At 46.8% G+C, this 48,234-nt stretch carries 48 protein-coding genes and 1 tRNA gene (1 of these 49 cut by a window edge); 19 read left to right on the top strand and 30 right to left on the bottom strand.

The features are described from left to right. Positions 1-620 precede the first annotated feature (620 nt). From GJR95_RS16030 to GJR95_RS16020, 3 genes are all read right to left on the bottom strand, one after another. The gene (locus tag GJR95_RS16030) at positions 621-1,064 is read right to left on the bottom strand and encodes a hypothetical protein (RefSeq protein ID WP_162386835.1); all 444 of its coding nucleotides are present in this window, start codon (positions 1,062-1,064) and stop codon (positions 621-623) included. Positions 1,065-1,094: 30 nt separating this feature from the next. Continuing rightward, complete coding sequence (locus tag GJR95_RS16025) at positions 1,095-2,300, bottom strand: tyrosine-type recombinase/integrase (protein WP_232541200.1); 1,206 nt, start codon at positions 2,298-2,300, stop codon at positions 1,095-1,097. A 92-nt stretch (positions 2,301-2,392) separates the two neighbouring features. Then, a tRNA-Ala gene (locus GJR95_RS16020) sits at positions 2,393-2,466 on the bottom strand. A 152-nt stretch (positions 2,467-2,618) separates the two neighbouring features. On the opposite strand from GJR95_RS16020, the gene GJR95_RS16015 reads away from it, so the two are divergent. Continuing rightward, positions 2,619-2,873: a GIY-YIG nuclease family protein gene (locus GJR95_RS16015; RefSeq protein ID WP_162386833.1), complete on the top strand. Its 255-nt coding sequence runs from the start codon at positions 2,619-2,621 to the stop codon at positions 2,871-2,873. An 80-nt stretch (positions 2,874-2,953) separates the two neighbouring features. Here GJR95_RS16015 and GJR95_RS16010 read toward each other — a convergent pair whose 3' ends face one another. The 5 genes from GJR95_RS16010 to GJR95_RS15990 all read right to left on the bottom strand — a co-directional run bounded on the left by GJR95_RS16010 (position 2,954) and on the right by GJR95_RS15990 (position 7,800). Then, complete coding sequence (locus GJR95_RS16010; RefSeq protein ID WP_162386832.1) at positions 2,954-3,583, bottom strand: C40 family peptidase; 630 nt, start codon at positions 3,581-3,583, stop codon at positions 2,954-2,956. Between the two features lie 61 nt (positions 3,584-3,644). Then, entirely contained in the window at positions 3,645-5,768 is a 2,124-nt protein-coding gene (locus tag GJR95_RS16005; protein ID WP_162386831.1) for a Tex family protein, read from the bottom strand. 154 nt (positions 5,769-5,922) lie between these two features. After that, positions 5,923-6,114, bottom strand: coding sequence for a cold-shock protein (locus GJR95_RS16000; RefSeq protein ID WP_018620078.1), 192 nt, complete (start codon positions 6,112-6,114; stop codon positions 5,923-5,925). A 180-nt stretch (positions 6,115-6,294) separates the two neighbouring features. After that, positions 6,295-6,525, bottom strand: a complete 231-nt coding sequence (locus GJR95_RS15995) for a hypothetical protein (protein WP_162386830.1) — start codon at positions 6,523-6,525, stop codon at positions 6,295-6,297. 180 nt (positions 6,526-6,705) lie between these two features. Beyond that, on the bottom strand, positions 6,706-7,800 hold the full coding sequence (locus GJR95_RS15990) for a Gfo/Idh/MocA family protein (protein WP_162386829.1): 1,095 nt from the start codon (positions 7,798-7,800) through the stop codon (positions 6,706-6,708). A 141-nt stretch (positions 7,801-7,941) separates the two neighbouring features. Between GJR95_RS15990 and GJR95_RS15985 the strand changes: the two genes are divergently transcribed. The 6 genes from GJR95_RS15985 (at position 7,942) to GJR95_RS15960 (ending at position 14,085) form a co-directional block, all read left to right on the top strand. Further along, positions 7,942-8,814 carry a carbon-nitrogen hydrolase gene (locus GJR95_RS15985; protein WP_162386828.1) on the top strand — a complete coding sequence of 291 codons (873 nt, stop codon included), beginning with the start codon at positions 7,942-7,944 and terminating at the stop codon, positions 8,812-8,814. A 103-nt stretch (positions 8,815-8,917) separates the two neighbouring features. After that, positions 8,918-10,540 (top strand): hypothetical protein, encoded by a 1,623-nt coding sequence (locus GJR95_RS15980; protein WP_162386827.1) that lies wholly within the window; start codon positions 8,918-8,920, stop codon positions 10,538-10,540. A gap of 25 nt (positions 10,541-10,565) precedes the next feature. Then, a complete protein-coding gene (locus GJR95_RS15975; protein ID WP_162386826.1) occupies positions 10,566-11,504 on the top strand; it encodes an ROK family protein in 939 nt (312 codons plus the stop codon). Between the two features lie 227 nt (positions 11,505-11,731). After that, the gene (locus tag GJR95_RS15970) at positions 11,732-12,715 is read left to right on the top strand and encodes an OmpA family protein (RefSeq protein WP_162386825.1); all 984 of its coding nucleotides are present in this window, start codon (positions 11,732-11,734) and stop codon (positions 12,713-12,715) included. Positions 12,716-12,787: 72 nt separating this feature from the next. Beyond that, the gene (locus GJR95_RS15965; protein WP_162386824.1) at positions 12,788-13,273 is read left to right on the top strand and encodes a hypothetical protein; all 486 of its coding nucleotides are present in this window, start codon (positions 12,788-12,790) and stop codon (positions 13,271-13,273) included. Positions 13,274-13,362: 89 nt separating this feature from the next. Next, on the top strand, positions 13,363-14,085 hold the full coding sequence (locus tag GJR95_RS15960; protein WP_162386823.1) for a hypothetical protein: 723 nt from the start codon (positions 13,363-13,365) through the stop codon (positions 14,083-14,085). A gap of 128 nt (positions 14,086-14,213) precedes the next feature. Here the strand turns inward: GJR95_RS15960 and GJR95_RS15955 are convergent, their stop codons facing one another. From GJR95_RS15955 to GJR95_RS15930, 6 genes are all read right to left on the bottom strand, one after another. Further along, positions 14,214-14,936 carry an endonuclease III domain-containing protein gene (locus GJR95_RS15955; RefSeq protein ID WP_162386822.1) on the bottom strand — a complete coding sequence of 241 codons (723 nt, stop codon included), beginning with the start codon at positions 14,934-14,936 and terminating at the stop codon, positions 14,214-14,216. A 76-nt stretch (positions 14,937-15,012) separates the two neighbouring features. Continuing rightward, positions 15,013-15,402: a rhodanese-like domain-containing protein gene (locus GJR95_RS15950; protein ID WP_162386821.1), complete on the bottom strand. Its 390-nt coding sequence runs from the start codon at positions 15,400-15,402 to the stop codon at positions 15,013-15,015. Next, a complete protein-coding gene (locus GJR95_RS15945; protein WP_162391724.1) occupies positions 15,399-16,106 on the bottom strand; it encodes an SIR2 family NAD-dependent protein deacylase in 708 nt (235 codons plus the stop codon). Before GJR95_RS15945 ends, GJR95_RS15950 begins: the two co-directional genes overlap by 4 nt. A gap of 69 nt (positions 16,107-16,175) precedes the next feature. Further along, a complete protein-coding gene (locus GJR95_RS15940; protein WP_162386820.1) occupies positions 16,176-18,461 on the bottom strand; it encodes a glycoside hydrolase family 20 protein in 2,286 nt (761 codons plus the stop codon). A gap of 219 nt (positions 18,462-18,680) precedes the next feature. Then, positions 18,681-19,250, bottom strand: coding sequence for a dihydrofolate reductase family protein (locus tag GJR95_RS15935; RefSeq protein ID WP_162386819.1), 570 nt, complete (start codon positions 19,248-19,250; stop codon positions 18,681-18,683). Positions 19,251-19,282: 32 nt separating this feature from the next. After that, entirely contained in the window at positions 19,283-19,708 is a 426-nt protein-coding gene (locus GJR95_RS15930) for a VOC family protein (protein ID WP_162386818.1), read from the bottom strand. A gap of 355 nt (positions 19,709-20,063) precedes the next feature. On the opposite strand from GJR95_RS15930, the gene GJR95_RS15925 reads away from it, so the two are divergent. Together GJR95_RS15925 and GJR95_RS15920 are read left to right on the top strand one after the other, a co-directional pair. Beyond that, positions 20,064-21,053 carry a GlxA family transcriptional regulator gene (locus GJR95_RS15925; protein WP_162386817.1) on the top strand — a complete coding sequence of 330 codons (990 nt, stop codon included), beginning with the start codon at positions 20,064-20,066 and terminating at the stop codon, positions 21,051-21,053. 913 nt (positions 21,054-21,966) lie between these two features. Next, positions 21,967-22,614: a carbonic anhydrase gene (locus GJR95_RS15920; protein ID WP_162386816.1), complete on the top strand. Its 648-nt coding sequence runs from the start codon at positions 21,967-21,969 to the stop codon at positions 22,612-22,614. Between the two features lie 394 nt (positions 22,615-23,008). Here the strand turns inward: GJR95_RS15920 and GJR95_RS15915 are convergent, their stop codons facing one another. Beyond that, positions 23,009-23,437, bottom strand: coding sequence for an OsmC family protein (locus GJR95_RS15915; RefSeq protein ID WP_162386815.1), 429 nt, complete (start codon positions 23,435-23,437; stop codon positions 23,009-23,011). A 178-nt stretch (positions 23,438-23,615) separates the two neighbouring features. On the opposite strand from GJR95_RS15915, the gene GJR95_RS15910 reads away from it, so the two are divergent. From GJR95_RS15910 to metK, 4 genes are all read left to right on the top strand, one after another. Continuing rightward, positions 23,616-24,401, top strand: coding sequence for a hypothetical protein (locus GJR95_RS15910; RefSeq protein WP_162386814.1), 786 nt, complete (start codon positions 23,616-23,618; stop codon positions 24,399-24,401). Positions 24,402-24,537: 136 nt separating this feature from the next. After that, entirely contained in the window at positions 24,538-25,416 is an 879-nt protein-coding gene (lipA, locus tag GJR95_RS15905; RefSeq protein ID WP_162386813.1) for a lipoyl synthase, read from the top strand. An 88-nt stretch (positions 25,417-25,504) separates the two neighbouring features. Beyond that, on the top strand, positions 25,505-26,659 hold the full coding sequence (locus GJR95_RS15900; protein ID WP_162386812.1) for a lycopene cyclase family protein: 1,155 nt from the start codon (positions 25,505-25,507) through the stop codon (positions 26,657-26,659). A gap of 203 nt (positions 26,660-26,862) precedes the next feature. After that, entirely contained in the window at positions 26,863-28,140 is a 1,278-nt protein-coding gene (gene metK / locus GJR95_RS15895) for a methionine adenosyltransferase (RefSeq protein WP_162386811.1), read from the top strand. A gap of 70 nt (positions 28,141-28,210) precedes the next feature. On the opposite strand, the gene GJR95_RS15890 is transcribed toward metK, so the two are convergent. From GJR95_RS15890 to GJR95_RS15840, 11 genes are all read right to left on the bottom strand, one after another. Then, positions 28,211-28,591 carry an HPF/RaiA family ribosome-associated protein gene (locus GJR95_RS15890; protein ID WP_162386810.1) on the bottom strand — a complete coding sequence of 127 codons (381 nt, stop codon included), beginning with the start codon at positions 28,589-28,591 and terminating at the stop codon, positions 28,211-28,213. A gap of 215 nt (positions 28,592-28,806) precedes the next feature. Next, entirely contained in the window at positions 28,807-30,168 is a 1,362-nt protein-coding gene (locus GJR95_RS15885) for a cytochrome P450 (protein WP_162386809.1), read from the bottom strand. 113 nt (positions 30,169-30,281) lie between these two features. Beyond that, positions 30,282-31,157 (bottom strand): glycosyltransferase family protein, encoded by an 876-nt coding sequence (locus GJR95_RS15880; protein ID WP_162386808.1) that lies wholly within the window; start codon positions 31,155-31,157, stop codon positions 30,282-30,284. Positions 31,158-31,219: 62 nt separating this feature from the next. Further along, a complete protein-coding gene (gene xrtN, locus GJR95_RS15875) occupies positions 31,220-32,323 on the bottom strand; it encodes an exosortase N (RefSeq protein ID WP_162386807.1) in 1,104 nt (367 codons plus the stop codon). Next, the gene (locus GJR95_RS15870) at positions 32,310-34,964 is read right to left on the bottom strand and encodes an XrtN system VIT domain-containing protein (RefSeq protein ID WP_162386806.1); all 2,655 of its coding nucleotides are present in this window, start codon (positions 34,962-34,964) and stop codon (positions 32,310-32,312) included. Before GJR95_RS15870 ends, xrtN begins: the two co-directional genes overlap by 14 nt. 108 nt (positions 34,965-35,072) lie before the next feature. Continuing rightward, positions 35,073-35,369 (bottom strand): winged helix-turn-helix domain-containing protein, encoded by a 297-nt coding sequence (locus GJR95_RS15865; RefSeq protein WP_162386805.1) that lies wholly within the window; start codon positions 35,367-35,369, stop codon positions 35,073-35,075. Then, positions 35,366-36,013 (bottom strand): hypothetical protein, encoded by a 648-nt coding sequence (locus GJR95_RS15860; RefSeq protein ID WP_162386804.1) that lies wholly within the window; start codon positions 36,011-36,013, stop codon positions 35,366-35,368. Before GJR95_RS15860 ends, GJR95_RS15865 begins: the two co-directional genes overlap by 4 nt. Positions 36,014-36,122: 109 nt before the next feature. Continuing rightward, complete coding sequence (locus GJR95_RS15855; protein WP_162386803.1) at positions 36,123-36,494, bottom strand: diacylglycerol kinase family protein; 372 nt, start codon at positions 36,492-36,494, stop codon at positions 36,123-36,125. 124 nt (positions 36,495-36,618) lie between these two features. Beyond that, positions 36,619-37,323, bottom strand: coding sequence for a DUF1361 domain-containing protein (locus tag GJR95_RS15850; protein WP_162386802.1), 705 nt, complete (start codon positions 37,321-37,323; stop codon positions 36,619-36,621). A gap of 252 nt (positions 37,324-37,575) precedes the next feature. Continuing rightward, a complete protein-coding gene (locus GJR95_RS15845; RefSeq protein ID WP_162386801.1) occupies positions 37,576-38,172 on the bottom strand; it encodes a hypothetical protein in 597 nt (198 codons plus the stop codon). A gap of 335 nt (positions 38,173-38,507) precedes the next feature. Beyond that, complete coding sequence (locus GJR95_RS15840) at positions 38,508-39,194, bottom strand: ABC transporter ATP-binding protein (RefSeq protein ID WP_162386800.1); 687 nt, start codon at positions 39,192-39,194, stop codon at positions 38,508-38,510. Between the two features lie 283 nt (positions 39,195-39,477). On the opposite strand from GJR95_RS15840, the gene GJR95_RS15835 reads away from it, so the two are divergent. Both GJR95_RS15835 and GJR95_RS15830 read left to right on the top strand, forming a co-directional pair. Then, on the top strand, positions 39,478-40,179 hold the full coding sequence (locus GJR95_RS15835) for a head GIN domain-containing protein (protein WP_162386799.1): 702 nt from the start codon (positions 39,478-39,480) through the stop codon (positions 40,177-40,179). Between the two features lie 123 nt (positions 40,180-40,302). Then, positions 40,303-41,442, top strand: a complete 1,140-nt coding sequence (locus GJR95_RS15830; RefSeq protein WP_162386798.1) for a 5-(carboxyamino)imidazole ribonucleotide synthase — start codon at positions 40,303-40,305, stop codon at positions 41,440-41,442. Positions 41,443-41,567: 125 nt separating this feature from the next. Here GJR95_RS15830 and GJR95_RS15825 read toward each other — a convergent pair whose 3' ends face one another. The 3 genes from GJR95_RS15825 to lepA are packed head-to-tail and all read right to left on the bottom strand — an operon-like array spanning position 41,568 to position 44,041. After that, on the bottom strand, positions 41,568-41,783 hold the full coding sequence (locus GJR95_RS15825) for a hypothetical protein (RefSeq protein WP_162386797.1): 216 nt from the start codon (positions 41,781-41,783) through the stop codon (positions 41,568-41,570). Then, a complete protein-coding gene (locus tag GJR95_RS15820; protein ID WP_162386796.1) occupies positions 41,758-42,249 on the bottom strand; it encodes a DUF6932 family protein in 492 nt (163 codons plus the stop codon). Before GJR95_RS15820 ends, GJR95_RS15825 begins: the two co-directional genes overlap by 26 nt. Before the next feature lie 4 nt (positions 42,250-42,253). Continuing rightward, a complete protein-coding gene (gene lepA / locus GJR95_RS15815; protein WP_162386795.1) occupies positions 42,254-44,041 on the bottom strand; it encodes a translation elongation factor 4 in 1,788 nt (595 codons plus the stop codon). Between the two features lie 489 nt (positions 44,042-44,530). Between lepA and GJR95_RS15810 the strand changes: the two genes are divergently transcribed. The 4 genes from GJR95_RS15810 (at position 44,531) to GJR95_RS15795 (ending at position 47,704) form a co-directional block, all read left to right on the top strand. Beyond that, positions 44,531-45,010: an Lrp/AsnC ligand binding domain-containing protein gene (locus tag GJR95_RS15810; protein ID WP_162386794.1), complete on the top strand. Its 480-nt coding sequence runs from the start codon at positions 44,531-44,533 to the stop codon at positions 45,008-45,010. A gap of 157 nt (positions 45,011-45,167) precedes the next feature. Next, positions 45,168-45,707, top strand: a complete 540-nt coding sequence (gene hslV / locus GJR95_RS15805) for an ATP-dependent protease subunit HslV (RefSeq protein WP_162386793.1) — start codon at positions 45,168-45,170, stop codon at positions 45,705-45,707. A 97-nt stretch (positions 45,708-45,804) separates the two neighbouring features. Next, a complete protein-coding gene (locus tag GJR95_RS15800; protein WP_232541199.1) occupies positions 45,805-47,286 on the top strand; it encodes a sensor histidine kinase in 1,482 nt (493 codons plus the stop codon). Beyond that, positions 47,240-47,704: a response regulator gene (locus GJR95_RS15795; protein ID WP_162386792.1), complete on the top strand. Its 465-nt coding sequence runs from the start codon at positions 47,240-47,242 to the stop codon at positions 47,702-47,704. Before GJR95_RS15800 ends, GJR95_RS15795 begins: the two co-directional genes overlap by 47 nt. A gap of 65 nt (positions 47,705-47,769) precedes the next feature. Here GJR95_RS15795 and dacB read toward each other — a convergent pair whose 3' ends face one another. After that, positions 47,770-48,234, bottom strand: partial view of a D-alanyl-D-alanine carboxypeptidase/D-alanyl-D-alanine endopeptidase gene (dacB, locus tag GJR95_RS15790; protein ID WP_162386791.1) — the end only. It continues 1,065 nt past the right edge of the window; 465 of the gene's 1,530 nt are visible here — the last part of the coding sequence; the start codon falls outside the window, past its right edge; it ends in the stop codon at positions 47,770-47,772.

Genomic DNA, 48,234 nt, shown 5'->3' with positions numbered 1-48,234 from the left:
TGGTCAAGAAGTTGGAAAAATGTTGTAGGTTTAGCCAAGCAGGGAGCGACAGTCATGGTTTTGTAGTCTAGAGAACCACAAAGGTATGGCTAACTGCTCCTTGCCGTTTTTATAAGAAAGCCCTGTATGCTGATGATAACGATAGTTACTACCATGTAAAGTTCAAAAGTTTAATTTTCCTCATTCCAGATGCTGGAAGCGCCTTATCACCTTTATTTTTTATTGAATGTGATAATGATATAGTTGATCAAACTTTAGAAAAATATATAATAAAACCTGAAGACAACTACGACAAAAGGTATTATAGGCGTATAATAAAACATGATAAATCTTCAATTTATAATTTAAGGGAAATTTATGAATTCTTAGAAGAGCTTGATTATTCCGAATCTCCAAAAGATCAATACGAAGATAATTATTATTTTCTTGATGGTGGGATTTTTTGTTTCATAAATATTCAAGGATTAGAATATAATAAAGGATTAAATCATTTGCCTTGGGATTTTAGATCTAATGGAAAGGATTTGGTTGCATTTTTAAGAGAAATATTGCCTAATTTATACCTAGAAAAATAAAAGCCCAGCCATTGGCCGGGCTTCGTTGATTGAGATAATTAGAGGTTATTTATATTTAACACCGCTTCCAATCCAATCCCATTGAGTTGTAATACTGTTAGTATAATTATTCGCAGAAAAGCTAACGGTCATTGAATTTTCATTAAACACTCCGCTACCTATTGTTCTAACTGAATAGTTTGTACCATTCAAAGTTTTGGTAGTGGTGAAAACTGGCACAATATATTTATTGCCGTCTAATTCAACAACATAAGTATTGGATGGGTCTGTGAATTTTAATTCGTTTGGTGCGCTACCTTTTTCAACAATTATATTGTATCTATCCACAGTGCTACCTATCGGGTTTAGACTAACTTTTACTGAAACAGAAGCGGTTACATTATATGACCCAACATATTGATCTCTTGGGTCAACATCAGCCGACTTTTTACAGCCTATAGCAACGAGAAATAGGATTGCAAAGGAAAGGGAGACTAACAGGTTTTTCATTTTGTGTACGGTGGTTAAAGTGAACAAATACTAAATAAACTTTTCGTAAATCTCATCATCGGCAAAGGCCGCTAAACGCCGGGTGTATATCTCCATCGTTTTATACTCCGTGAAGCCGTTTTGTAATTGTAGCTTTTTGGGGTTAATGCCTAACCGGATTGCTTTGATATTGCCGGTGTGTTTCCAGCCATAGACGGTATACTTGCCTTTAATCCCCAAATCAGAAAGGATTTTACTATGCCGATAATAGAAGTGATTTTTACCAACAGGAACAGGACCGGGCTTACCCTCATTGCCAAAAACGTAGTATTCAGCAGGGTAGGAGCGAAGCTTTAATAAGTCGATAAGTTCAGCCAATGGCTTAGGCAGTGTCGGACTTTTTGTAATACTCGTCTTGGAGCGACCTGGCCTGATCATTACCGACCGCTCACGCAAATCGCCAACTTTCATTAACCGTACCTCCTGACCTGGACGGGCAAAGCAGTAATGAATAAAGTATATAAAGAGCAATAAGGGAAAATCCTGTTTTTGTTCTATATGAGCAAATATCCGAACTGCCTGTTCATCGGAATACGGCTCATGCATTTCAGATTCCTGCTTCGGAACAAACTCTAGATCGACAGCCGGGCTAATCTCAAACCGTTTTCGCCCTTTCTTGGAGTAGTAGAAACAGAACGTTTTGAACTGCCCTATTTCCTTGTTCCGCGTTGTCGGGTGGTCGTGTTTCTTCAGGATATAGTCCCTATACCTTTCGCAGAGTTCGGGGGTTATATCTTTAGTGGCAAGATGCTCTAGCTTGTTCTTTTTGAGAAATGCCTTTAGCTTATCGCCAAAGTTCCTGTAAACCTTGTACGAATTTTCGGCAAGGGTGCTTTTCTTCGTGCTTAAATAGCAAGTTAAGTCCGCTAATAACTTAGGGCCAGTGGGAGCCGGGGCCGTAACTGTTGGAGCAACAGGTTTTACAGATCCTGTTTTTAGGTCAGGATTGTAAACCGCACCATTCTCAAGTTGCTGATTAATGAAGCGTTCCCACTTCTGGGCTTCTTTTAATCGCTCACTCAGATTCTTTAGTTTATTGAAATAGCGGCTAAAGAAACGGCGCTCACATTGTTGTGTTTTGACATTCCATTGATAGAACTCTAAAAGCCAGGTTTTTGAGGTATCGTGATTGAAATGGTAAAGTTTACAGAGTCGGAAGGGAGGTATTGATTGAGAGCTGTTTTTAGACAACTCCATCAGGGTATTTGTTAAGCGGTTTGTTAAATTAAAATGGCTATACATAAGAAATGCTGTTTCCGGGTCAGGAAACAGCATATAGGGCCATTCTGTGGAGAATATCGGAGTCGAACCGATGACCTCTTCCATGCCATGGAAGCGCTCTAGCCAGCTGAGCTAATCCCCCATTTTGTGGGTGCAAAGATGAACAAAAAAATCAGATTCTGCCAAATTATGCGCTAAAAAAATTAGGGCGGCTTGTCTACGAAGTCGTTAGATAAAACAATGTTTGTTTTCTGTTAACAATTACGTAGCTTTGATAATAGTCTACGACATCGTATGCATACTGTTTATATTATTTACAGCCCCTCGACCGATCAATATTTTATTGGTCAGACTAAAGATCTGAAAATCACGCTGTGGCAGCATAACGCTAAAACAAACCCGGCTACGGCTGAAGGTAAACCGTGGGAAGTGAAATTTACGCGGCCGTTTGACACGCGAAATGAAGCACTAAGTTTAGAAATGAAACTGAAAAAAAAGGATCGGGCTTACTGGGAGGAGCTAATTGGCAATCCGCTACCCACGATCTAATAAACTGCAAAAATAACAAAGCCGCTTCTGAAGCGGCTTTGTTATTTTATGTCCTCTATGCCTATTGCTTATTTCTTCTCTTAAAAAGGCCTTAGTGCTTTGACAAATCTTCCCTTGAAGTAATCTGTAAACAGATTGTCTTCACGAACACCACGCGACGATGATGCATGAATGAAGCGAATATTATTGCCGCCATTTACTTCGGTAACAATACCGGTGTGAGAAACATAACCAGCCTGGCCTTTGTCGGGTACAAAGAAAATCAGATCACCCGGCAGAATATCATTTACCTCCACTTCCCGACCTACTTCTGATTGCTGCCACGAAATACGGGGCATTTTCAGGCCTACCGTATTAAAAACGGCATAGACCAGGCCAGAACAGTCAATTCCGTCCGATGTATTACCTCCTGAGCGATAGGGTGTTCCGGTATAGGTCCGGGCAATTTTAACAACTTCCGGTACATACCGATTTTCGTACGTTCGGCTATCGACAACTTTACCCGTCGACTTGGCCGGTACTGATGGTGGCCGGGCAGGTACCTTTCCCGTTGACGTTCGGCGGGCTGCCGAGTTTGACGAAGATGGACGACGACTGACCGAATGGGTTGACCCGGAAGATCGAAGAACCTCACAGGAGGTTAACAAAGAAAGCAGGCAAGTGCTTAGCAGAACGGAGCGCCATAAGCCCCGTGAGCAGCATTGTTGCATACAGATGGGATTAGGGTTGCATGTGTATCGTTGTTTTCAGGAACGATACACATGCAACTTATTAAATTTTCATAGATAACGCAATTCGTTTACGAGTCGTATCCACTTCCAGCACTTTTACTTTTACTTTCTGGTAGACTTTAACGACTGTTTTGGGATCTGAAACATAATGATTGGCCATTTGCGAAACGTGGACCAGACCATCTTGCTTGACGCCAATATCGACGAACGCGCCAAATGCAGTAATATTGGTTACGACCCCATTCAGTATCATTCCTTCGTGCAGATCGTCTACAGATCGAACTCTGGTATCATATTCAAATACGGATAGCGGCTCGCGAGGGTCTCGTCCGGGTTTTTCAAGCTCGGCCATAATATCGCGAAGAGTAGGTAAACCAACGGCCTCACTCACGTACCGTTCGGGTTGGATTTGCTTACGGAGCTCTGATTTTTGCACCAGATCAGCCACCGTACTTTTTACGTCAGTGGCCATGCGTTCCACCACCGTATAGCGTTCTGGGTGTACAGCACTGTTGTCCAATGGATTCTTGCCGCCTTCGATGCGTAGAAAACCGGCACATTGTTCAAAAGCCTTCGGACCAAGTCGAGGTACTTTTTTTAATTGTTCGCGAGATGTGAATGCACCATTTTGAGCGCGGAAGGCCACAATATTACCCGCTAGCTGTGGGCCAAGCCCCGATACATAACGCAACAGGTAAGCACTGGCCGTATTTAGTGATACACCAACCTGATTCACGCAACTTTCAACAACGGTATCCAGACTGGTTTTCAGATCAGTCTGGTCAACATCGTGCTGATATTGACCAACACCAATTGATTTAGGGTCTATTTTAACCAGTTCGGCCAGCGGGTCCATCAGCCGACGGCCAATACTGACTGCTCCCCGAACCGTAACATCACGATCCGGAAACTCTTCTCTGGCTGCTTCTGAGGCTGAATAGATGGAGGCACCCTGTTCGCTAACCATGAAGATCGGTTTTCCCAGGTTCAGAGTCTGAATAAACTCCTCGGTTTCGCGTCCGGCGGTGCCGTTGCCAATGGCGATTACGTCAATTTTATACTGGGCAATCAGTTTCTGAACCGTTTGGATGGCCTGCTGCTTTTGACCTTCAGACTGAAACAGGTACAAGACGGTATCGGTCAGTAGATTACCCTGCGCGTCGAGACAAACGGTTTTACAGCCAGTACGGTAACCGGGGTCAATTGCCAGTACCCGTTGTTGACCTAAAGGCGGACTGAGCAGAAGCTGGCGCAGGTTATCGGCAAAAATTGTAATGGCTTCAGCATCCGCTTTCTCTTTTGAGCGATTGTCGAATTCTGTTTCGATCGAGGGTTTGAGCAGGCGTTTATAACCATCGCGAATCGCTAACCCAACTTGCTCCTTGCAGACCGTCGTAGACTGATTATACAGAAACTGTCGTTCAAGCCGTTCAAGGGCGGCCTCTTCGTCTGGACCGATGCTAACCGTTAGAAAGCCCTCTGTTTCTCCTCTGCGTAGCGCCAGTAACCGGTGAGATGGTACGCGTCGGAGTGGTTCTGCAAAATCGAAATAGTCTTTATACTTTACACCTTCAGCATCCTTTCCTTTTTTGACAACGGAGCGGATAATTGCTTCCCGCTCAAACAAATTCCGGATACGCTGACGGGCATCGGCATCTTCACTAATTCGTTCGGCCAGAATGTCGCGGGCGCCCTGTAATGCATCATCTACGGTTAAGACAGCATCGGTAAGGTAGCGTTGGGCAACCCGGTCAAGGTTTGTTTCCCGTTGACTAAGAATCAGGTTCGCCAGTGGTTCAAGACCGCGCTCTATGGCGATTGTTGCCCTGGTTTTGCGCTTTTGTTTATAAGGCAGATACAGGTCTTCGAGTTCTGTCAGCGAATCGGCGGATTCAATTTTCCGGCGCAGATCGTCGGTTAACTTGTTCTGCTCATCAATTGATTTCAGAACCGCATCCCGGCGCTTGTCGAGGTCGAGCAGCTTCTGGTATGTCTCTTTAATTTGCCCGATTTGTAATTCATCGAGTTGTCCAGTTGCTTCTTTTCTGTATCGGGCAATAAACGGAACGGTAGCACCGCCCGTGAGGAGTTCAATCGTAACCGCTACCGATCTGGGATTCAGGCCAAGGCGTGCTGCTGTACGTTGTTCGGGTGATTGGGGCATTGATAATGGGGAAATCGGTACTTGGTTGAGTGAGCAATTTTGCAAAAAAATCTAGTTATCGATTACTCATTTAACCACCTACTGAAGAAATTAGGGCAAAAAAAAACATGCCTAATGGCATGTTTTTAACAACGGGTGTCTTTATATCTTACAATTAAGCTATTTCGACATTCACGGCATTTAAGCCTTTCTTACCGCGTTCGACATTGAATTTAACTTTGTCGTTTTCACGGATTTGGTCGATGAGGCCAGAAGCGTGTACAAATATGTCTTCGCCACCTTCATCGGGTTTAATGAAGCCAAACCCTTTGGTTTCATTAAAGAATTTTACAGTTCCTGTTTGCATTGCTTGTTTAAAATTTAAGCGAAGGACGGCACAATAAAATTTATTTCCAAATGTATATGAAGTTTTTCACCTTCATTTGAAAAAAAAATCAGCCAACAGGTAAGTTTATGGGTTTTTGGGCACAAAAAGTTCCTCTAAACAGGAGGTTTTCAGCCTTATAAGGCTGAAAACCTCCCGGCACTACGCCAAATAAGGCAGATAAGGTTCTAGTTTATCGGTATTCCGGAACGCCGTAACCTGGTGTAACTGGCTGTTATAAGCATCATAGCGCAGTTCGACATAAAAGTCCCGAAGGTTATAAAGCAGGAATATATTGTCACCTTCATAGCGGTTCGCAAGAATATCGCCTGCAAAGTAGAGGGTGTCGAGCTGCTGCTGGGCAGGAAGCCTGGTGAAATCGGTGGGTTGCATAATCAGACGGGGTTGACAGGCGAAGTAAGCAAAAACCCAACGACCAGGCAAATAGTCTCTCCGACTTTATATATTTCGGTTGAAATGTATCTGTAGCATAGTTGAAATAGGGTATATTCTAACTCGCTACAAGACAGGAAGATTTTTGGGATCGACAGACACTGCCGATCCCAAAAATTTTTAACTGATTTTTACCTCTCGTCCGGAGTGGGCAGCGGCATAGATCGCTTCTACAATTTTAATATCACGCAGACCTTCTTCGCCGGGTGCCAGTACTGGTTTGTTGTTCATGATAGCTGCGGCATCGTCATCCATTTGTAGGGTCTGCTGCGAGGGTACTTCGTAGGGATGTTCAATGGAACCACCGCTCCAAATGCCCTTTTGTCCATTATAAGCCGAGTATGGCTCTATTCTCATTTTCCCTTTTGAGCCCGTTACATCCAGAAAATTCATGTTCATCCCGTAGCTGGTTTGCACAGCCGCCCGCGCTCCGCTGGGGAAGAGGAGCTGAGCCATAGAGGTTTCGTCAAGGCCATTTTTATAGACATCAGGCCGGGTCGTGTATTGTTGGGCTGTTACCGCTATCGGCTCTTCACCCGTTGCCAGCCGGGCGCCCTGAAGCACATACACGCCCATGTCATACATGACACCACCTCCCATTTCTTTTTTCTGTTTCCAGTGATTGGTGCGGGCATCATAATAACCGGCCGAGCAGCTTACCATTAGTATTTTCCCGATTTTTCCATCGCGCAGTACCTTGACATATTCCTGCGTATTCGGTTCGTGGTGGAGCCGATAACCAACGGCCAGCGATCGTTTGTTTTTCGCACAGGCATCGATCATGTTCTGACATTCTTTCGCGGTAACCGCCATTGGTTTTTCGACCCAGACGTGCTTGCCTGCCTTAGCGGCTCTGATCACATATTCTTCATGCATGGAGGGTGGGAGTACCACATACACGACATCGATGTCAGGGTTATTGGCGATCTGATCGAACGTTTGATACGAGTAGATATTCTTGTCGGGAATGTTGTACTGTTTCTTCCATTTTTCGGCTTTTTCCGGCGTACCTGTCACAATACCGGCGAGGTAGCAATTTTTGGTTTTTTGCAGAGCTGGAGCCAGTAGATCAGTGCTGTAATAGCCCAGACCAACCAGGGCGACGCCAAGTTTGTCTTTGGCAGGCCGTGTGGCCGACCAGAGTGCATTAGGTGCAATCGTTGCGGCCACACTCGTGAGGGTGGCTGTATGCAGGAAATTTCTGCGGGAGGTCATGATTAGTGCGATTTCGGTTTAAGAATTGGAACCCTAAACTACGAACAGGAAGCCCTAAACTGCAATTTATTGTCGAACCCACCCGATAAGAGTTTTGTTGGATGTAGGCGTTGACAATTCAGAACGCCCTACTTTTGTATCATGTCTAAAAAAGTCAATATTGGTTTAGTGCAGATGAGCTGCTCAGCCGATGTCGAAGCCAACGTTCAGAAGGCTATTGATGGCATCCGCGAGGCTGCCCGAAAAGGGGCTCAAATCGTTTGCCTGCAGGAGTTGTTTACGTCGCTGTACTTCTGCGATGTGGAGGATCACCATAATTTCAGCCTGGCCGAAGCAATTCCCGGACCCACAACCGAGCGGTTAGGGAAACTGGCGGGCGAATTAGGGGTAGTCATTGTGGCATCGTTGTTTGAAAAACGGGCGCTGGGATTGTATCATAACACAACCGCCGTTTTAGATGCCGATGGAGCCTATCTGGGCAAATATCGGAAAATGCACATTCCTGACGATCCGGGTTATTACGAAAAGTTCTATTTTACCCCTGGCGATCTGGGCTATAAAGTTTTCGAGACAAAATTCGCTCGGATTGGTGTCCTGATTTGCTGGGATCAATGGTATCCCGAAGCTGCCCGTATTACGGCATTGATGGGGGCCGAACTACTCGTTTATCCGACGGCCATTGGCTGGGATACCAACGAGCCTGACCCCGCGCAAAACACCGAACAATACAATGCCTGGCAAACGATCCAGCGTAGTCATGCGATTGCCAATGGCATTCATGTCGTTTCCGTGAACCGCGTCGGGCGGGAGGCTGATCAGCAATTTTGGGGCGGTTCGTTTGTTTCGAATCCGTTTGGATCATTACTCTACCTGGCTCCTCACGACCAGGAAGTGGTTCATGTGCAGGAAGTGGATTTGGGGCTGTCCGAAAAATACCGGACAACCTGGCCTTATCTCCGCGACCGGCGAATTGACTCGTATCAGCCGATAACGAAACGGTACATTGACGACTAAGCGTAGTCCTGCGTTTGTAACTAAGTCTAAGTACAGGATATAATCAACGTGTGACGCTGAGATAAATCGACGTCCTATTCATTAATCCATTGTGAAGCCCACTATGAAACTCGCGGCATCCTGTTTAGTTGCCAGTCTGGCTGGGCTGGGGTTTTGGTATACGCAGCCAGCCCGGCCAGCTGACCCCGTTGCGGTTGAATGGAAAGGCCCATTGCCCGGTCAAATGGCAGTGACGCCTACACCGCGTGCATCGTTCACACCTGCTACACGCAAGGGTTACTACAATATTGATGTTGTCGGCGATTTTTCATTGCCTGCAACCAAGACTGTCACGTTTTGTGGAGCGGGTCGTAATCTGCATGTTCAACAGGATCGCACGAAACTGTTTCGTCGTGGTTTTTCAGCCATCGAGCAAACCCGGATGGTTCCTAATGTCGAAATCTGGATGGATGGTGATCCGGCAAAAAACTGGAAAAGTAGCCTTCAACAAAGCCAGCGCTCGTTAATTATTTACCAGGATTATTTTGCCAATGCGTTTGGGTTGCCCTGGGCTCGCAACAGCGAACTGGCACGGGATGTATTATACCGAACACCGCCCGGTGCACGCGCAACGCGGAATACACTCTTCCAGGCATCGACAGAACTGGGTGGCGGGTGTTATGGCTTCGGCGATTGTCCACCGGGTACGATGAAAAGCACGTTTGGTAAGATATTTCTCGATATTGAAAACGACGGGACCAGTCGCGGAAATCAGCAGGAGCAGGCCAATCTGTACACGTTTATGGTGAAGACGCTGAAAGACAACGTCAGCCCACAGACCGAGATTGGCTCTATTGCGCCGGTTCCTCACAATAGTTTCGGCAATTCGAAAGCGGAACACTACATGATTAATCCTGACTGGCTCTGGAATACACCTGCCCGCCAAACAGCAACCAGCAAACAGCGCGGAATGCCCGATGATATTGTGGGCAAATCGTTCGCAGATTACGTTGATTTTCAGATGCCGGGGACTTACTATCTCTATCCTGACTTCGATTATTCGGCCCGGCACACCAGCGATGGTGATCGACACTGGTTAGCATCATTGCTGGCGGAGCAGGAGGTTAACCGGAAGCTGTCGCCCAAAAAGCGCATCGCCTGGCATTGGGTCTTTAATACGCAGAGTGGCGATTTTCCAAACAGTGGTAAAGCTGAACATGCGGCTCCTCCTGCCGTTGCCGAAGGAATGGCTATTTTCTACTGGTTTACCGGGGCCTACGGGGTGTTATTCTGGGATGATCACAAAGATCTGGTTCCGGATCAGCCATCGCCGAATGATCCGCAGCAGAAAGGGCTCGGCAATGATCGGAATTATGCCTGCTATGAACACTATATCCATGGTCTCTGGCGTCTGTTCAAACACCACAACGACCTGTTTAATGGCCGGGAAACCTACCTTAATGAAGCTACCGAGTGTTCGTATGATGGTGGAAAAACGTGGGTAGCCTACAATGCCAATCAGATTAAAACCCGCGACCTTCCGTTTGTGCGGGCTATTGTCAACGGTGATCAGATTCTGGTGGCTGCCACTAAGGCTTATGCCCGGCCTGAGCAAACGACCCCGGTTATGGTGCGTTATATTCAGAACGGATACAATTTTTACACAACCCTTTCGCTCAAAGGCGATGAAATCTTTTTGGGGCGATCTACGATGACTCGCGGTGCTGGAAGCCGACGGGGTAATTAAGCAGTAGGCATTAATCATAAGTTGCATGAATCTTGGTATTGAAATTGGAGGCACTAAACTGCAACTGGTAACGAGCGATTCGACGGGTCAGATTGTTGAGCGTTTTCGCTATACGGTCGATCCAGCGCAGGGAGCGGAGGGTATTCTGGCTCAAATCGAAGCGACGCTACGCCAGTTGAACGAGCCCCCTCAAAGGGTCGGTATTGGTTTTGGCGGACCGCTGGACTGGAAAACAGGTCGTATTGCCACATCGCATCAGATTGGCGGCTGGGCCGGAATCGATCTGACCGCTTGGCTTCGTGAGCGCATTCCGGGCGTGGTTGTCCGAATTGATAATGACGCCAATGTTGCGGCTCTGGGCGAAGCGAGTAGGGGAGTGGCTACCGGCTTCGATAACGTGTTTTACATAACTCTCGGTAGCGGAATCGGCGGAGGATTGGTGCAGAATGGCCGGGTTTATCACGGAGCTACACCGGGCGAAGCGGAGATCGGGCACTTATGGCTCATACCACCAGACGAATCAGGATCGCCCGGACAAACGATCGAGCAGACAATCTCTGGCTGGGCCGTTGATCAGCAGATTCGAGACTTATTACCTCAGTTGCCCAATGATTCCGTCTTGAAAACGCTTGTTGAGCAGGCGCATAAGGCCAATGCGATTGGTGGGGAAGCGCGTTTTTTGCATCCGGCCTACGAAGCCAGTGATCCCGTTGCGAAGATGCTGATCGAGCAGATTGGCTCGGTTGCGGCTTTGGGTCTGTCGCATGTAGTTCACCTGTTTCATCCCGACGCTATTGTGTTGGGCGGAGGTTTGTCATTGATTGGGGAGCCGCTTCGGGCCGCAGTTCGACAGGCGCTCCCCCGGTTTGTTATGAAAGCGTTTCACCCTGTTCCTGTCCTGCTATTGGCAAAACTTGGTGAAGATGCCGTACCGGTTGGTGCGTTGCAATTAGCCCATACCTAGCGGTAAAATAGAGTATGATTGATGTAAGTCTGTAGGGATGATCGCACTGCGAAAATTCCCCATTGTCACAGTGAAAAATTGGTATAAAACGACCAAAAATGTTGACACTCTTGCATTTATACTCCTTACTTGTATTTTTGGGCAGTCACTAATCGAACCAGACTGGTCGCCTGGTGGCCGTTTAACCTAAATCATAAAGGTTCTCCCTGCTTAACCTCTATAACTTTATGTTCGCCAACAAAACCCCCTGGATTGTCCTGCTGGTGCTATGGATGATCGGCTCAACCTGGTGGCATGTCTGCAAAATCAAGCAACTGTGTGCTGATGATGCTCAACCGACAGCTCAGGCAGTTGCTGTAGAACCCGACCTTGAAACGACGCCCTCCGACGCAGATGGATACACCATTGCCGACGGTAGCCTTTTCCGGCTTGAGCTACCCGGCAATTTCAGTTTTGCCAAATCCGGCGCCAACGCCAATATAAACACACTTGGCGGTTCTCTGGAGTCGATGGTAACTTATCTGAAGGCCAATCCGGGCCGAATGCTTGACATTACGGGCTACTATTCACTCTCAGAAACGAATACATCCACCTTTGCTAATCTGGGACTGGCCCGCGCCGAGGGAATCAAGCAGTATTTGATCCAACAGGGCATACCAGCCGCGTCGATTACAACGAAAGGAGTTGAACGTAATCTTTCGTTTACAGCTAAGGGTGATTCGCTCCGTGGGGGGCTCGATTTTGCCTTTAGTGGGGCAGAGCCCGCCAAAGCTAGTACGGAGTCGGTAACGGCAACATCGCCTGCCCCCATCACACTGACCGCACCCACAACGGAAGCCGATCTGGCTGCATCCGTAAAGTTTAAATCCGTCTTTGAACCGATCGATTTGTATTTTCCCCTTGGTGAGGCCAACTACATTAAAACGCCCGAAACGAAAAAGTTTTTCGACGAAGCTGCTAAGTACCTTACCGAACACAAAGACAAAAAACTTCGGCTAACAGGCTACACCGACAATTCCGGCCCCGACGATGTGAACATGCGACTCTCCCGCGATCGGGCCAATGATGTAAAGCTGAAATTGCGTAAGTCAGGTATTAATAATGAGCAAATTATTGTCCAGGCAAAAGGAGAGGCTGATCCTAAAGCAGACAATAGCACCATATCGGGCCGTAAAGCCAATCGGCGTGTAACGGTAGTTGTCATTCAATAATGTAGTTCAACAGGGTTGAGGTTTGCAGGACAATCTACAAACCTCAATGACAACCTACAAACTCCCTAAATCATGTTTGAATTAAATCCACTTAATCTACCCGATGCTCAGCTTCACCATCTGATTATGGCAGTTGTTACGCTGGTGTTGGGTTACATTATCGGTTACTCATCCCGCCAGCGGCTTATTCGCCAACTCGAAGGTGATCTGGCCAGCACACAACGTGAAGTAGACGATTGCCTGCGAGCGCCTGTTGTTACGGCTGTTAATGATGAAGATATTGTGCTTAACCGGATTCGGAACCGTGCGAACGAAATTCAATTTAGCCGGATTGGTTATGCTGTTCTTTCGGACGCCGACGACCTGAAGGCTATTGTTGGGGTCGGGCCGTTTTTAGAGAAGAAACTCCATGCGGTTGGTATCTATACATTCCGGCAAATTGCCAGCTTTACCAAGGAAGATATCGATCTGGTGAATGATATTATCGAGTTTTTTCCCGGCCGTATCGAACGCGACAACTGGGTAGGTCAGGCAGCTGAACTAGCTAGAAAGAAATAAGTTTTTGCCTTTCTGGTTGTCGTTTTGGTCAATAGCCAATGGCTATCAGTTAAAACCCATAATCCTGGACTATAAACTACAGACCCATCATGTTTGGATTAGATCCTTTTAGTCGCCCGGTAGCTGTCATCGAAATACTATTGCTGCTGGCGTTTATTGCTTTTGTTGGCTGGTTGCTTGGGCGGCTGGCATTAAGCGGCCGCATCAGTTCACTACGTACAGCTATCGCCGATCAGGAAGCGGAACTGGAAGAATGCCGCCGTTCGAAGGCCGCCGGTGGCGTTCCCGGAACAATTGCCCGCACAGCTAACACGCCGAAAGCTCCGCCAGCTTTTGTTCATGCAGACCCATTATTGCCAGCCATTGCCCCCGACGACACGCCCGAGCTGATTGATGCAGAACCGGAGCTTCCTGCGGTCGTGCCTGTTGCTGACGTGCCACCGGTTGTACCGCCAGCACCGCCAGCACCGCCAGCTATGCCTACATCTGGCTTGCCCGCTACCGGAAACTCAGAAGCAGCCGTATTGAGCCGGATTGCGGCCCGTTCCGGCGAACTGAATTTCGATCGAATTGGCCGGGCGGTTGCCCTCGATGCCGATGATTTGAAAGATATCGTTGGCGTGGGGCCTTTTCTGGAACGTAAACTCCATAGCCTGGGAATTTATACATTCCGCCAGATCGCTAACTTCACCAAAGAAGACATCGATAAGGTGAACGAAATTATCGAGTTCTTCCCGGGTCGTATCGAACGCGACAACTGGGTAGAACAGTCGAAAAGTTTTTATGAGCGGAAATACGGCTCAAAAAGTTAAGCCGTCAGGTTGCGAGTAAAAAAAATCGCAGCTGTTCGCGACTAAAAGCAAATTAAGCTTTCGCGAACAGCTGCGATTTTTCTTTTTCTAAGACAGGCGTTTACAGAATTAACCGTTGGCTAATAAGTCTACTTTGCTTTAGCCCTGGCTGGTGTACTGCTCAAGGCCATTTTGCCTCCTGCCCGAAAAAAATCGCACTGTTTTTGTAAAATGCATTCATTGCATTTGGGGTAATACCAGGTGCAGACGCGTTGTCCGTGCCAATAAAAATGCTTGTGGAAGTTAAATAATACGGTGGCATCCTGTGGCAGATAAGCCAACAGAATGCCATGCGCTTTTTCGGCACTCACTTTCGGACCAATTAACCCAAGCCGCTGTGTTACCCGATGAACATGGGTATCTACAGGCAGCACCGGCTTTTTGAAATTGAATAATAGGAGTAATGTAGCCGTTTTCAAGCCAATACCTGGCAGGTCGGTTAGCCATTTCATGGCTTCCTCGGTCGTGAGATTAGCCAGAAAATCAATATTGGCTGCACCTGTTTCGCGAATTAACTGTCGCAGCAGATTCTGAATATATGGGGCTTTAACTTCCGGATAATTAGCCGTTTTTATGGCGTCGATCAGACCGGGAAGTGGTGCATCCCGAACCACTTCCCAGGTGGGAAAACGTTCGCGCAGGGTGCGGTAGGCCGTTACTTCATTGGCATGGGTTGTGCGATGCGAAAGAATGGTGCTGATTAATTCATGCATCGGGTCAGTCCGTCCATAAATGGCCTGTATGCCGTAGAGGTCATTCAGTAGATGGTGTACCCTAAGGGTTTTGGCGGCTAAGTCGTTGGTGGGATGCATAAAAACACAAACGTTGAGTGTTCGTGTTGAACCCGGTTTATCGGGAAATGTTGCCCCTATTTTATCCAGTTGCCAGCTACTTTACAACCGGTAGCCCGGCTTGTTGCCAGGCCTGAAGCCCACCATCGAGATGCCTGACATTCTGAAATCCGAGTTTTTGCAGAATAGGTAGCGTTTTCGTGCTTCGGCCACCCACCGCACAATGTACCAGATAAGGTTTTGAGTGGTCTAATTTGGCTAACTGCTGCTCGAAATCGGCGGCTTTATAGTCGACGTTAACTGCGTTTATGAGGTGCCCGGCCTGAAATTCGGCCGGAGTACGAACGTCGAGAACAACAATGCCTTTGTCGGTTTGCAGTAACTGAGCCGCCTGCTGGGCATTGAGGTTTTTAGGCGCATCCTGTGCCCACGCAGTGATGTTGATCAGTAACAGAAAAAAAGCGGAGAAAAAACGAATGGTTTTCATGATACACGAGTAGTTTCTATAAGTTGATCAGCCAATTTAGTAAGACCAATCGTAGCCGGCTCTACTATATAAGTCACAGTAGATCGTCCATGAACATCTGGGCTGTTGGGATCGACAACATAAATCGGGACTCCCTTTCCAACGGCGTAAACCAGACCGGCAGCCGGATAAACATTCAATGACGTACCGACAACGATAAAAATATCGGCCTCATGAGTAATGTCTAAAGCAACATCCATCATAGGCACCGCTTCGCCAAACCAAACAATATGCGGGCGAAGTTGTGAACCTTTTGCACAAAGGTCACCCCGTTTTAACTCCCAGCCGTCAATGTCGTAAACCAGATTCGGATCTTTGGTACTGCGCGATTTGAACAGCTCACCATGTAAGTGAATAACGTTCGATGACCCGGCTTTCTCGTGGAGATTATCTACGTTCTGCGTAATGACCGTCACATCGAAATAGTCTTCGAGCTTCACCAGGGCCAGATGGCCGGCATTCGGCTGAACACTCAGAGCCTGCTTTCGGCGTTGATTGTAAAAATCCTGAACCAGATCCGGATTGCGCTGCCAGGCTTCGGGCGTGGCCACATCTTCAATCCGGTGATTTTCCCAAAGGCCATCTGATGCACGGAAAGTCGGAATTCCACTCTCGGCACTGATTCCGGCACCGGATAAAACGACTATTTTCTGACGGGATTTCATATCGACAAGATACAGAAATAAACGTTGCTTTTGTCCTGCTGATGCAGGAAGCATCAGCAGGACAAAAAATTATTCTACTACAATTTCATCCGTAGCAAAATAGGTTTTCTCACCAGCATTGGGGTGCCCAGTGGGGCATACGCCCGCATTTTTTGCCCGAATGCGTACGTAACGTGCCCGTGCTGTTTTAAAATCGGCCACAACCGGTAAAATATCCCATGGGCCGGTCAGCTCGTATTTAACCGGTTGATCGATAGCTTCCTTGTAATCCTGACCATCGCGCGAGATAGCAATAGAAACCGACGCTGGTGGGAAGCTTTTGTCTAGAATAACCTTCAGGAAGTTTAGCGATACTTTCGTAACGCTCGTTACATCGCCAAGATCCAGCGTAATGTCCATATCACCGAAGAAATTGACCCACTCCCGACGGCCACGTGGCGTATCACCCCGTACACCATCCGTTAGCTTGGTAGTTTTTGCATCGCTGTCGTTTCCCGTTTCAATGGCGTAGGTATAGGGTTTATTTTTCCCTTTATGCAGCGTGAAGGTTTGCGTCAACCGCCCACCGGTGGGCGTCATGGCCCGAATTGTTGTTGTCTTGGTCAGTGTTATCGGGCCAATGTATTCAGTAGTGCGCTCGTTGGGCTCTTTCCCATTCGTTGTGTAAAAAATCTGGCTATCGCTGTCCAGTTTAGTTAGCCGGACCTGGATTTGCCCCTGCTCGTTTGGTTGCGTGGTTGCCGTGATGTCGAACAGTCGTTTGGCGTAATTAACGGGCATCGTGTTTAGCCGTGGGAGGTGATTTTTGAGTCGTTGCGCAAAGTCTTCGAAATTCCGGGGGCCTTTGGGTAGCCAGGCAATTTCGGCCAGAGCAATAGCACGAGGAAAAACCATATACTCAACATTTTCGGAAGTGGGCATGTATTCTGTCCAGACATTTCCCTGTACGCCCAGAATATAGTTTTGTTCGGCGGGTGATAAATCGACGGGTGTTGGCTCGTAGGCATAAACCTGATCGAGTGGCAGGTAACCGCCAATGGCCAGCGGCTCGGTGGCTGGGTTGCCCTGATAATGGTCGAGGTAGCAGGTTTCGCCGGGTGTCATGATCACAGCGTGTTTCTGTTTCGCGGCTGCAATACCACCGGCTGTACCCCGCCAGCTCATAACAGTGGCATTGGGGGCCAGACCACCCTCCAGAATTTCGTCCCAACCAATGATGGCCCGCCCTTTACTATTCACAAATTTCTCGATGCGCCGGATAAAATAGCTTTGTAATTCGTGTTCATCTTTCAGCTTGTTTTTCTTCATCAGATCCTGGCAGAAGGCACTTTGTTTCCAGGCAGTTTTCGGGCATTCGTCGCCCCCGATGTGAATGTATTTTCCGGGGAAAAGCGTCATAACCTCAGTAAGCACATCCTGCAAAAAGCCAAACGTTTTTTCGGATGGGCAGAAAACATCGTCAAAAACCCCCCATTTGGTCGCTACCTGATACGCTTTGGTTGGCTCACAACCAAGCTCAGGATAAGCCGTCAGGGCCGCCAGTGCATGACCGGGCATTTCAATTTCAGGAATAATGGTCACAAATCGACTCTGAGCGTAGCGTACTACATCCCGAATTTCGTCCTGCGTGTAGAAGCCGCCGTGGGGTTTTCCGTCAAACTGCTGTGGATAATTCTGACTATACTGACCAATGAGTGTCTCGGCCCGTTTGCTGCCAAGTTGAGTTAATTTCGGATACTTCTTGATCTCAATACGCCAGCCCTGATCATCGGTTAGATGCCAATGGAAAGTGTTTTGTTTATGCATCGCCATCAGGTCGATGTATTTCTTGACAAATGCCACAGGCATAAAGTGCCGCGAAACATCGAGGTGAAGCCCCCGGTAGCCATAACGCGGTTTATCGGTAATGGCACAGGCAGCCATCGTTACGGTTGCCGACTGACCAACCAGCAGTAGTTGACGTAGGGTCTGGGTTGCATAAAATAAACCCCTGGCTGTGGCGGCTTCAGCAATCACACGGGTTGACGTAACGGTTAGTTTATACCCTTCGTCGCCCAGCGCCAGCTTTTTATTAAGTGTCAGAAGGATGTTCGCTCCTTTTGCCAGAACAGGGCTGGTCGGCGCGACTGCAAGGGCTAATCCGTTGGCGGTTTTTACCTGATTGACAAATGTTTGCGCTACGCCCCGAACGGTGGCATCGGCAGCGGGAGACACCACAACGCGGGTGTTGGTGGTGAGCGTAAACTGCCCGTCCTGACCGATAAATCGTGCCGGAAACGGAATCAGATTATATTGGTTGTTGGTTTGGGCAAATGCAGTGAAGGAAAATAGAAGGCAAAAAAGCAGATATTTCATGCGTTACAAATGGTTCAGACGGCAAAATAGTGATGATTTTGCAAAGGGCGCAAAACAAACGACCTTCCGGTAAGGGAAGGTCGCAAGTCTGGTAAGGATCTTGGCTGCTTGTACGCTACGATATGTAGGGCCAGTTCATAATTTTTTTGCGCGTTGTTTTGTCCCAACCCAACGACCACGAATAGCCTTGTCAATTGAATGGTGGCCGTAAAAATCGACTCAGTCGCGTTGAGGTTCGTAGTAAAGTGCAACGATACCGCAGCTAAACAACTGGCTTTTTACTGCTTTCAGGTTTAGTTTATTCGTCAATGCATTAAATATTGGCAGCCCATTCCCTAAAATAACCGGATTGACGAAAAGATGATATTCGTCGATCAGGTTGTGCTGTATAAAGGCCGATACCAGGTTGGCCCCGCCATACAGAATTATATCCTGACCAGGCTGTTGTTTTAGCGCATTAATTTCGTCGACAAGGTCTCCTTTGACCAGCGTTGTATTGTCCCATTCCGTTTCGCTCAGCGTTTTGGAGAAAATAAACCGGGGCAGATCATTCATTTTCTGAGCGAACGCATCTGCTGTTTCTGGATTTTCGACTCTGGATGCCCAGGCTGGAATAAATCCCTGCGCCAGTACGCGGCCAAGTAGAATTGTGTCTACTGATTCGATTAACGCACCAACATACTGTTTTAGCTCCTCATCCCAATTCCATAGCAGCCAGTCCATTTCGCCGTTTGGACCGGCCACAAAACCGTCCAGAGTGAGCTGCATTTGCAATTTTACTTTTCTCATAATGCGTTCTTTTCACGTTGATCTGCCAATGTCTACTGATTATAATCGTAACTGATCATCCACTGAACGCCAAACTTGTCGGTGAACATCCCAAAATAAGCATTCCAGAATGTCTTATCGAGGGGCATCATAACTTGCCCGCCGGCCGACAAACCATTAAAAAGGCGCGTTGCTTCTTCTTCGCTTTCGGTATTGACAGGAACGTAGACATTAGTGCCAATTACGGCTTTGCCATAGGATTCTGGAACGTCGCTACCCATCAGCGAGCCTCCCTGGCCAATAGGGAACCCAATATTGGCGATTTTCCCGGCTTCGCTTTCAGGAACTGGATTTTCTGAAGGAGCATCCTTAAAACGCGTGATACTTGCGAACTCGCCACCAAATACGGATTTGTAAAAAGTGAATGCTTCTTCGCAATTGCCGTTGAAATTCAGATAAGGGGGATTTAACGTTGCCATGATTCTTTTTATGTTAGTTAAAATGTGAACTTTACTCTGAACGTAAAAAGATTACGTTTTCTGTTCTGCAAATTGCAGCCAACAAACAGTGAATTGATTTTAACCACCACAGGCGCAAATCTATTTTCGTTTCTTAACTGAAAAATGGTGATTAATAGATCGATTTCTGGTAGTTGAATTCATTCTTCTCTGCAACTATTTTATGAATTCACACAGATAGAAATAGCTGCTTTATTTTCGCTCTTTATTCACTGTTTTATCTATGCAAATTTACCATACTCTACGAAAGAATATGGGGGGTAAATCCGGCAATGTTAGGGTTGATTACGACATAGTTTTTCCTTATTTTTGATCTATGAAACATGTATCGATTATTGTTCCGCATGGGCATATCAGCCTGACCAATGTTGAGGGAACTCACCAGATACTAGCTGAAGTAAATGAGTTTCAAAAAGCTATGGGCAAGGCTCCCTTGTTCACGATTCAGCTGGTTGGGTTGTCCAGAGAAACAAGACAACGAAACGGGTTATTTACGGTAACCCCAGACCTGTTGATCGACGATGTTCTAAAAACAGACCTGATTATTATTCCGGCTTTGTTTGGTGATCAGAAGCAAATCCTCGCTCTGAATGAGGAGTTAATTCCCTGGCTTATCAAGCACTATCAGGCGGGTGCAGAGATTGCCAGCTACTGCATTGGCGCTTTTTTTCTGGCCGCTACAGGTCTACTGAAAGGGAAGCAGTGCGCAACGCACTGGCGGCTTGCCAACGAATTTAGGGCAATGTATCCAGACGTAAATCTGGTCGATGACAAGATTATGACCGAAGAGGACGGTATTTACACCAGCGGAGGGGCCTATTCGTATTTGAATCTGCTTCTATACCTCGTAGAAAAGAATGCTGGCAGAGATGTGGCCGTGCTGATTGCCAAAGCGTTTATGATTGACATCGACAAGAACAGCCAGTCACCCTTTATTATATTTCAGGGGCAGAAAGCACACGAAGACGAATCCGTAAAAAAGGCCCAGGATTTTATTGAAACTAATTTTCAGGACAAAATAACTGTCGACCAGTTAGCTGATTTGTTAGCCGTGGGGCGCCGGAGTCTGGAGCGTCGGTTTAAAAGTGCTACAGCAAATACGGTGACTGAATATATACAGCGTGTAAAAATAGAGGCAGCGAAAAAGGATTTGGAAACCGGTCGAAAAAACGTTAATGAAGTGATGTTCGATGTAGGGTATTCGGATACGAAATCATTTAGAACCGTATTTAAGAAAATTACGGGATTGTCGCCAATTGAATATAGAAATAAATATAATAAAGAAGCTTTAGTTCTGGAAATGTAATAAACCTGAAAGTTATAAGGAAATAGTTTGTAAGGTCAATACATTAGGGAAATTACTGGTGTTATTTCCTGCGAAAATAACACCAGTAACCTGTGTTTTCTTATTTATGCGAAAATATCTTTTAAGTAGCTTTTTTGCTCCTTTGTTTTGATGTCAATAACATCGAACCGTTTGACGGTATTAAACGAGCCAATATCACTATAAAATAATACCCATCAAAATAACATATTTGTAATTGCGCCATTCGTTCATTTAGGATGAACGAATGATGATAGCGACTAGCCACCAATCCATAAAGTGGGTCATCGGGCGGTGAAAAGGTGGTAACGGTGAAGCTAACACCGAATCCCCACGAGCCTGAGTTCATGGAGAGCGCAAGCAAAGTGGGCAGATGTGTTTGAACTGTCGTTAATAGGGAACAGTCAACCTAAAGGGTTGTCCGGTAGGTTAATGAACTGTGGCCAAGAGGCTAAAGCAAAGGGCTTTTAGTCATTGTACGACCAGATTGCATTCCTGATAAACCCGTAACCGATTCGGGATTGACGTTTGAGGAAAAGACGTCGTTACTTCGAGAAGCCTGGCGTTATGCAAGATTTATATTACTTCTTGGGACTAATTGAAAAACGGTCGGCGATAACTGACCGTCAAATTTGTCATGGCTCACTCAGCTTATCAAGAAGCTGGTCTTGTCAGTAAATATGCGACTGTAAGTAGTGTTAAAACCGGCCCGCTGGTTCGGTTCCTTTTGTAAACTAGAGATAATTAGGATAGATTGGCAACGAATTTTCTTAGATCTATTCTTTGCCAGTCTACTAGAAGAAGCCCTTAACCACAAATTGGCGTAAATAAGGGGAGATCATGGAGGAAAATCTTTTGGCGCATACTTTTTTTGAACTAAAAACAAGATGAGTTTATGAATTTGTACGAACAGGTGTTCAGTCACAACAAAGAATGGGTACAGAAGCAACTGCAACTCGATCCCACCTATTTCTCAGACATGGCTAAAAGCCAAGCCCCCGAATTTCTGTATATTGGCTGTTCGGATAGTCGGGTATCGCCGGATGCTTTTATGGGGATTAAGCCAGGAGACGTATTTATCCATCGCAATATTGCCAATTTAGTACCCAACAACGACATTAGTTCACTGGCAGTATTGCAGTACGCTGTTGAGAATTTGCAAGTTAAGCACGTCATCGTTTGTGGACATTACGGATGCGGTGGTATCAAAGCAGCCACCACCCATGATGATTTTGGCTATATGAACACCTGGCTACGTAACATCCAGGACGTGTATCGGATACATCGCGAGGAGCTTGATGCTCTTGAAGATGCTGAAGCCAGACATCGGCGACTGGTCGAGTTGAATGTACGGGAGCAGTGTCTGAATGTGATGAAGCTATCGTTTGTCCAAAAGCGTTTGTTTGAGAGTCAAGATATTAAGGTGCATGGGTGGGTGTACGATCTTGCTAACGGACAACTCAATGATATGCAGGTTACGGTTGCCGACCTGGAGCCAAACCTGGGTATATATCGATTTAAAAATGTAAGTGCTAAGAATTAGATGCATTAGCTAAGTCGTTTCGTACTGAATACTGATAGCCATGCCGCCGGGCGGTGGAAAGGTGGTAACGGTGACACTAACACCGAACCCCCTTTCTACCAGCTCCATAATTCGATTATTAATAACTTCATAGTTTACTTCTATTGCTTCATATAACCCATAAGATCATTCAAAAAGACTTTTATTGAAGACTGGTAGTATTGCAAAGGATATATACAACGCAACACAAAAGCCCGCTTGCTGAATGTTATTGATAGACAAGCTAAGATATTACGCTTGACAATTGTATAAAACTAAGTACCCAATTACGGTTTTAAGCTGCTTACCAGCAGTGAGCTATACGTTCATCTGACCTATTTCGGTCAGATGAACACATTTATAGTTAGCGTACGGATCAGGCGTTTACCGTTTCTTCCCACCGAATAGTTACGGCTTGCTCAAGATCGGGGTGGAGGCTGATGGCTACAGGACAGGTATGCGCGATTTTTTCCAGGCGAGCCCGAGTGTCATCGTTGGGGAGTACTTCGGCGCGAAGAGTAAGGTCAACCTCAATGCGGGCGATGCGCCGGGGAGGTTGGCTGGTCATGATTTTCGTTACCTCCAGTTCGCTGCCTTTTAGTTCGATACCATCACGTCGGGCAGAAATAGCCATCGTTGTAATAATACAGGTGCCCAGCGCATTAGCAACCAGATCGGTTGGGGAAAACGCTTCGCCCCGACCCTGATTGTCGGTAGGTGCATCAGTATTGATATGAGTGCCCGATTGCAGATGAGTGCAGTCGGTTCGTAAATCGCCAAGATAATCAATGTGAATCGTAGCCATGAATTAAAAATGAGTTGTGAATCAATAAGCCTGCCGAATGAGGGTAAAATAAGTTGGTTGTTGATTTTCAGGCTAATTTGCCTAAACATAAAAAATATCAGTTGGTTACGCTAATGTGGTCCATGATTTTAGCGGGAATTAATGGAAATTGTGTAGTTTTAATCAAGAATTAGACAAAATGCGAACTATATACAAATTGAAGGCAATCGCTCTAACGAGTTGGTTGTTAGTTAGTGGTAATGTCTGGGCGCAAAATACTGATTCGGACGATGAAACGTATCGAACCATTACGACCTATGGCATCACATCGAACACTAATTCGGGTGTGCTGGGAGGCTTATCATTCCGGCAGGCTAAACTATTGTCGAATAGCTTTTTTGGAATGCCGCAATATCGTTACCTAAGTATCGAGATCGTTAATGTAAAGCATCCCAAAGAAATTCAGACGACAAGCAATTTTGCCAGCTCTCGCTTTATTTACGGCAAAGAAAGCTATCTTTTTGCCCTTCGGGGGCAATATGGCCGCGAAATCAAGCTGTTTGATCGTAGCGCCGATGAAGGAATTGCTGTAAGCGGTATTTTCGCGGCAGGTCCAACACTGGGTATTATTAAGCCCTATTATGTAAAAATTCAGGAAGGAAATCAGACGCGGTCTGTACCCTATAGCTCACTAAATCAGGGCTCAGGTAGCCCACAGGGCGCACCGATCGGGTCTGGAGGATTCTTTCAGGGCCTGGGCGATTCTAAATTGACGGTAGGCCTGAATGTAAAAGCAGCATTGAGCTTTGAATTAAGCACATTCCGGAACAATACAACAGGGGTTGAAATTGGGTTTCTGGCCGAAGTTTTCCCGAATAAGGTCATTATTATTCCCAATCCCGGCCCGAATGGAACCCGTGAAGACGGTAATCGCAGCTTCTTCACCTCTGGTTATATAACCTTGTTTTTCGGAAATAAGAAATAAGCAGGATTCTAAAATACAGAAAAGGGAAGAGCCGGAATAATGGAACAAACCATTGCTCCGGCTCTTCCCTTTTCTGTATTTTTTTCCTGAACTTTACGGGCAAAAAACGAATTCTGTTGGAAAGGATTGAGGAGCCATGATTGAACTACCCGTAATACCCTCCGAACAACAACGGAAAAAACGTCCCGACTGGCTGCGCGTTAAACTACCCATTGGTCCTGAATACGCCAAAGTCCGGAAATTAGTGGACGAACATAAACTTCATACGATCTGCGAAAGCGGCAACTGCCCCAACATGGGCGAATGCTGGGGCGCTGGTACGGCTACGTTTATGATTCTCGGGAATGTATGTACCCGAAGCTGCACATTCTGTGCAGTGGCAACGGGGCGTCCAAACGAATATGATACGGACGAACCCCGTCGTGTAGCCGAAGCAATTTTGCTGATGAAAGTGAAGCATGCCGTGATTACATCCGTCAATCGTGACGAATTGAAAGATCGGGGTGCCGAAATCTGGCACCAGACCGTACGGCTAATTAAAGAATCGTCGCCTGCAACAACCATAGAAACACTGATTCCTGATACGAAAGGTAATTGGGAAGCACTCGAACGAATGATCTCTGCCGGTCAGGAGGTTGTTTCGCACAATATGGAAACAGTAGAGCGGCTCTACCGGCGCGTTCGGCCACAAGCTCGTTATGAGCGTAGTCTGGAGCAGACTCGCCGGACCAAAGAGTACGGCAAACGCACTAAATCAGGCATTATGCTTGGTCTCGGCGAAACGCACGATGAAGTGTTCAAAGCCATGGACGATCTGGTTGCCAATGGCCTCGATGTATTAACACTGGGCCAATATTTACAGCCAACCAAAATGCACCACGAAGTTATTGAATGGATTCATCCGGAAACGTTTGCAATGTATAAGGAAGAAGGACTGAAGCGTGGAATAAAATATGTAGAATCGGGCCCGCTGGTTCGGTCGAGCTATCATGCCGAAAAACACGTGAACGTGTAAAGTTTACGGGCATATTTGCAAACAATTCAGTATCCCTGTTATTTAGTATAAAAGTCCGGGCGGCTCGTCCGGACTTTTTGTTTGCTGCATGAAAAAATACGACTTCATTATAGCGGGGGGAGGTATGGCAGGGTTAAGTCTGGCTTACTACCTGACACAATCTTCTCTACGCGACCGTTCAATACTGATTCTGGACCGTGATAGTAAAGATCGCAATGATCGAACCTGGTGCTTCTGGGAGCGAAATGCCGGTCCGTTCGAATCAATTGTGTTCCGTAAATGGAACCAGGTCAGCTTTCATGGTACTACCCATGCTGGAGCACTCGACCTGGGTGGTTATCAATACAAAATGCTGCGGGGAATCGATTTCTACGAATTCATTCAGAAAGAGCTCGAAAAATACCCCAATATCGAACGCCGACAGGCAACGATCAATCGTGTTAAGGAAACTCCTCAGGGTGGTTTTGTGATCGCCGATGATGAGCCATACATTGCCGATTACGTATTCGATAGCACGTTTGCCCTGAAGCTCGATCAACCAGAAAATCATAATCTGTTACAGCATTTCAGAGGGTGGGTTATCAAAACCAGTAACTCCTGTTTTGATCCGACCTTACCCGAAATTATGGATTTCCGCGTCGAACAGGGCGGTGATTGCCGGTTTGTGTATGTGATGCCATTTGATGATAAAACCGCTCTGGTGGAGTTTACACTCTTTAACGATAAGCGCCTGGCTGATGATGAATACGAAACAGAACTACGCCACTATATCGATCGGTTTTTAAATACCGGCACGTATGAAATCTGTGAAGTCGAAACGGGTATAATCCCGATGAGTGACGAGCCAACCCAGGAAAATCCCTCTGAACACATTGTGCGAATTGGCACGTCAGGCGGACACACAAAACCGTCTACGGGTTATACATTCCAGCGGACGCAGCAGTTCTTACAGTCAATTGTTGCGAATTTGGCGCAGACGGGTAAGCCGAATCGCAAACTCCCCTGGTTAAAGAGCCGATTTAAATTATATGATAGTATATTGTTGAATGTGCTGGAAAATCATCGGTACCCCGCCGATGACTTATTTACCCGACTCTATACGGAAAATCAGGCTATGAGTGTCTTTAAGTTTCTGGATGAAGACACCCGGCTTATGGATGAAGTCCGGTTGTTTTCGACGATGCCCTGGTGGCCATTTACGGTGGCTTTCTTCGATGTGCTTCGCCGGAAAATGTTTGGCTAAAGAAAGAATAGAGCGGTCGTATAAGCTAGCCCTTCGTTATTACGAGTCAATAATTGGCTGTATAGTCAAGTTGACCAATTCGATAAAAGTAAGTAAAACAAAAGTGTTGATCCTGCCGAATAAGAGCCGTCCCGGACCGGTTCCTTGTCCCTTGCGAAATATCTCGTAGATTTGCTATTCAAACCAAGTCATACAGAGCAGTAATGCCTTATCTCTTCACTTCCGAATCTGTTTCTGAGGGACATCCCGACAAAGTCGCGGATCAAATTTCCGACGCACTAATTGATAATTTCCTGGCTTTCGATCCATCAAGTAAAGTAGCTTGTGAAACACTGGTTACGACCGGACAGGTCGTTTTGGCCGGTGAGATCAAGACAGATACTTATTTAGACGTTCAGAAAATTACCCGCGATGTGATTCGTAAGATTGGTTATACCAAGAGCGAATACATGTTTGAGGCCAATTCCTGTGGTATTTTCTCGGCTCTTCACGATCAATCGGCTGATATCAATCAGGGAGTTGACCGGAAAGCTGTTAGTGAAGATTTCGAATCACGTGCCAACGCTCAGGGAGCGGGCGATCAGGGTATGATGTTCGGTTACGCGACAAACGAAACCGATAACTACATGCCGTTGCCGCTGGATCTGGCGCATGCGATCCTGCGTGAAATGTCGAACATCCGAAATAACGAAACCGAATTAATGCCTTATCTGCGGCCCGATGCCAAGTCGCAGGTGACCATTGAATATTCGGATGATCACCAGCCAATTCGTATCGATACAATTGTCGTTTCGACCCAGCACGATGATTTTGCTGATGACGAAACAATGCTGGCTAAAATTAAAGAAGACATCATCAACATCGTGATTCCCCGTGTCAAGGCGGCACAGAACGTCGAGTTGCATAGCTTGTTTACGGGTAACATCACCTATTACATCAATCCAACGGGCAAATTCGTGATAGGCGGTCCTCACGGCGATACGGGCCTCACCGGTCGTAAGATTATTGTCGATACCTACGGTGGCAAAGGTGCTCACGGCGGGGGTGCTTTTTCGGGTAAAGATCCCTCAAAAGTGGACCGTTCTGCAGCTTATGCAACGCGTCATATTGCGAAGAATTTAGTAGCTGCTGGCCTCTGCGATCAGGTTTTAGTACAAGTTTCTTATGCCATTGGGGTCGCTAAACCTTGTGGTTTGTATGTGAACACCTACGGCACTGCTAAAGTAGATTTGCACGACGGTGAAATTGCCACGAAGGTTGAAGAGCTGTTCGATATGCGCCCATATGCTATCGAGCAACGACTCAAACTCCGGAACCCGATTTATTCTGAAACAGCTGCTTATGGACACATGGGCCGTAAGAACGAGATCGTGAAGAAAACATTTGGTTCTAACGGACACACAAAAGAAGTAGAAGTGGAGCTATTTACCTGGGAAAAACTTGACTTTGTTGATAAGGTCAAGGAAGCGTTTGGGTTGTAATTGATTGACCATCAAAAAAGCGAAAGCCACTCCTGTAAGAGTGGCTTTCGCTTTTTTGATGGATTACGATCTATAACTCATCTGGTTCAAAGACCTCTTCTTCTTCCTCTCTCATCCGGCTTTGAGCTTCGGTAATGGCCGGACTGAAAATGTCATTCCTTTTTTGTTTGCAACGAACGAGTTTATCTTTTAAAACCTCAAGCACCCTATCGGTTGCGCTCTCGAAACTTTTGTCGTGTTCTTTCACGAATAGCTCCTTGCCGGGGATTGTGAGTCGAACTTCGATCACTTTCTCTTTGATTTTATTAGAATCGGCCCCGTCTAACTTGAGGAACACTTCAGTACCGATAATACGGTCATGAAAAGTGTCTAATTTGTTCAGTTTGGCCTGGACAAAGTCTAACAGGCTCTGATCTGCCGTGAACCTCACGGCGTGAATTTGTAGTCTCATTGTGTCGCTTTTAAAAGTGAATTGAAACAAGAACATCAATGGACTGTCTAAGTTTGACTATATCAGCCACAAAGTCAAGGCCTGCTATGAAAGATGCAATCGTGTTTCACGGAATGCAAACGAGAAGTGTTGCTAGTTCTTTAGAGTGAGTGATTTACCGGTTTTCGTGGAACGGTTAAATACAAAGATTCTTCAGAAAGTATAATTTTGGTGTACTAGTCGAGGTAAAGTTGCACAGCCTGCTTCGGGCGAAGCGTAATGAGGGGCTGGGTCGTGATGCGTAAACCCGGCATAGGGCGAAGATCAAAACGATGCAGCAGAACGGTTAGTAGGGCCTGCATTTCCATGAGAGCAAACTGATTACCTATACATAACCGTGGACCTCCGCCAAAGGGTAGAAAGGCATACGGGTGCCGCTCTTTACTTTGCTCAGGTGCGAAACGGTCGGGGTTAAATTGTTCTGGATCAGGCCAGTTATCAGGATCATGATGCAGCACGTAAGGGCTAACCAATACACCCCGATTTGATTCCAGCACGTAATCGCCGAATCGGTCAGGACCGAGCGACAAACGACTCATAATCCAGGCTGGTGGGTAAAGACGCAACGATTCACTAATTATTTGCGACAGGTAGGGCATAGCCCGTAAATCATCGGCCGAAGGGTGGTTGCGTTGACCAAGAGTGGCCTTGATTTCGACTTTTGCCCGCTTTACAACCTCAGGGTGTTGCGCTAACAGATAAAGTGTCCAGGCCATCGACGTGGCTGTGGTCTCATGACCTGCCGTGAATAGCGTCACCATTTCGTCGCGAAGTTGCGCGTCCGACATTCCTTCTCCGGTTTCGTCGTCGGTTGCACGGAGCAACATATCCAGCAGATCGTCACGAGTTTCGCCCGTTCGGCGTCTTGATTCGATAATGCCGAAAATCAGGTTGTTTACTTTTTGAGTCGCTTTCTCAAAGGATCGATTATCGGGTGTAGGAACCCATTTGGGCAAGCGAATCGGATTGATGACCGCATTATTGGCGACATGATTCAGGTTCGCCAATGCACTCGACAGGCCATCTAACTGATCGCCTAAACTACTGCCAAATAATGTCCTCGTTACAATACGGAGCGTAACATCTATTGTTGCCGCCGAGAAATTTACGGGCTTATTGTCCGCTGATTTCTCCAGACGATCTACCCATGCCACTGCTTCCTCAATCATGATCTCGGCCAGAATTGCCAGCTTTTGCCGATGAAATGCCGGTTGGGCCAGCCGTCGCTGCCGACGCCAGAAATCACCTTCACTCGTCAATAGACCATTGCCCAAAAATTCCCGCAGAATGGCGAATGACTTTCCACGACCGTAGTTGCGGTTATTTTCCTGAATGACCTGCTTCGTCTCTTCGGGTTTGAGCATAAGGGTTGTTATGCGTCCGCCAACGTTGATGCAAACCATGCGTTGGTGCCCATAGTCTCGTTGCAGCCGACGAAGAAATACCAGCGGATCGCGTAGATATTCGAGCGTATTGCCCACAATGGGTAAGCCCGGATGTACGGGAATAGGACGAGAAGGAGAGAGCGTAGTTTCCATAAAATGACTTAAGCGGTCTGGGCCGCCCAAACAAATTTACGTTGTTCTACTGATACGTCCGCTCCTTAAGAAGCCGCTCGTTCGGGTAATAATTGATAGGGGCTTCTCTGAAACTACCGTAGCAGTTTATAGTTGCGATATTCGCCCATGCGCCACCCGGTTATTCGCTCGATGAGTGTTTTGAAACGGTTTTTTAACGAATATTTTTTTTCACGGATGTTAAAGTCAAACTGCCAGTTCTGAGCGTTGATGCGAGGCTGCATAATGGCTGGCTGAGTGTCTTTAAATTCAGCCAATGAATCGATAGACCCATAGTCGAAATGATCGAGCGTCTGGCGCGCCTGCACAATCTGGTGGTCATCGTTCCAGAAACGCTGCGTAGCGGCCAGTTTGGATTTCTGTACGTCGGGTGGTTTTACCCAGCCGTAATGGTAGATATAGGCATCAATTAGTTTAACATGCAGTTTCTGGTTGTCTTTCGTTCGGAAACCCTGCGCATCCCGATAAGCCGTTACATTGTCTGAATAACGAATAATCCGAATTTCGCGCCGATACCATTGGGGTGAATCGCCTACATAACGGTAAGATCCGTAAAAATGCAGGTAGTTGAACAGGAGCCCTTCCACCTGAGGGCGATCGAGGTACTGCTCCATGGCCTGTCTGACAACGGGTAGGTATCGCTCATGCAGTACCTCATCGCCCTGAATGTAAAACGCCCAGTCGGTATCCGGTGAGATGGCTGCCAGAGCTTTGTTCGTTTCTACGGCCAACACTTGCCCCCCCGCCCGTAGCGAATCATCCCAAACGGTTTCAATGATCCGAATCTTGTCAGAATCGATGCTTTTGATCAGCGCCAGTGTGTCATCTTCAGAATTGCCAACGGCTACCACAAACTCATCGCAAAGTGGTAAAACAGACTGAATCGCTTCGAGAATGGGGTAATCAAATTTGATAGCGTTTCTGACAATACTGAACCCGGTAACTTTCATAGTGTATAAATGGCGATGAGCGCAAAGATACATGTCATCAGGCGGACCGAATCTATCCAGGGTTAAATCTTATCCCCCGAAACAGTTACATTGACCAGAACAAAGCCCGTTTCGCCCTGGAGTATTTGCCTGCGCATTGTTAGCTGGCTGATCGTTGTAATACTACCGTTACTAAACCACCAGGCGGTATGAAGCACTTTATCTTTTCGGCGTAATTCACCAATATAGGCTGGATGGCCATCCAGTATCGTTTCCCGAACCTGGCGGAGCTCATAGCCATTGCCCCGCCAGCAGGTAACAGGACTGTGGTCGGCGCTAAACCAGTCGGGTTGGGGCTTTAGGTAAATTAGTACGCCCGGCTTCATCAGTTGAACAAAACCATTGCTTAGCGTTTTGCCCGTAAAATTCGAATCATACCGGATGCCATAGCGGGTGTAAATTTCTGATTTACATAGATTTTCTGCCGAATTTGGTGATTCTGCTGCATAGGCTCTGATGACTAGTCCGGTTCCTACCAGGGCTATCCCCCAGGCGACCCTGATGATCAGTCGTTTTGCCTGAACTATCGTTGCTTGTTTCTCCTGTACCCATGTTTCCGATACGCCAAGTCTGCGCACCAGTGATTGGGCCAGGCCCCACGATGGGAGCCATGTGTAAACGGCAACGCAAAGTAGCCCCAGTGCTTCGTGGGCCCATGTTCCGGGCATAGCGGCAAACAACACCAGAAAAATAATCCGGAATAAATTGCACGTAATGGTTAGCCCAAATGTGATTAATCCGTAGGCTATTACCCAGCCGACAGGGACTCGTTTGTGGAGTTGATTTTCATACCATAGTAGCAAAAAAAGAGCAACCAGAAGAGACACGCCGGTCATTTGTAAGCCCATACAGGCCGGGTCGATGGCCATCTCAAGGCCGTTGTAGACGAGAACGTTTCCCTGAGTTTGTACATCCAAACCAGCCAGTTGCAAAAGCGAACCGGCCCAACTACTGAGTTGTAGCCGGATTGGAAATGTAAAGAGGGTTGAAAAATACCGTAACCCTGGCGAAAGCAACAGTAACGCAATTATCCGTCCGATCCAATGGCCCGACCTATGCTGGCCGGGCCACCCCACAAACAGAAGCAAGGCAACGGTAAGAAGGGTTGTTAGATCAAGCAGTAGCATACCGTTTTTTCCAGATCAGCCAACCAATAAATCCCGCCAGCATCGCCAGAAGCGCCCATTCGTGGGGTTCGGGCACGGCTCCTTCCTGCTTTAATGTGGCGTTTTTAAGCCCTGATCTGTCGCTTTTTATGCCGAATCGCTCATAATCATTGGCCGTTTCCAGAACGATCAGGCTTGATAGGGGAGAGACAACGTGAGCCATTTGTGCTTCATGAATCAATGTGTCAGTCTGGTAATTGGGCGTGAAATAGTGTCGACCGATTTGATGTAGCAGGTGATTATAGGCAAACAGCCTCGCCAGGTGATCAGGCGCATTGGACTTTCTTAAAACAGTTGCCGTCGGTTCAGGCCGGGTTATTTCCCGGATAACAACCCCCGCTTCAGGCAGAGCTATCTGGCCTGGCTCATTCAGTTGCTTTGGAAATTGGTGTTGGGTGACAACCTGGTGCGATAGATCATGGATTGTTCCGGAGGTCACGTTCAGGACACTAAGTTCCGAGAGCGTTTTGAGGTATGGGGATAAGTTATTGCCGAGGCAGAACGTTCGAATGGGTTCGGTTTGCCTACCTGTTTGCTGCATCCGTTCTGCAAAAGTGGTATTTTTTAAGTCGCTCAGTGTCGGTGACGAAAGGGCTGCTTTTGTAATAAGTAAGGCCGTTGCTGGGTTTTGAATCCTGTATACGGGAAATAAACTAAATTGCTGCGCCGAGAGTCGGTTGTACGTAGCCTCCAGATCCTGTTTTGTAAGCTGTTTAAGCCCATCGTCGAATAACCATACATGGCTTTTAATATGGGTCGCAGCGTTGAATACGGCTATGAACTCATCTTTCGTCCAGGCTGCATTCACGTCCAGATACACATCATTTGGCACAAATGAGCTCCATCTTGGTTTATAAGGCATCAATTGGTAGGCCAGGTTACTGTCTGGCATCACAAAGGCGTCGGGCGATAAAGCTGGAGCCTTAAACCGGAGCGACCAGTTTGGCTCGTAGCTCCCCTGATGGATTAACTGATTGCCAGTTAGCTTCTCCAGCAACCAGGGTGACTCCAGACTTTGGGGTGTCTGGTCAAAATCAATGTTGATCAATTCGGTGGCTGAAATGGCGTTCGGGCCTTCGAAATTGGAATTTTGATAGACTAACTCGTTTCCTGCTATTGCCAACGGCGATGTAATGCCCAATTTTACGCGTCTGTCTTCATTGGCCCGACACGGGAACACACGAATTGTTACACGGTTGCCTTCCTGCCAGAAAACTACTGATGGATCGCGGGCTGTGATTCTCGATTCAACCCCCACAATGGTACGATAAGCCGAATCAGCTTTGGCAACGGTTGTTAGTCGGGCTGGTTCTTCACGACCATTCACCCATAAGGACATGGACGATACAACGGAACCGGGCGGCAAATGGAAGGTGAGGAGTGCTTCTTCGGTTGTTATCGAGGCCTGATTGTGAATGCGAATTGTCTTTTCTGTATAGCTCAGTCGAAACTGAGGCCAGATACGTACCTGCGAAACCACGTCCGAAATAGTCAAATGACGCCCTGTCCAGAATTTTTCTTCTGTAGTATGATGGTCATCATGGATTGTTTTTAATAGACTCAGCTTATCTGAGGCTGTCAGGCCATCTGTGGGATACAGATTTGACGCAATCACAACCAGCGGATCGTGCTGACGGACGTCATCCAGTCCCGTTTGTGAAGGAAAGAACCCGCTGCTATTGCTGAAGAAAGGCCCAAGATCATATAATTGACCGGCAAGAAGCAACCGGTTAGTAATCCAGCCGGGTTTTAGTTGTTGAGCTATAAGTACCCATTCGGGTAGATCGCTGGTTTGTCGGATTGTACTTTCCCGCCGGATACGATCGATGCGATTTAAATCACTTACCCAGCCTGTCAGAAATAGTCCCAGTGCCACAATCGGAATAGCCGCCCCAAGAACTACGCCCGGCCGGAGGTGTTCGTTGTGCCTGTAATCATACCATAATCGTCTGCCGAGTGCAATGGTAAATGCCAGTGGGACAAAGGTATGGCAGGATAAACCAAGGCCAATTAACATGGGTACACTAACGATGTACCACTCAACCATATAGACCGCCATATAAGCAAAGACCCAAAAGCCGAAGGCGAGCACTGCATAGAGTAGTTGCTGGACGCGTACCGAAAGCATATCGAGCCATGAATAGGTAATCATCGCAATTCCAACTAATGTTAATGTCCAACACAGCCATTCTGTTGATTTCTGAAAAACAGGTAGGTCCCGATTTAGGGCATAAGCACTGATTAGCCACAGCAAAAGACCCAGCCATCTGACCGGACGATGCCGACTGGTATCGCGTATTTTCAGATAGCCACTGGTCCACAGCATGAGCCCATAGATAATGAATAGGCCATAATGGAGCATAATCATCAGGCTGTTATAGGTTCCCGTGCGTCCGGAATCATTCAAGAGGTCGTAAAGCAGGAAGGCTCCGCCTGATAGGATCAGCATTACTAGACCTATGCCAAATAGTGGCTCCTGAAAAGGCTTCAGCCAGGGTAAAGGTGGAGTAGTAGACGCATGGCTATCACTAAAGACATCTGAACGTTCAGCTTGTTTGGGGCTTTCTGGCAGCTGGGTAGCTACTCGGCTTTCTATTTTCATAAAAGTACTTTGTTTTGCAAAGTGAAAAAGGAAAAAATAGACGCATTACGGCATGACGGACTGAATAGCCCGCTCTTTATTCCTGCTGTAATCGTTTAGGAGCTGTTTTTATAGATTTTTGATAAACTCTTCCAGAGCGTTGAGGTGATCGGAAAAAGCCTGCCGTCCGGCATCGGTAGCTGAATAAGTTGTATTGGGTTTACGGCCAACAAACTGTTTCTGCACAGCGATATAACCCGACTCTTCCAACGCTCGCAGATGGGTGGCGAGGTTGCCATCGGTGAGGCCGAGCAGTTCTTTGAACGCGTTGAAACTCATGGCGTCATTAACCACCAGGACCGACATGATGTTTAACCGCGCTTTACTCTCAAAGGCTTTATTGAATTGAGCCAGTAGGTCTTTCATGCGGTATTGCGTTCGTATTTATAATACATGGCCAGGCCGTAAACGATGTGTAGAACCCCGAAACCAACTGCCCATGCCAGAAGGTTGTAGCCTGGCCAAAACAAGGAGAGTAATCCAAGCCCAATTTCGCAATAACTGAGCGATTCGACATCGCGAACAGTGTATTTGCTGCCATTGAGCAAAGCTAATCCGTAAAAAATAAGGGTTGACGGAAAAGCCAGCCAGATCATATTATAGTATAATAAGGCTAAACAAAATATGCCCCCGGCTGCCAACGGTACGGCCAATGACCAGAGCAATCGTTGCGACGACGAGTTCCAGACGCTCAATCCTTGACGCCGTGCTTTCCGAATGGTAAAATAACTGCCACTCAGTAAAGCCGTCAATAAGACAACAATAGCCACAGTAACCAAAAATTCCCGAATAGCCTGGTGAGCTGTGTTGTTATAAAGTTCGATTCGCTGGTAGCTCAGTGTCTGAAGCAGATCAGTTCGTAGGCGAACATAAACAACAGTAGCCCCTATCAGAGCGATAATGCCCGCCGATACGCCCGATAGGCCGCTCAATGACAGGAATTTGGAAGAGCGTTCCATCAGGCTGCGGATCTCAGTCAGCGTCTGTAGATGTTCGCGCGATTCGTACATGGAAAAAAGTTTCTTTTAGAGTTTAAGGTATTCGGTCAAATGCGGCCCGTTATTACTGCGGTCTGCTAGCACATTTTTGTTCAACACATGGGCAAGCGCTACGAATAGGCTACCCATTAAAAATAGCCAGTAATTTACTGCCTAGAATAAGTAGCCCTACCAGTACGGCTGTGACTGCAAGTATCAATACTGCACCGGACGATAAATCTTTGATCGCTTTTATTTGCGGGTGCAGGCCCGGAGAGACAAAATCGCAGATCTTTTCAATCGCCGTATTGAACGCTTCGGCAGCCCAGACGAGCCCAACTTGTGTCAGAATAATGGCCCACTCTACCCGACTCATCTCCAGCCAGAACCCGGCAACAAGTACTAATACTGCGATGAGCAAATGTACTTTGGCGTTGTTCTCGTAACGAAATAAATCAACGATACCCTGTCGCGCAAACCCAAAACTACGCCAGACTTTACGGAAATTAATCATGTGGCAAACATAGCATTAATTGGTCGTAGGGTAATTGAGGTAGCTAAGGTAATGACCAATGCTCGTTATCGCTCAACGTAACCACGCATTCGTATTGCTGTTAGAACTACAAAAAAGGCCTTTTTTAGTTGGATTGATCGCGCTCATAATCGACGTACCACCAGAAAGCCACATACAGAACCGCCAGCACAAAGCCATAGGCCAGGGTTAATTTCAGGCTTAAATGATTGCTGCTTGCCCCGGCAATCGCGTCGAATAAAGCGAGGGGGTTTGCTAATAAGTCCCAGCTATTCCAGCGGCCAAATCTACCCAGATAAATCCCGAAGCCAGATAAGAGCTGACTAGTCAGCAAGGCGATCCAGGCCAGTCGTGCACCAATGAGCGGACGTACCATCCGATGGACGATCAGGGCAGAATATAAGCCAGCCAGCAAACCCGTTTGGGCAAACAGGAAGAGTGTCATTGTATCGAACCAGAGCAGCGGCTTATCAATATTTTTAATGTGATAAAGGTCCGTAATAATATAAGGTGCGTTGGGTAGAAACACCAGCCAGATTGCCAGTCCAATCCCAAGCAGCCAACGGTTCATAATACCGGCCGTCCGTAGATCGCGCAGAACGAGGACGACTCCCAGCGGAAAAAATGCCAGAAACAGATTCCAGGTTAGCATGATGAAAAACCACCAGTTATTGGTCAGTAATCCACGAGTGATCACAAGACAAAGGCCCGCTACTGTTAGACCCGCTAAGGCCATCAGACCCTTACTGGTTTTCGGCTGACCAGATCGGTCGATGGGGTGAGGGCGGGGGATGTAAAGTAATTGCTGCATATCTAAAAGTACTTTGTTTGACAAAGTAAATAAATTAAATGCAGCTTTGTCAAGTTTTCTGTGGAAGAAAATTTAATTGAACGAAAATAAATTTACAGATTTGACCAGGAGGGGGTTACTAATGTTTGTTCTAAACCTGGCGCTACCGCGCGCTATAAAGAAAATTGCCAGTCAACTAGACTGGCAATTAATCACTACCGGACTACTTTAAACCGTATTCTGAAGATTGCTTACTGGCAATTCCTTGATCACTTATGAGGCTGCATGGCTTGCGCTGGTGTTATCGTTGCTATAAAACAAGCGTAACAACGTTCTGGCCTGGTCGGCTGGTTTGTTGCCTAAATCGTCGATAGTATCGAAAACGGCTGTTTTATCGGCCTGATCGTAATAAATGTCCTTCAGGTTTTCGCTCGTGATGAGGTGAATTGGTGAGTTGGCTTCCCGACTGAAGTAATATAACGTTGCCGGGTAGGCTGGTCCACCGCTGGTCAGCCAGGTATTGGCCGGTTTACTGTAAATAAAAATACGATCGGTGTGTTCAACGCGATAGAAATCACCTTCGAAGCTTCGATAATCAACGCCTTGTTTACGTTCACCCCATAAATCAGTAAGTGGGATCTTTGCTTCCGGGGCATTAGGCTGATCAATCTTTATTCCTCGTTGAAACGTTTCATCACGCAGGCGATAACCCGGTTGGCCGTCGTCGAAACCGTCGGTTAGTTTGTGGTTCGAGAAGTCGGTACCTGATAAGTATACGCCATTATCGGCAAATGGAGGGAATTTATCGGCCTGTTGAGCAAGGGCTGAAAATGGCAGCGCTGCGATGGCGGCCAGAACTATGGTTTTCATAACAATCGAACGAATTAGTGAAACAAATTTGAAAAAGCTAAACAGGCAGACTCGATAATAATTTCCTGAATCTTACCTCGTTCCCGTAATTGTGTTTCATCCGAATAGATTGCGTTGCGTTGTTTGACGGAGCAAACTTGGGTGGGCGAGATTATAATGAGTTAATTTTTTTATTAACAAGTCGTTAAAAATCAATTGTTTATGATTTCAGTGAAGTAAATTGTTTGAATTATTCAACTCGCCGGTTGTGATACGTAAAAAGAGGCTCAATGAAAAAGGGAATTAGCATCGTTAGTGCCAATTCCCTTTTTCATTGAGTCAGTATGTATAGCTGATCAATGCGCTTCTTTCGCCACTTCGGGTTCGAGCCAGCCGTCTTTCAGTCGTACAATTCGTGTTCCATAGGCTGCATTCGCTTCAGAGTGGGTTACCTGCACGATCGTGACACCATCTTTTTTATTCAACTCGCTAAATATTTCCATAATGTCGCGAGACTGGTCGGAATGCAGATTGCCGGTTGGCTCATCGGCGAAAATGACCGATGGCTCAGCCGCCAGTGCGCGCGCGATACCGACTAATTGCTGCTGACCGCCCGATAACTGTGCCGGAAAGAGGTCTTTTTTTGCAACAATATTAAAGCGGTCGAGGAGTTCGGCAACCCGGCTTTTACGTTCTGATCCGCTCAGTCCTTTATAGAGCAGCGGGGTTTCGATGTTTTCATAAACGGTCAGTTCGTCGATCAGGTGATAGGCCTGAAATACGAAGCCGATTTGAGTCCGGTGAAGCTCGGTTCGTCTTTTTTCGGAGAGTTTCTGAACCGGTTGGTCTTCAAATAGATACTCGCCTTCCGATGGTTCTTCGAGCAATCCCAGAATATGCAGTAAGGTAGATTTTCCTGAACCCGACGGCCCCATGATGGATACAAACTCGCCCTGTGCAATGTCGAGACTTATATTGCGCAATACATAGATTCGGCCAAAGCCAGCAGGGTAATATTTAGAGACGTTGTTAAGCTGAATCATAATCGATTATCTTTGAAATGCGTTAGTTAAGGTTTTAGAATCAATACGCCCTATGCATAATTCCTACCTGCTCTAGGCGAACCTGGGTTCGTTCTTGTGTTGGCTCAAGTGTCGTGCCAGTTTTGTAAGCCATTGTTTATGAGTGATTTGTAGTCATAAGCCTTCGTTTTTCCGTCCGTTAGCGGACAGAGCTGCCATTGAAACCGGACAGAATTTTCGGACAGTTATGCAACATAACGACCATTTCCTGCATCTTCACATAAATCAACTCTTTTCTTACTATATGAAAACGATAGTTTTATCGCTAATACTGGTAGCCTCAGGAGTGAACTCCGCTACGACTGATTGGAAAAAAGACCGCCCTGTTTCGAATTTTACGGGATTAAGCGTTAGCAGTGGTATCGATGTTTACCTAACCCAGGGTGGTTCCGAAAAACTAACGCTCGAAGTTAAAGGAATTGACGAAGACGAGGTAAAATCTGAAGTCAAAAACGGTGTTCTAAAGCTCTACATTGACCGGAAAGGGATGATGAACTGGAATTTTGGCCGCAATAATTACGTAAAAGCGTACTTGACATTTAAGCAGCTTAGTAGCCTCCATGCCTCGGGTGGTGCCGATGTTTTTGGCCAGGGTACCCTGTCGTTCAAGGACTTGCACCTTGAGGCATCGGGGGGATCGGATGTGAAAATGGACCTCAAAGCCGACGAACTGAACGTGTCAGCATCGGGTGGCGCTGATGCTACTTTGCAGGGTTCGGCCCGCACGCTCAATGCCAGCGGTTCTGGTGGTGCCGATCTCGACGCGCGTAAACTGACCGTAGAAACCTGTAATGCCAACTCATCGGGCGGGTCCGACGTCTATGTCAATGCCACTAAAGAGTTAAGTATGAAGGCATCGGGTGGCGCCGATATATACTATTACGGATCGGCTAAAGTGCTCGCCAAGAGCGAATCGGGTGGTGCAGATATTAAGCGGAAAGATTAACGAATCGATCAGGCAGGTAATTAAGGTAAGCCGGTAATTAGGGGAATTGGTTGATTGAGGTAATTTTGCAGTTTAGTTGCTCATTCGACTAATTACCTAGTTACAATTCAACCAATTACTCTCTTGACACCTACTATTGGTATTCTTGGCGGGGGGCAGCTTGGCCTGATGCTACTGCAAGCCGCCATAGACTGGAACCTTCGTGTTCATATTCTCGACCCCGACGCCGAAGCGCCCTGCCGTAATCTATGCACGCAATTTACCCAGGGTTCGCTGACCGACTATGACACGGTTTACCAATTTGGGCAGTCGGTCGACGTGTTGACAATCGAAATCGAGCGCGTTAATGTGGATGCACTCGAAGCGCTTGAACGGGAAGGGAAGAAAGTGTTTCCGCAACCCTCTGTTATCCGGATTATTCAGGATAAACGACTCCAGAAACAGTTTTACCAGAAGCATAACTTACCCACGGCTGATTTCATTCTAACCGAAAATCGCGCTGACGTGGCCTTGCTGGAAATTCATCAGCCCGATTTTTTTCCGGCTTTTCACAAGCTTGGCCGGGATGGGTATGATGGTCGGGGAGTTCAGCGGATCGCATCGGTTACGGATGTTGGTAAAGCGTTCGATGCACCGGGCGTGCTCGAAAAAGCCGTCGAGTTTGAGAAAGAACTAGCTGTGATCGTTTCCCGTAACGAACGGGGTGAGGTCCAGACTTTCCCAACGGTTGAGATGGTATTCCATCCTGAGCTGAATCTGGTCGAATACTTATTTGCTCCAGCGGAAGTTTCTGAATCGATTAACCAGCAGGCGCAGGATATTGCCCGCCGAACTGCCGAAGCATTCGGAATCGTTGGATTGCTGGCCGTAGAACTATTTCTGGATAAGACCGGAAATGTTTTGATTAATGAAGTGGCTCCGCGCCCACACAATAGCGGTCACCACACGATCCGTGCTAATGTCACCTCTCAGTTTGAGCAGCACTGGCGTGCGATTCTTAATTACCCCCTTGGCGATACAACATCGTATCAGCCAGCGGCTATGGTGAATCTACTTGGCGAAGATGGGTTTACGGGTCCAGCAATTTATGAGGGGCTGGAAGATTTGCTGACTATGTCGGGCGTGTTCCCGTTCTTCTATGGGAAAGCAATCACGAAGCCGTTCCGCAAAATGGGGCACGTAACCGTAATGGACGATTCGCTGGCTGTTTTGCGGGAGAAAGTGGCTGAAGTAAAAGCAGGAATTCGGGTAGTAAGCCAATAGAATCAAGCATTAATTAAGTTAAAAAGCCCCACCGATTAACGATGGGGCTTTTTAACTTAATTGATCTTCAATACGGCCATAAACGCTTCCTGCGGGATCTCGATGTTGCCAACCAGATTGTAGGTTTAGGCAGCTTTAAGGTGTATTTCTGCCTTGATGTTTAAGGAGGCCAGTAGTTCTTCCAACTGGTTTATGTATTGTTCGCGTAGCCGTTCATAGCCTTCTACCGTCAACGTGTCAACAAGTGGTTGTTGCTTATGTAATTGAACCAATTCATTAAGCCGTTCAATCCGGTTGAGAACGTCAACAATTTCGCTATGTACGTTGGAGCGCCGATTCATTGTTCCAAATTAGTTGTAAAAAGCCCTTTGGAAATTTCCGTCGTGAAACCCGATCCGGCTTGGTCATAGTAAATTGGAATAGCCACTCTGCACGGTCTGAAACATAGAGGAAGTAATCGGGTTCTTCTTCACCTACCAGTCGCACAAAATATACGTCTAATCCGTCAAACTGATCCCTTAATGTCCTTAAATGCTTTTCAAATTGCCAATATACTGTTGATGGTAGAACAACTACGACATCGATATCATTCGGATGTTCTTTCTGCGTAACGAAACTTCCGTCAATCCATAAAGTAAACTTATTGATAGATAGATCATTAAGCTTATTTAAAAATGTATAGAACAACTCAATTAATGTATGACGGTGATCGTTCCAGCCGAATGTATCAGCGAATGGGTTCCATTCTGTTTCAATCAGATCATAGGGAAACAGATGCCCCTGAGCATCAAAATTAAGTGGATTCAATACGTTAATTGATCTTCAATACGGCCATAAACGCTTCCTGGGGGATCTCGACGTTGCCGACCTGGCGCATTCGCTTCTTCCCTTTCTTCTGCTTATCGAGCAGTTTTCGTTTCCGGGAAATATCACCGCCATAACACTTCGCCAATACATCTTTGCGGAGGGCGCTCAGCGTTTCGCGGGCAATGATTTTCTGGCCAATAGCAGCCTGAATGGCAATTTCGAATTGCTGGCGGGGAATTAACTCCCGAAGCTTTTCGCACAATTTCTTACCCCATTCGTACGACTTCGACCGGTGAACGATGGCCGATAACGCATCGACTTTATCACCGTTAAGCATCACATCCAGCTTCACCATGTCTGATTCACGGTTGTCCATAAACTCATAATCGAGGGAAGCATAGCCGCGGGAGATCGTCTTGAGTTTATCGAAAAAGTCGAATACAACCTCCGCCAGTGGCATTTCAAACTGAAGTTCGACCCGATCAGCGGTCAAGTAAACCTGGTTTCTGAGAATGCTTCGCTTGTCCATACACAAGCTCATGATTCCGCCAACGTACTCGGCCTTGGTAATGATCTGCGCCCGGATAAAGGGCTCTTCAATGAAGTCGATCAGGTTCGGTTCGGGCATTTCGGCTGGTGCCGACACCTGAAGTTCCTCACCTTTGGTGGTTAATACCTCAAACCGTACCGACGGAACTGTGGTAATAACGGTCATATCGAACTCGCGTTCCAGCCGTTCCTGTACAATCTCCATATGGAGCATTCCCAGAAAACCGCACCGGAAACCGAAGCCCAGAGCTGCCGATGTTTCGGGCTCCCAAACCAGCGCTGCATCGTTCAGTTGCAGCTTTTCCATGGCATCGCGCAGGTCTTCAAATTCGCTGGTTTCTACCGGATATATACCGGCAAACACCATTGGTTTAACCTCCGAGAAGCCCTGAATGGCACTGCTGGCGGGATTGTCGATGGTGGTAACGGTATCACCCACCTTCACTTCTTTCGCTACTTTAATTCCCGAGATCAGGTAGCCTACGTCGCCACATTCAATGACGTCTTTAGGTTCCTGCGTCAGGCGTAGCGTTCCGATTTCGTCGGCAAAGTACTCTTTGCCTGTGTTCATGAACTTTACCTTGTCGCCCTTGCGAATGCGGCCGTTCTTGACCCGGAAAATAACCTCAATACCCCGGTAGGAGTTGAAGTGTGAGTCGAAAATCAGGGCTTGCAGCGAACCGTCAGGATCACCTTTCGGTGGGGGAATCCGCTCGACAATGGCTGCCAGGATTTCGGGAACGCCAATGCCTTCCTTACCCGATGCCGGAATAATGTCGTCGCGGTCACAGCCCAGCAGGTCGACCATCTCATCCTTAATTTCTTCGGGCATAGCACCGGGCAGGTCAATCTTATTCAGGACGGGAATAATGACCAGATCGTTGTTGAGCGCCAGATAGAGGTTGGAGATGGTTTGAGCTTCTGTACCCTGCGAGGCATCGACGAGAAGCAGCGCACCTTCGCAGGCGGCAATCGACCGCGACACTTCATAGCTAAAATCGACGTGTCCCGGCGTATCAATCAGGTTTAATGTGTACAACTCACCGTTGTACATATAGTCCATTTGAATAGCATGGCTCTTGATAGTAATACCCCGCTCACGTTCCAGGTCCATGTCGTCGAGCAACTGAGCCTGCATATCGCGGGACCCTACAGTCTTGGTAAATTCCAGCAGGCGGTCGGCTAGTGTACTTTTGCCGTGATCAATGTGGGCAATAATGCAAAAATTACGAATATGTTTCACGTTATAAAACGGAGGAGTCTTTACTGATAAACTGCAAAAATAAGCAAAAAAGTCCGCGTTTTGGTCAGATAAGGACGGGTACAAAAAAACAAACGCCGGACTCATCGTGGAGCCGGCGTGTTCAATTACACTTCATCAACAAACTAAAAACCAAATGCTGTAGGAGGGGGACTCGAACCGCCCACGGTGCAGTTAGCCACAGTACAACTCTGGTGGTCAACCCCAGTCGCCCTTGCAGGCGGCATTATGCTGCGTTTATCCCTTATCACCACCCCCGAGACAGGAGGGCACGTCTGCCAATTTCGACATCCTACAGTGTGAGGAAAAATATCAAGAAGACCGGCGTGTGACCCCGCTCGATCAACTTGACAATACAAAGATAATGGATGTGCCTGATTCATTGCAAATTTTACATGAAAATTTCGAAAAATTTACATCCTATTCAAAAATTAGGTATTATTGTTGATATTTATCAAAAACAAACTAAAAATGACCGAGAAAAATTTAGAAATTGATAATACAGACCTTAAAATTTTAAACTTACTGATGAAGGATGCCAATATGGCTTATACCGAAATTGGTAAGCAAATCTTCGTATCCGGAGGCACCGTGCATGTCCGTATGAATAAACTCAAACAAATGGGTATTGTCCGAGGCTCACAACTGGTTATCGATCATACCAAGCTTGGCTGGGATATCAGTGCTTTTCTGGGTATTTATCTCGATAAGAGTTCGCTTTACGGCGAAGTCTCCGAGCAGTTGGAAAAGATTCCGGAGGTTGTCAACGTTCATTATACAACTGGGATTTACAGCATTTTTGCTAAAATCGTTTGCCGTGATACTCAGCATCTTCGCGAAGTATTGCACGATAAAATTCAGAAAGTTGCCGGTATTCAGCGCACAGAAACGTTTATCTCCCTGGAAGAAAGTGTTAATCGGCCCATTCCATTCGCCGAAGTTCAGGAATAAGTTTATGGTTATATAGTTTGTTGTTTACATTTTTTATTGGCTGGCCGGAGCAGCGCGGGTAGTTTTCACGAGTTAGCTACTAAACAAACCCAGAATAACATAACGATGAACCGTAAACGGTCGTTAGTACGTTATATAAGCTGACAATTTTTATTTCATGCAACCCAACATTCATGCCACTACGGTGGTTGGTATCCGGCACAATGGCCATGTCGCGCTTGGCGCTGACGGCCAGGCCACTATGGGCAACACCGTTGCCAAAAGTAACGTCCGTAAAGTACGCGTTTTGATGGGCGGTAAAATTCTGGCCGGTTTTGCCGGTTCGACCGCCGATGCTTTTACACTTATTGAGCGATTTGAAGAGAAGCTAAATGCGTATGGTGGAAATCTCAAGCGGGCCGCCATCGAACTGGCTAAAGACTGGCGTACTGACCGGTACCTGCGCAAACTGGAAGCGATGTTGATTGTAGCCTCTAAAGAAGATCTGTTGATGATATCGGGCACGGGTGATGTGATTGAACCGGATAACGATATTGCGGCTATTGGATCTGGTGGTGTCTATGCACAGTCGGCCGCTGTAGCGCTTAAGAAACACGCAACGGCGCTATCTGCCGAAGAAATGGTCCGGGAAAGCCTGCACATAGCGGCAGATATCTGCATCTATACAAACCATAATCTTGTTGTTGAAACACTGTAAGAATTGGCGCTTTATCAGGCCAGGGCATACCTACCTCTAAAGGAAAGTTTGCCCATTTCTTTATTTATATTTGCAGTGTAAAGAGTTCTTCGACGTCATGAAAATTCTTCATCAGGTTGCTCCAAAGATCATGAATCGACGCATTGCGTTCGGATTCTTTGTGGCAATGGTTTTAATTGCGTCGGGCTTTACGTTATCATTCTATAGTTATAATCAGTATGGAAATGATACAGAACGAGTTCGTCATACCTATGAAGTGGTTGGCTCGCTGGAGACTATTCTATCACTGGTGAAAGATGTTGAAACAGGCTCAAGGGGCTATGTTCTGACAAATGATACGACATACCTGGAGCCTTACAAAATCGCGCTGAGCCTGTTACCGGGCCGACTGAATCAGTTGCACACGCTTATGGGTGATAACTCATTGCAGGTTCAGCGGACTACCTTACTCGATCAGTTGGTCAAAGCTAAACTGGAAGTCTCGCAGATGCGCGTTAAAAACAGGATGGCTAAAGTTCCGATTGTGCTGCAACTGAGTACAGAAGGGCGGTTGCGTATGGATGCCCTTCGGCGCCATGTAGCCATCATGGTCGATACAGAACGCACCCTGATGGAGACGCGAAATCGGCAGGCCGCCCGATCGTTTCGCAATACACTCATCATTATTTTTACGCTTTCATTACTCACATTTCTTTCACTGGTCATTTCCTATCGTTTACTGGAGCAGGAACTGGCGAGTCGGCAACAGAACGAAGATCAGCTTCGCGCCTATGAGTCGCGACTTAAAGAGCAGATTCGTCAGTTAGAAGCGTCTAATGAAGAACTGGAACGGTTTGCCTTTGTGGCCAGTCATGATCTGCAGGAGCCGCTCCGGAAGATTCAATCCTTTGCTAATCTGATTACAGACCGATACGGCAACCTGTTCGACGGCGACAGCCTTATGTTTATGGACAAAATTGTTCATTCTGCCGAAAGGATGTCGAAATTGATTAAAGATCTCCTGAATTTTTCGCGGATCTCGAATCATCAGGAAGAGTTTAAGCCTGTTGCATTAGCTACGATCGTTCAGCGTATATTAGATGATCAGGAGCTACGGATCAAAGGATTGGACGTTCGTGTGGAAATTGGCCAATTGCCAATGATTCAGGCTATTGGAAGCCAAATGGATCATTTGTTTACGAATTTGATTTCTAATGCACTGAAATTTACAAGGGTAGATGTACAGCCTCTTCTCCGAATACAGGCTAATCCCATTGATGGGTCGACATACCCTGAATTAATTTCCGGTCGACTCTATTTCGAGATCACCGTTGAAGATAATGGGATCGGCTTTGACGAAAAATATTTAGATCATATTTTTAAAGTTTTCCAACGATTGCACGGCAAAAGTGAATTTGAAGGCACTGGCATTGGACTCGCTATTTGTAAACGAGTTACTGTTTCTCACCACGGCCATATCACTGCCCGAAGTCAGCCAGGAAAAGGAACAACGTTTATCGTAGTCCTGCCCGAAAGCCAATCACTATACGATTATGACCGATCAAACCCCACAGAAAACTATTCATATTCTGCTAGTTGATGACGACGAAGACGATCGTTACCTGACCCGTGAAGCTTTTCATCAACATTATCCTGCCAGCCGGATTTCATTTGCCGAAGACGGTGAAGATCTGCTCGATTTCTTAAATTATAAAGGACGGTATGTTGGCTCATCACATACGCTCCCTGAGCTGATTTTGCTGGACCTGAATATGCCCAGAAAAGACGGCAGGGAGGCTTTACGCGAGATTAAAGCCAGTGAACAGCTTCGTCATATTCCCATTGTCGTTCTAACAACCTCCGATGCTAAAGACGATATTGAAACGTCTTATTTTAACGGAGCCAATAGTTTTATCACCAAGCCCCCAACGTTTCAACGGCTCAGTGAAGTAACGAAAGCCATTGGCCAATACTGGTTTAATGTCGTTACCGTGTGCGACCACGAAGATGACGAGTAATTCGGAATACGGTATTGGGCAGGTAAACTCACCTGCCCAATACCGTATTCCGAATTCCGACTTACTTACTTTCCGCTTAACCCAACCAGCCCCACAAAAATTTTCTCCAGTTCCGTGGTTACCACGCGGTTCTGGCCTGGGGTAAATTTATTGACCAGTACGCAAAAACTCATACGCTCACCGTCGGCAGCGGTGAAGTAGCCTGCATAGGCCCGGACACCTTCAATTGAGCCACTCTTAGCCCGAATGTTACCCGCAGCGGCTGTGCCTCGTGCCAGTGTTTTTACGGTGCCCGTCTGGCCAACGATTGGAATCGTTTCATAGAACTGCGGGAACGCCTTCTCACGGCCCATTGTGCTAAGAATACTGGTCATGTTGTCGGCGGTAAGGGCGCCCACGGCCGATAAACCACTCCCATCCCGAATCCGGAAACCATCGAGGTTTACCCCCTTACTTCGCCAGAATTTGATCAATTCATCGATACTGGCGCTGGTCGAACGAACAGTTTTGTTTAGGGTCAGTGCCGTGGT

This window comes from Spirosoma endbachense, from assembly GCF_010233585.1.
Taxonomy (GTDB): Bacteria; Bacteroidota; Bacteroidia; order Cytophagales; family Spirosomataceae; genus Spirosoma; species Spirosoma endbachense.
Note: the sequence above shows the minus strand (reverse complement) of the source record. Positions and strands in the feature narration are given on the sequence as shown.

Bases quoted from the DNA above. Each gene is read 5' to 3' on its own strand.
- GJR95_RS16030 (WP_162386835.1), bottom strand. From the start codon at position 1,064: ATGAAAAACCTGTTAGTCTCCCTTTCCTTTGCAATCCTATTTCTCGTT.
- GJR95_RS16025 (WP_232541200.1), bottom strand. From the start codon at position 2,300: ATGGAGTTGTCTAAAAACAGCTCTCAATCAATACCTCCCTTCCGACTC.
- GJR95_RS16015 (WP_162386833.1), top strand. From the start codon at position 2,619: ATGCATACTGTTTATATTATTTACAGCCCCTCGACCGATCAATATTTT.
- GJR95_RS16010 (WP_162386832.1), bottom strand. From the start codon at position 3,583: ATGCAACAATGCTGCTCACGGGGCTTATGGCGCTCCGTTCTGCTAAGC.
- GJR95_RS16005 (WP_162386831.1), bottom strand. From the start codon at position 5,768: ATGCCCCAATCACCCGAACAACGTACAGCAGCACGCCTTGGCCTGAAT.
- GJR95_RS16000 (WP_018620078.1), bottom strand. From the start codon at position 6,114: ATGCAAACAGGAACTGTAAAATTCTTTAATGAAACCAAAGGGTTTGGC.
- GJR95_RS15995 (WP_162386830.1), bottom strand. From the start codon at position 6,525: ATGCAACCCACCGATTTCACCAGGCTTCCTGCCCAGCAGCAGCTCGAC.
- GJR95_RS15990 (WP_162386829.1), bottom strand. From the start codon at position 7,800: ATGACCTCCCGCAGAAATTTCCTGCATACAGCCACCCTCACGAGTGTG.
- GJR95_RS15985 (WP_162386828.1), top strand. From the start codon at position 7,942: ATGTCTAAAAAAGTCAATATTGGTTTAGTGCAGATGAGCTGCTCAGCC.
- GJR95_RS15980 (WP_162386827.1), top strand. From the start codon at position 8,918: ATGAAACTCGCGGCATCCTGTTTAGTTGCCAGTCTGGCTGGGCTGGGG.
- GJR95_RS15975 (WP_162386826.1), top strand. From the start codon at position 10,566: ATGAATCTTGGTATTGAAATTGGAGGCACTAAACTGCAACTGGTAACG.
- GJR95_RS15970 (WP_162386825.1), top strand. From the start codon at position 11,732: ATGTTCGCCAACAAAACCCCCTGGATTGTCCTGCTGGTGCTATGGATG.
- GJR95_RS15965 (WP_162386824.1), top strand. From the start codon at position 12,788: ATGTTTGAATTAAATCCACTTAATCTACCCGATGCTCAGCTTCACCAT.
- GJR95_RS15960 (WP_162386823.1), top strand. From the start codon at position 13,363: ATGTTTGGATTAGATCCTTTTAGTCGCCCGGTAGCTGTCATCGAAATA.
- GJR95_RS15955 (WP_162386822.1), bottom strand. From the start codon at position 14,936: ATGCATCCCACCAACGACTTAGCCGCCAAAACCCTTAGGGTACACCAT.
- GJR95_RS15950 (WP_162386821.1), bottom strand. From the start codon at position 15,402: ATGAAAACCATTCGTTTTTTCTCCGCTTTTTTTCTGTTACTGATCAAC.
- GJR95_RS15945 (WP_162391724.1), bottom strand. From the start codon at position 16,106: ATGAAATCCCGTCAGAAAATAGTCGTTTTATCCGGTGCCGGAATCAGT.
- GJR95_RS15940 (WP_162386820.1), bottom strand. From the start codon at position 18,461: ATGAAATATCTGCTTTTTTGCCTTCTATTTTCCTTCACTGCATTTGCC.
- GJR95_RS15935 (WP_162386819.1), bottom strand. From the start codon at position 19,250: ATGAGAAAAGTAAAATTGCAAATGCAGCTCACTCTGGACGGTTTTGTG.
- GJR95_RS15930 (WP_162386818.1), bottom strand. From the start codon at position 19,708: ATGGCAACGTTAAATCCCCCTTATCTGAATTTCAACGGCAATTGCGAA.
- GJR95_RS15925 (WP_162386817.1), top strand. From the start codon at position 20,064: ATGAAACATGTATCGATTATTGTTCCGCATGGGCATATCAGCCTGACC.
- GJR95_RS15920 (WP_162386816.1), top strand. From the start codon at position 21,967: ATGAATTTGTACGAACAGGTGTTCAGTCACAACAAAGAATGGGTACAG.
- GJR95_RS15915 (WP_162386815.1), bottom strand. From the start codon at position 23,437: ATGGCTACGATTCACATTGATTATCTTGGCGATTTACGAACCGACTGC.
- GJR95_RS15910 (WP_162386814.1), top strand. From the start codon at position 23,616: ATGCGAACTATATACAAATTGAAGGCAATCGCTCTAACGAGTTGGTTG.
- lipA (WP_162386813.1), top strand. From the start codon at position 24,538: ATGATTGAACTACCCGTAATACCCTCCGAACAACAACGGAAAAAACGT.
- GJR95_RS15900 (WP_162386812.1), top strand. From the start codon at position 25,505: ATGAAAAAATACGACTTCATTATAGCGGGGGGAGGTATGGCAGGGTTA.
- metK (WP_162386811.1), top strand. From the start codon at position 26,863: ATGCCTTATCTCTTCACTTCCGAATCTGTTTCTGAGGGACATCCCGAC.
- GJR95_RS15890 (WP_162386810.1), bottom strand. From the start codon at position 28,591: ATGAGACTACAAATTCACGCCGTGAGGTTCACGGCAGATCAGAGCCTG.
- GJR95_RS15885 (WP_162386809.1), bottom strand. From the start codon at position 30,168: ATGGAAACTACGCTCTCTCCTTCTCGTCCTATTCCCGTACATCCGGGC.
- GJR95_RS15880 (WP_162386808.1), bottom strand. From the start codon at position 31,157: ATGAAAGTTACCGGGTTCAGTATTGTCAGAAACGCTATCAAATTTGAT.
- xrtN (WP_162386807.1), bottom strand. From the start codon at position 32,323: ATGCTACTGCTTGATCTAACAACCCTTCTTACCGTTGCCTTGCTTCTG.
- GJR95_RS15870 (WP_162386806.1), bottom strand. From the start codon at position 34,964: ATGAAAATAGAAAGCCGAGTAGCTACCCAGCTGCCAGAAAGCCCCAAA.
- GJR95_RS15865 (WP_162386805.1), bottom strand. From the start codon at position 35,369: ATGAAAGACCTACTGGCTCAATTCAATAAAGCCTTTGAGAGTAAAGCG.
- GJR95_RS15860 (WP_162386804.1), bottom strand. From the start codon at position 36,013: ATGTACGAATCGCGCGAACATCTACAGACGCTGACTGAGATCCGCAGC.
- GJR95_RS15855 (WP_162386803.1), bottom strand. From the start codon at position 36,494: ATGATTAATTTCCGTAAAGTCTGGCGTAGTTTTGGGTTTGCGCGACAG.
- GJR95_RS15850 (WP_162386802.1), bottom strand. From the start codon at position 37,323: ATGCAGCAATTACTTTACATCCCCCGCCCTCACCCCATCGACCGATCT.
- GJR95_RS15845 (WP_162386801.1), bottom strand. From the start codon at position 38,172: ATGAAAACCATAGTTCTGGCCGCCATCGCAGCGCTGCCATTTTCAGCC.
- GJR95_RS15840 (WP_162386800.1), bottom strand. From the start codon at position 39,194: ATGATTCAGCTTAACAACGTCTCTAAATATTACCCTGCTGGCTTTGGC.
- GJR95_RS15835 (WP_162386799.1), top strand. From the start codon at position 39,478: ATGAAAACGATAGTTTTATCGCTAATACTGGTAGCCTCAGGAGTGAAC.
- GJR95_RS15825 (WP_162386797.1), bottom strand. From the start codon at position 41,783: ATGAATCGGCGCTCCAACGTACATAGCGAAATTGTTGACGTTCTCAAC.
- GJR95_RS15810 (WP_162386794.1), top strand. From the start codon at position 44,531: ATGACCGAGAAAAATTTAGAAATTGATAATACAGACCTTAAAATTTTA.
- hslV (WP_162386793.1), top strand. From the start codon at position 45,168: ATGCAACCCAACATTCATGCCACTACGGTGGTTGGTATCCGGCACAAT.
- GJR95_RS15800 (WP_232541199.1), top strand. From the start codon at position 45,805: ATGAAAATTCTTCATCAGGTTGCTCCAAAGATCATGAATCGACGCATT.
- GJR95_RS15795 (WP_162386792.1), top strand. From the start codon at position 47,240: ATGACCGATCAAACCCCACAGAAAACTATTCATATTCTGCTAGTTGAT.